Raw genomic sequence first — 57,671 nt, forward strand, 5'->3', positions numbered from 1 at the left:
TGAGCAAGGTAGAGTTGGGTACCGCGTTGGGGTCTATATATGCGGCATCCTGCCCAAAATAAGTCCCTTGTTTTACGGGGTTGTATTGGTAGAAGCCATAAGTACCGGCAATCCATTTAAAGGTTGAGGTTGACGATGCCGGAGATGAGAAACGGAACTCCTGCGTGCCTACCTGTACCTTATTCCAATCGCTGCCGTAATTGTTTACTACCGATATACCATCAATAGGAGAGAAGTCGCCATCGATAGCGGTTTTGTAGTACCTGTAGTTTGACTGATATGCGCTTTGCGAGGTAAAATTAAATTGAGTGCCGCTATAGTTAACCGATAGCGATGAGTTAAATGTATTATCCACCAATTGCGTGGTGGTATTTTGATTGAGCACAAACGGCGCAGCCAATGCATCTGCCGGACTAATGGCCAGCGGAAAGGTACCATAGTTACGATTGGCCGCGTGTTTCACATTCAGCGTTAGCGACAGTTTTGAGTTGGCCAGGTACTTTAAGTAATAATTACCCGTAAAACTATGCTGATCATCAAAGCGCGAATTATTAAAATCGTTATGGTAAAAACCATTTTGCCGGGTGAATAAGCCCGCTACGCCTAAAAACAACTTATCTTTTATCAGCGGGGTACGCAAGCCTAAATTATAACGCTGCTGATTGTAGTTGCCATAATCAATACCTGCAAAGCCATGTGTATCATTAGTGGGTTGTTTGGTAATAATATTGATGACCCCACCCATGGCATTGCGGCCATAAAGCGTTCCCTGCGGACCGCGAAGCACTTCAATCCGTTCAATATCCTGCAATTGGGCTATGTAGGTATCAAGGCTAAACTGGTTTACGCCATCAATATAGGTAGCCACCGCCGGATCATACGACGTAGTAGCGATACCTCTTATACCGGTAACATTGCGGTTATCGCCGGGATTGGCCGAGTTTAAGTTGGGCACAATGGCGGTAATATCCCTGATATTCCAAAGCTTGTACTCTTGTACTTTTTTTGCCGAAATAGTTGATATGCTAAGCGGGAGTTTCTGCGGATCTTCCTCCTGCTTTTGCGCGGTAACGGTTACCGCGTCGAGTTGCCTGTCGGCAGGGGAGAGTTGTAGTTGAAGATCGCCTTGCCCATCGGCAATGGTTACCGTTTGGTTCAGGGTGGCATAATCTAAGGCGCTTACCCTTATGGTATATTTACCTGCCGGGATGTTGCCTATGATAAATTCTCCGTTTTTATTAGCCGATGTACCGTAATTGGTATTTAAGAAAAAAATGGATGCAGCAGGTATTGCCGCACCCTTAGTATCGGTAATTTTGCCCTTTATGCTTACTAAAGTTTGGGCAAATAAAGAGACGTACAAAAATAAACACCCTATTGTGAGGGTTATCTTTTTGTTCATGTAAACGGATATGTTGTGTTACGTTAATTACTTAACCGACAAAATGTATTTAACCATTTTTTTAGCGTCGGCCGGAGTTACGTTAGGGTGTGGCGACATCGGGATTTGACCCCAGGCACCGCTACCACCATCAATTACTTTTTTAGCAAGCATAGCAATGTTGGCATCAGTTGCAGGATAGCGTGAGGCAACATCTTTATATGCCGGGCCAACTATCTTAACATCAAGCTTATGGCAGGTAAGGCAATCTGATTTTGACAACAGGGCTTGTCCGGCTGCTATATCAGCTGCACCACCGGCTTTTTTAGCTGGCGCTTTTTTAGCCGCCTTTTTTTGCTGCGCATAAGCAGTATTTACTGCCGGTGCTGTTAATATAAGCACCATCAAAAATGCAGGGATGGTTAATAATTTCTTCATAATTGTTTTTAACTGTTAATTGTTTTGGGATTTGTAAACGTCAATAAAACTCAATAATAAGTTTTACATTGTACTTACAATCAAAATACTATATATTTTGATTCATTCTAAATAACAAACGTTAAAATCAGCCAATGCAATCGATTGCATAATTAGTACAATATTTTGTAAATACCAAATAACTAAAGCATTTAGCACTTATTTGTTACAAAAAAGCCGGGTAGCTTGTGCGGCCCGGCTTTGCTTTATTTTGAAGCTTTTTATTATAGTACATGCTGCGCCAAAATGCGTTGCAGATCGTAAATATTTACTTGCTTATTGAATTTTTTAACGATGCTCGGGTTAAGCTCGCTCGATACCCATATCTTCAATTCGGCATCCAGTTCAAAATGGCCCGAAGTTTCAACACTGAACCTGGAGATACTGCGGTAAGCTACCGACAGGTATTCAACCTTGCTACCGGTAATACCCTGCTTATCTACCAATATCAAACGTTTATTGGTGAAGATGAACACATCACGGATCAGCTTAAAACCAATTTCTATAGATTCGCCATCTGCCAGTAAATTGGAGTAATCTTTTATCAGATCTTTCGGATCGGCTACACCTGCATTGCCCAGCAGGCCGGAAAATAGTCCCATAGTTTGTTGTTTATAAATTAGCGCTAAAGGTAAGTACTAAAAAGTTTATGATAATATATTTTAACTAACTTGGTGTTTTCAACCTATAATGAAGTTAGTAACCGACCTTATTGAAGCGGGCATTGTTGATAAGCAAGACGCATCCAAATTGGAGAATAGTTTTAACCAACCAGATTCTCCTTTGAATATTTTATACCTGTTTTTTGAAAGCAAGGTGTTTACCCGCCCAACTGAGGGTGGATTCCATTTTTCAATGGATCCATTCGGCGATTACAATATTGAAGGTATTGAACACGATACCACAAACTACCTGGCCTTGCTGGATATATTGCAGAACCACAATTTAATTGCTGATGTTGTTTATCAAAAGCTAAAGCAATTTCCTTTACCAAACCATAAGCATAGCTATTTAGGCGCTCTTTATCTATCGTTAGAACTAATGTCTTTTTACCGGCATTTCACTATTGAAAAACAGCTGGAATTTATGAGTTTATTGAGCGGAAGGAAGCAGTTTGGTCAGGATGGCATGTTACATCATCAAAAAAAAGCGAAGCTAAAAAAAGATATTGAAGCCGGAAACGTTGACACATTTTTTGATTTTTTCAAGTACAGTTTTTGTTGTCAGCTTATAAATTTAAACGATTATCAAGGCAAGCCAAAGAAACTGCTTAAAAAACTCATTAAAGTATTAAACACCTTATTTTATCAAAGCGCTTTTACTATTGAGGATATTTCGATAACTGAAGAAAACTTTGTTGGCGAGCCAAGTTACGATAACAAACAGACTACTCTAATTATTGACACCGGAGCAAGAAAACATCAGTACATGTATACCTACTCCGTAGATGAGGACCGCACCGCGCATGTGATCTTGCTTATTTTAGAGAACACATTAAAGCTTGTTAACCAGTTACTGGCCGATTATAGCTGCGGCTTCCGCTTTACAAGCGTGGTTAGCACTTTAAATAAAACCCTTTTTGCGGGTAATAAAGACCTTCGTGCTATTTGCCGTGTAGCGCAAGCGAACGAGCATGTTTTTGAGCATAGCTCCATGGAGAATAAATTTTTGTTCCATTATTCATTAAACTTGAATTATCGATACCCTCTTTCTTACACACACATTGAATACGCCATTCATCATTTTAAAGCATGCGGCTTGTTGGCTCATTTAAGTAAAGAGCAGCTTAATGTTATAACACCCCAAATATATAATAACACATACGAAAACACCGGAGATTTGATTGCTGCATTTCCGGATTTGGTTGCAGTTGCAAAGCAAAGTGTAACGTCGGGCAAATATCCTTATTCAACTTTTTTACAAACGCTGAATGAAATTTCACATGGCATTTTAAACTTTACCGATATAAAAGATGAGCAGCCCGATCATATTGACGACGATACAGAAGTGCCTTTTAAAATATCGTTTATCATTGATCAAAACACTCATGAAATAGAATTAAAAACGTATCGCGGATATTTTGACCAAACAATTGTCCACTACCTTATAAAAGATATTATCAAAAAGGACTATCCCAACTACCAATTATTAAACGTAATTGGAGGTGTTTATGGCCAGTATTATTTCTTATTTGCATCAAACGAGCAAATAGATTATTTGAATAACAAAAAATTACTACAAGCCATCTATCGGTTCTGAATATCCAATTAAGGCGAACCAACATTCTGCATCTAAATTGAAAAAATGGCCGCCTTTTGGGCCGTCATTTTTTTTGCTCCCGCCTGTTGCCCTTTCCCCTAATAACACGTTCTATCTACTAACCAATAACGCCATCCCATTCCTGTTAACTTATGGTTGAAAAAGCCCCGTGTTTTTTCCAATAAGTTTCCGAATTATAATGATGGGTTGAGTTAAAAACAAATATTGCACAGAATGTAACAAACATGATACATATTGTGTAATCTTGCGAAAAATTGAGCGAAACGTGGTGTCACACATCTTAAAAATCAAACAGTAATAATCCCCCTCTATTTCATGGTAGGTTCAATAAACTTGTTTAGCAAACCCCATCCCCGGGCTAAACACTTCGCCACAACAAAAGACCTTTTATTAAAACAGTATCCTGTTCTTATTTTATGGATAGCTATCGCCGTATTTATAACACATGGCAGGCTCAACGCGCACGCCATCAATAATTACCTCATATTTAAAAACACGTTCACCCACGCGGTAAACCACATCAATTTATACGGTGAATACAAAAACCTGTATTACGACAGCAACTATTACGGTCCGTTATTCAGTTTAATAATGGCGCCTTTTTCGCTACTGGGAAACGTTTTGCAATTATACGCCTGGCAGGTTTTCAACGTGTGCCTGCTGTTTTTTGCCATTCAGCAATTACCGCTTAGCACAACCCATAAAAACATTATCTGCCTTATTTGCACGCAGGAACTTTATACCTCACTCATCGAATTTCAAACCAATGGCGCAATGGCCGCGCTCATTATTTTAAGCTGGGCCTTTATACAAAAACGCAATGATTTTTGGGCGGCCTTTTGTATTGTGGTGGGCTTGTATGTAAAGCTGTACGGCATAGTTGGCATCGCTTTCTTTTTCTTCTCCGGTCAAAAACTGAAGTTTATGGCAAGCATGGCATTTTGGGCTGTAGTGCTTTTTGTGTTACCGATGGCTTTCTTTTCGCCCCAATTTATATTACACTCTTATGCCGACTGGTATAACGCGCTTGTTTCTAAAAACGGAATGAACCTGACCAGTCCGTACCAGGATGTATCATTAGCCGGGATGGTCAGGCGTATTGTTAACGACAAAACACTACCTTCTTTACCATTCATTGCCGGGGGCATGTTGTTGATGGCATTGCCTTATGTAAGAATAAGCAGGTATAAGGATCAATCGTTCAGGCTGCTTTCATTATCATCTATATTGTTGTTCACGGTATTGTTCAGCTCAGGATCAGAATTGGTTACCTATATTATCGCGTTTGCCGGGATAGGCATTTGGTTCATGTCGCTGGAGAAACCTGCCAAGTTGTTTGAACTGATCTTGCTAATATTTGCCATTTACTTCGGCAGCCTTTTCGCCACCGACCTTTTCCCGAAACTTTGGCGCGAACAACTCATAAAGCCTTATGCGTTAAAAGCATTGCCTTGTTTGGTGATTTGGCTCACGGTTATTTATCAAATGCTTTTTAAGAGAACGGTATCCATACCATCGCAAAAACCTGTAAGCATTTCATTGCCTCCGGCCGAATTGAAGGATTTGGTGACAGCATGAGCGTAGGGGATAAACTTACTCAGCAGCAATTGGCGCAACATGGATATTATCAAATAAATTGCGGTTGTAGGTGCTTGCAATAAAGGCCATTCCTTTTAAACCTGCTTTAATGGTAACTGCCGCCAATTTATGGCCGTCCACAAAGCCGGTAACCTGGTCGCCGTTCATTTCCATACGCAGATGGTGCCAGTTTGAGGGCTGAAAGTCTTCTATTTGTCCCGATGCCAGTGTGGTATATTGCCAGTTAAGCTGCCACCTGCCATCTCGCGTAAGGATCCAACGAAGACCGAGTTTATTCCGGTCGGCATAGCGCCCGCCAATTTCTACATCACCGCCTTCCAGTAACACATCGCCATCAATACTGTAGTTTTGCCAATTGGCATCGCCAAACAGGGTATGCGGTTTCAATAACCAGTTATTATACCACAAAATTCCCTGATCGGGCACGATCTGTGCCAGGCACATGCCGCCGTTAGGGTATTTGTAAGTTTCGAAAGTGCCTTTCTGATCTGAAAAATACCGCGGAGTTTGGCCGGGCTTATAGCTGCTGAAATCTTCTTTATAAGGAAAGGGAAAGGGCTTACTTTCCGGCGGTGTACCAAACGAGCCCTTTGTTTGCCCGGTAGTACTGGTTATGGTGTAAATAGCATCAGCATCCAATGTTATTTCTATCGTGCCCTTGTTTAGCCGCAATGGTTTTTGCCTGATGAACTGTTCTTTTTCAGTCGACTTCCATAAATAAACGGGGCCGGTTTTTAAGCCGTTACCAATAGCTAACTTTATCTTCCGCTTTTCCCCGGTTACAATAATAACCGACCAGTCGCCGGTCTTCGGGTTCCGCATGGCTACGTGGCTGCCGCGCCAGGTGTCTGTATTAAGTTGCCCGCAGGCCGCGTCCATATATACCCAGCCAGGTTCGACAAATTGGGTTGTATGTGCCAGCGCCCACACCGACGGCCACACGGTATAATGGCCGCTCCAGGGCGAATCGGCCTGTATTGCACCGGTATTGGGCCAAATAATCTGATCGTAAATGCCATCAACCGGGCACCAGATCTCGAATTTCGTGATCCTGTCGCGCGAGTATAGTTTATTCATCAGGCGTGCCAGGTAAAGCGCGCCTTTACCGCCCCATTCCTGTCCCGATTGGCTCCATTCTTCACTTGCCCAAAGCGGCTTGCCCGATTGTTTGGCTTTCTCCGTTGCGGGGTGGTTGTTTTTTTGGTCGATATCCCAGGGTTCACGGCCATCAACATAATGATAACCAACCGCGCTGATCAAACTATCAAACGCGCGGTGTTTTTCAAATTCGTCGAAAACCTGCCAAAATTCGCTGTCATCATCCGGCGCCTGAAGTTTTACTTTTGAAAAGCCATGGGCATTTAAGGTTGGGCGAAGATGGTTGGCTATCCAATTTAAATCTGTCCCGTTTTCGTTTTGCGCGGCAGATACCCAGTCGATATCAAGGCCATATTGTTTCCTGGCAACATCTAAGAACGAAACCATCCAATCGGCAGACTCCTGCGAAAACCGGTTACCAACCCAATGCGGATAAGCCCAGGGCAGGCAATCTAATATCACCTTCGGGTTGCGTTTACGCGCCTCTGCCATTAGCCAAAATTCGTATCCCCGGGGTTTGGGGTCAAGCAGCTCTTCGCGTGTAACGACGTGTGAAGGTTCGCTGCCGCAGGTGGAGTTTTCGCCGCTGCCTATTTCAACCTTGAGATGCTGAAACCCCGCGCCAAATTTCGGCCTGAACAAAAAATCAAGCACTTCGGATCGTTGTTTTTCGGGATAATCGACCAGGTTGCGGGTAGAAGCGCCGGCACTTACCGCACCTATGCCTTCAAACACCCGGCCTTTATCATTGGCATTTAAAACAATGGTTGTTTGCGCTTGAATACTCGACACCATTACCAATATTGCCGCAAAGCAAAATGTAGCTTTTTTCATCGGATACGATTTGGGTTTATAATTGGATGTAATATAAAACTTTGAATCGTTTTTGGGTTGAAAAATCAAGATAAACCTGTCTTCAATAACCTCAAGGAGCAGTACAGTTATTTTTCATGATTTGCGTTTTGGTGCTGCCCGGTCGGGTTCCCTTTCGTTTTTTTTTATATTTTGCGGCAGTTTTAATTTATAACCAGTATATCCAATTTTACTAATGAACAATATTGCGCTGGCAACCAAGCCACACTACCCCATATTAGACGGTCTTCGTGGTGTTGCGGCCATAATAGTTGTAACCTTTCACCTTGCCGAGCCACTGGCTACCGGCCATTTAGATATTCTGGTTAACCACGGTTACCTCGCTGTCGATTTCTTCTTTCTATTATCCGGTTTCGTAATAGGCTATGCTTATGACGACCGCTGGAATAAGATGACCGTTGGCAGCTTTTTCAAACGCCGTATCGAACGCCTTCAGCCAATGGTAGTTTTGGGGATGACCCTCGGCGCTATCGGGTTCTATTATACTGATTCTACCATATGGCCGCTCATTCATACAGTTCCGGTTTGGAAGATGCTGCTGGTGATGCTGATAGGCTACACTATTTTGCCTGTGCCATTATCGCTTGATATCCGCGGCTGGCAGGAGATGCACCCACTGAACAGCGTGGGATGGTCGTTGTTCTTTGAATACGTTGCCAACATTCTTTATGCAATCGGCATCAGGAAACTCTCTAAAACGGCATTAGGCATCTTAGTAGCCATCTCTGCTGTAGCACTCGCGCACCTGGCCATTACAAACGGCGACGTAAGCGGCGGCTGGACACTGAATGTAGAACAGGTTCGCGTTGGAATAACCCGTACCATATACCCTTTCTTTGCCGGCTTGCTACTCTCGCGTGTAATAAAACCGGCCCAAATTAAAAATGCCTTTTTATGGAGCAGCCTTTTGGTAGCCATTGTACTTTATATGCCCCGTATTGGCGGTGCCGAGCATCTTTGGATGAACGGCATTTATGAGTCTGTTTGTATCATCATCGTGTTCCCGCTTATTGTATACCTTGGCGCCAGCGGCGTTATAAAAACTCAAAGTGAGAACAGGATATGCAAATTTCTGGGTGATATATCTTACCCGCTTTACCTGGTACATTACCCGCTGGTATACTTTTACGTAGCCTGGATCAACAACAATAAAGGCATAACAATAGTGCAGGCCTGGCCTTATGCCTTACTAATTTTAATAGGGGCGATCATTTTGGCTTATGCCACATTGAAATGGTACGATGAACCGGTTCGGAAATGGCTGCGGAAAAAGCTTGCTTAGTATAAGAACATAAAAAACTGCAAGAAACAAAAAGTCTAACCTTTCTGATAAACGACATCAACATGATCGTTTTTTGCATATTTAGCAAGGGAGTTATATAACATTGTTGCGGCTTTTTTTCGGTACGCGCTACTTGGCCAGGTAATGGTACCAAACCGCGTCATACCTTCGCCGGTGATCTTAATCACTTTTAAATCAGGATGATTAAATACTGACGATCCCATTAGCACCGTAGCCCAACGACCACTGCTTACCAATTGTAATAAGGTATTAATATCATTAACTTCCATTCTTATATCGAGTGACACACGGCGCTTCTCTAATACGCCATCAAGATAATTGCGGATACTGTATCCGCCGGATGGCAACAACAATGGCAATCCTTGCAACGACTTTATACTCAACTGTTTTTTACTTGCCAACGGGTGGCTTTGGTGTACAATGAGTGACAGGCTGGCCGAAAACAACTGTTCTACAATATGATTTTCGTTTTTATCCTCTTGGTAAAAGGATAACATCATATCAATTTTCCCCTCATCCAATGAGCGCAGCAGACCCTTCGTTGTACCAAAACCGATCTGCAATTGTATTTCTGGAAACTGTTCGGTAAAATCAATAACGGCTTTTGTCAACAGGTCGGTTAGCCCATAAGTAACACCTACCTTTAGAGTACCTGTATTTAGATTCATCAGATCTTTCAACTTTTCCTTGCCGTCTTCTGCATCTTTAACCGTTTTACGGGCATACGGTAAAAAAGCTTTACCTGCTTCTGTAAGCCTCACCCTTTTGGCGATACGGTCAAACAGCGGCAGTTTTAGCTCACCTTCCAGTTGTTTGATCTGTTGAGATAGAGTGCTTTGAGTAATAAAAAGCATACCTGCCGCATCCGTGAAGTTTTGCAGCTCGGCAGCTTTAATAAAATATTTCAGTTGACGAAGCTCCATAAATTAAAGATAAACAATAATCGGTTTTAACTATCAACTATATCGAAAAAAAGAGTTTAGACGATAATAATACACCTCCGAACTTTGCTATATCAAATAAAAAACACAATATCATGGAAATTAAACAAACATCAGAAAACACACTTTCTCATTCTACCGTTAAAGCCATCATCAATGCCCCCACTGAAAAAATTGACATCGCCGACTGGCTGTTTAATCTGCCGGATGCCGAATATCAGGCTTGCTCTACCGCACACATTGCTGCTGGGTTCACCCGCACTATGGATGGCACACCGATGTCCATTAATGTAGAAACCATTGGCACAGCACTTATTATTCAACATTATGTAGCTACTGAGTACCGTCCGGATTATTGCCGTATGTTATCTGTATCTGATGCAATAACCGAAAATGGCCGTAGTAAAGTTCAAGTTTTATGGGAATTGAAAGCAACCAAATTGGATGACAATAGCTGTGAGTACACTAACGAGATTCATGCTACAGCAACTCCGGAGTTTTTAGAGTATATTAAATCCCATGGCATTACACTCGCTCAGGCAGCGAACGATCGCCAGGTAGCCTCCGATGCGCATAATCATGAAGAAACACCGCTGTTTGCTAAAAGCATAGAAAAAAAAGCATTAACCGGTAATTATGGTATTTGATCGGCGTACTGATGTGAAAAGGTTGATTTTTCATGTTTTTTAAACACACCACAAAGACCACCAAAGGGATCAAAAACATTAATTTCATGCTATTACGCACCCAATATTCTGCTTCATCCCTTTTGATATAACTTGAATGAATTGGAATAAACAACAAAGGCTGCAGATCAATGATCTGCAGCCTTTGTTGTTTATTCGTCGGGATGGCAGGATTCGAACCTGCGGCCTCCACATCCCAAATGTGGCGCGATACCGGGCTACGCTACATCCCGAGTGCTAATGATTGTATTTTGCAGCGGGCGCAAATATATAAGTTGGTATGGTGTATGCCGCATTTTTTTTGCAATTATTATACAACACGCACATTTGCTGATAAATAAATTATCACCCCGATATTAATTTTGTGGCAATGCCTTTAAATCAACAGCAGGAGGGATGCTTTTTGCCGTAGGTTTATACAATTGCAACAGCGGTTCAAAATCGTTAAAGAAGCCGCAGTTTTTGAGGTAGAGCTTGCCGTCTTTTAGTCCGCCGGCGTAGTCTTTACGGTAATGGCTGTTCGCCGTGGCGTCGGCCGTTAATTTGGCTTCGGTTATCACATGCCAGTTATCGGCGCTATCGCCCGCCCATTGGTTATGGTAAAAGGCCATACGGGTTTTATCACCTTTTTCCGGGTCGAAGTTTTCGAGGAACGAATACAGGTGCTTTAAGCGCGTAAACGTTTTGGAGCGTTTAAAGCTCGCTATCAGGTACCATTTACCAGTGCAGATGTCTTTAAACCAAGCCGAAAAGGTTGTAGTATTGGTGGCTTTATCCGGTTCGGCACAAACTAAAAAGCCGTAGGCTTTACCGGCCTGCCACGGGTATTTCATATAGCTTTGCCCGCCCGAGCCTTCGTCGCCAAATTCGCCGGCATGCACGGTTGTACCTTTCTTCAGCATTTTAACCTGCATGCTGTCGGGTATGCTTTTAGGGTCGTCGGTAACAAAGGGGCTCCATATCGAAAACAGCACCCGGCGTTCCGTAGGCGAATTCACCTGCATCCCAAAGTAGCCTTCCCCAAAACCATCGGCCTCAAAATAAGAACCAATAATATCATTACCGGCAGGTACCGTTATTTCGCTATAGAACCACTTTACATCGTTTTGTATAGCAGGCGGAATGATATAATTTAAATGAACCGACGGTCCGCGCCTGCCGAAATAATAGGAGCTGCCGGGCTTCACATAAATGAGTTCCGTTCCCGGTAGTATGCCTTTTATAATTACATCGCTTACATCGGCATAAACACCACCCGTTTTACTGATGCCTTGCAAGTCGACCTGTACATAACCCGGTTTATCAATCTTCACACTGCCGATAACAACGGTATCAAACGCGCTGTTACCTATCTCCTTTACAAACCTGCGCTTACCAATATTAACGCTGATGCTGCTTTTCCCGGCAGGTACCCGCAACCGCAACGCGAGCTGTATTTGCTGGGCGACAGATACCCGGAAATATACCCTGGCTGCCGCTTGCTTATCTGCCCAATTAACCAACCCCGCATCGGTAATCTCCGCGGGCGTGTTAACCCAGGCATTGCCACCAACCGGCACTATCGCTTCAATAGTTTGCGCAATAGTACTTAATTGCCACAGCAGGATAAACAATATGCAGAGCAGGAGCGGGGCAGGCTTTTTCATGTTGAATAGTTGTATTAAACTTTAGGGCAAGTTAAAGTATTTCGTTATTTAATTATAACACACCCAACCATCGTTTTTTTTATTAGGACCAAGCTTTCCGGATATTTTCTTAAAAGTACAACCACCTGACTTTAAGAACAATATATACCTTTTTTGGAAAGACCGTGTTCTTGCAACACCGCGCTGTTTGGAATTATTCTAAATAAAGTTAACTTTGCCAAAAAAAATGCCACACGGTTTCGGACCCGTGTGGCCAACCGGAAAATCCGGCTCACCTTTAATGTCGATTAAAAGTAATGCAAGTTAAACAAATTTTGCTATTAGGTACGCTCTGTGCCTACGCGTTCGCAGCAAACGCCACCCCGGGTTCAAAAACACCGGGCGAAAGATCAAAAGCCTATGAAAAAAATTTACACAGAAAAGCAGACGACGAAAAACCAACAGGTACCGTACGCGGCAGGATCACCACATCCGACGGTACAATAGCCGAAGCGGTTTCCGTAGTACTAAAGGGTACAAAGTATGGTGCTATTACTGATGAGTATGGCGAATACCATATTAAACGAGTTCCGGAAGGCGACTATACCATTATGGTAACTGCCGTTGGTTTACGCCCTACCGAAAAACAGATCCATGTAATAGCTAAAGAAACCGTAATTGCCGATTTCTCCCTTTCTGAAAACCAATCGGAACTGGTAGAGGTGCAGATAAAATCGAATAAAAACAAGTACAAAACAGATAAGGTATCTCCTTCATTAAGGCTGCAATCGCCGCTTATTGAAGTGCCTCAAAACATCCAGGTTGTTAGTGCCAAACTGATTGCCGATCAGCAGGTATTTGACATGGTTGACGGTATTACCCGCAACGTGAGCGGAACAATAAGAACCGGCCACTGGGATGCGCAATATGCCAACATATCAACCCGTGGTACAACCATACCGGCTTTCAGAAACGGCATGAACCTTAAAATGCCATGGGGTCCGCTGGCTGATGATGCCGCTACTATTGAGCGTGTTGAGTTTGTAAAAGGTCCTTCAGGCTTTATGATGGCCAATGGCGAACCGGGTGGTATCTACAACATTGTTACTAAAAAGCCTACCGGCCAAAACCGCAGCTCGATAAGCTTTAGCGGCGGTGGTTATAACCTGGGCCGTGCAGCGCTTGATTTGGATGGTAAACTATCAAAAGATGGTAAATTGCTTTACCGCCTTAACCTGGCCGCGCAAACCAAAGGCAGCTACAACAAATACAACTATACTGATAAATACGTTATTGCCCCGGTGATCAGCTACCAGGTTGACAGCAATACCGTGGTTACTGCCGAGTACACTACCCAGCATGTTGAAGCGCAGGCTTTAGGTACCTATGGCTTTTCGCCGAAAGGATACGCCGATACTGATCCGAGCTTCTTCCTGGGCGATCCATCGCTTGACCCGGCTAAACTTTACGACCATAACGTAACCCTTTACTTTAACCACAAATTAAGCAGCGACTGGAAACTAAACGCGCAGGCTGCTTATGTAAAATATGGTTTATTGGGTGGCACACCATGGCCAACCATGATAGCGCCAAATGGCGATATGAGAAGAAACCTGAACATCAGCGAGGAACTTGCCATTAACAAGAACGCGCAGATAAGCATTATGGGCGACATCGCCACCGGTCCGGTTGTACACCGCATACTTGCCGGTATTGATATGGGTAACTTAAAAACCTGGGGCGATTTTTCGAGCGTGCAACTGGCCGATCTTCAATTAGCCGGCAACGCTACCTTTAACATCTACAACCCTATATACGGTATCCCGGCGGCCAACATCCCGGTTTTCGATCGTTCAAGAAGCATTCAGAATCGTTCGGGTTCAAACGTTTACGCTACCAACTTAACTTATACGGGTGCCTATTTGCAGGATGAATTGCGCTTTTTAGATGGCGCCCTGCGCCTTACTTTGGCCGGCCGTTTTACACATGCCGTTACTGTTGGTAAAACCAATGCCGCGCAAATATCTGATGACGTATTCAGCCCGAGATTTGGTTTGAGCTACTCAATAACTAAAGATTTCAGCGCTTACTCGTTGTTCGATCAAAGCTTTTTGCCACAAGCCGGAGCCGATTTCAACGGAAATGTATTTAAACCTGTTCGTGGTAACAACATTGAGTTTGGTTTAAAGAAAGACTGGTTTGGCGGCAAATGGAACACTACCGCGGCAGTTTATCAAATTACCAAGAAAAACGTACTTACACCCGATTTGGATCACATAGACCCTATCCAGAACTGGAGAGTTCAGTTAGGCGAAATCCGATCAAAAGGTATTGAGTTTGATGTTAATGGTGAAATTGTTAAGGGCCTAAACGTAGTATTAAACTATGCTTTCACCAGCCCTAAGGTTACTAAAGATAATACGCAGGACCCAACTAAAAACCTGGTAGGTTCTTACGTAGCCAATACGGCTAAGCACATCACTAACGGATGGTTATCATACCGCTACAGAAAACCGCACGCTACACTTGATGGCTTCGGTATTTCGGGTGGTTACCAGTTACAGTTAGACCGCTTTACCGGTTCAAACTCAAGAACCCCGAACCTGCCCGATTATATCCGTTATGATGCCGGTATTTCTTATGAAAAAGGTAAGATCACCGTATCTGCACTGGTTAACAACCTGCTCGACCGCAGACTGCTTACCCAGGGATCATACACCAAGCTGGCTACAGAAACGCCAACTTCTGTTTCTTACTATACCTATATATACGATATGCCAAGAAACGGCAGGTTAACCGTTACCTACAGGTTTAAATAAGCGCATGAAATTAAATAACAGCACAATGGCAACTAAAACACAAACACCGGCAAAGAAGAAGCAAAAAGATTCGCTTTTTAAACGGATCAATAACTGGCTCCACCTGTGGCTTGGCCTTATATCTGGTGCCATTGTGCTGATTGTTTGCCTTACCGGTTGTATATGGGTTTTTAATGAGGAGATCACCAACCTGCTCGAACCCGAAACCAAGGTAGAATGGCAGGACAAAGCCGTGCTTAAACCTTCGCAGCTTACTACTATTGCCGCCTCGCTATACCCCGAGAAGGTGCCTGCCTACGCTTTTTACCAGCAGGGCAGAACAATAAACCTTAGCCTGGCATCGGCAAAGGCAAAACCGGGCAATCGCCGCAGTGGTTTAACCCTGCTGAAGATAAACCCTTATACCGGCGCGGTGATCAGCAAAGAAGTACATAAAGAGGGCGAAACCGATTTTTTCAGGTTCATACTGAACGGGCACCGCTTTCTTTGGTTGCCGTATGAAATAGGACGGCCGATAGTAAACTATGGTACGCTTGTATTTGTAATACTGCTTATTACCGGGCTTATTTGGTGGTACCCTAAAAAGTGGAACAAAAGCACCCGCGACAAGAGCTTCAAAATAAAATGGGGCGCATCATTTAAACGGGTTAACCTTGATTTGCACAATGTGCTCGGTTTTTACGCCATGTTGGTGCTGGCGGCTATTGCGCTTACTGGTATGGTGTACGGTATTAAATGGTATAGCGAAGGCCTTTACTGGGTAACATCGGGCGGTGATAAGCTGGCCGAATTTAAAAGGCTCGAATCTGATTCGCTTATAAGGGGTAAGGTTTATACCCCCGAACAAGCGATGGATGGCGCTTGGGCCAGAGTGATTGCGAAGCATCCCAAATCAACCGGCTTTTATTACAGCTTTCCGGATACCGCGCATGTAAAAACGGCTATCAATATTACTGTTTACCCAAACAAGGGGCAGTTTTACAATAGCCAAGGTTACACCTTCGATCAGCATACGCTAAAAGAATTAACACGGCAAGATGCTTATTCTGTACCCTACGAGAGCGCCTCGTTCGGGCAAAAGCTGCGTAAAATGAACTACGATATTCACGTAGGCAGCATACTGGGTTTCCCGGGGAAAGTGCTGGCATTTTTGTCGGCACTAATTGGGGCGAGCTTGCCTGTAACAGGCTTTCTAATTTGGTATGGCCGCAAATTCAAAAAAGCTAAACCCAGCAAAAGCAAAACGATAGTAAAACCTAAGCTGCAAGTAGTTTCAACCTGATAAAATCAGTAATGAATATAAAAAGCGAAAGCCTCCGTGTCATTTGATACGGAGGCTTTCGTTTTTTAAGTCGGGATGGCAGGATTTGAACCTACGACCTCCAGCACCCCATGCTGGCGCGATACCGGACTACGCTACATCCCGAATGATGGTGGCGTGGAAACACATTTCAATTGCTTAAAACAAATAAAATGGCTACAAATATATGTAACCTGAATTTTTTTCATCTTCACTAAATAATATTTATTTTTTTAAGGCTCAATGCGATTGGCCCTCGATAATTGAATGACAAGATAAAATCAACTTTTGTCCCCCGTTTGAAGCCTTCCCAATTATCATAATCATCGTGATATCTGTAAAAATAAAGTTCATCACCAATTTCATCCCTCTTAACGAAACCATGATTCATTTCAGTATTTACTATCCGACCGGTAAATTTAACAGGAAATCCATTTTCTTTAACTATTCCCCTTGGTTCATTTCTAATCTTAATATCAACATTTACGCGCTCAAGGCTATCAAATGTTTTTTTGGATTCCTCGTATTCGTGACATAAATATAAACATCTTGCATACCAGAATTGAGCCTGATACCGACTGTCACCCATTGTAAAAGACCGTCTTAAATAGTGTTTAATTTCATTATAATCAACCGCTTCCTTTTTTGACAACAATACAGCATACCGAAAATTCAAATCTTTTTCACTCGGGTTTATAGCCAAAGCTTCCTTTAAAACTTTTATTCCGTCATCATATCGTTCATTAAACTCAAAAATATTTGCAAGTCTTAGAGCAATGAATGGACTGTTTTTATTTGATTCGAACGCCTTATTAAGTAACTTTATGGCTTCGGGCTTTTTGTTTAAAAGTTCGTTGAAGTTTGCCTCCGCTTCTAGTATAAATTGTTGTTCAGGGTATACTTGTTTAGCTTGGGACAGTGCTTTCTCCACTACTTTTACATACCTCTCTATTGCTGGAGTATCATTACTTTCAAGTATGGGTGAAAGTTTTAAAAGATGAATCTTAATAAGAGTATGATATGAGTGTAGATTATCTTTATTGCGCCTAATTAAATTTTCAGTTATATCTTGAGCTTCATTAAGATACTTTTCTACTTCGAGCTTTTGTCTACTTCGCTCAGCCATTTTTAACGCAAATTCAGCAAAAGAATGAGATATAATAGGGTCATTAGGGCTTAACTCATGTGCTTCGTTCAGATATTTTTCAGCATTTTTTAAGTTTCCTCCTTTCGCAGTCATTTCAAAAATAGCTTCTTGTTGAAACAGCTTAGCATCGTTTTTGCTCGTCTCTTTAGCGATTTCATAAAGTTTTCTGATCATGCTCGGGTCATTAAAAATCACCATAAGCTTTTTGGCATTGGTCATTGCAAAGAATGCGGTTCTATCCCCATCATAGTCTACATTAAGATGTTGGATAATTCTAAGATATTCGTCGAATCGATCTTGAGGATCAACCAATACCTCTTCAAATATAATTTCAGCAATATGTTTATGTCTGGTGAGATAAACATAATCGTTTATTCTATAATCTCTTCTGTCAAACACAATAAACTCTAGTGGTTTAAATAGTTTCTCTTTAAATTCATTAAAAGGAATGCCATGAACCCTTGATATGAATCCCGCTCTTGATTCTGCTCCTAGTCTATGCAAAATAGAAACTGTTAAATACAAAGATTTCGCGGCATCACTGTTTATTGATTCAAATTCATCTTTAATAATTTGTGCAAAGGGCTTGCCGGATGTTGCTTCATAAAGCGCTACCAACAACTCCCTTCCTGCCTGTTCTGCAAACGCTTCAATTCGTTCTGAAAGCGATTTGTTTTTAAGGCTATTTAGCGAGTTATGTTTTTCAAGTAGCTCGATCAAACCTACAATTTCCTTGTCATTTAAATAACGTAGCTGATAATCCTGGGTTACTAATCCTTCCAATTCTTCGCACTCGGTATTCCATACGTTTATTCTTTCTGTTACAAATATCGATAAGGGTAATCTATCCTTCTTTGCTTTAAATAAAAGGTGCTGTATCCCTTCGGAATTAGTATAAGCATTATCTATAAAGAGGTAAATTCTTTCTTTGCAATAGTTATATAACTCCGCAATAGGCTCATATCTAATATATACATTTGGCTTATAAACAATACAGATTTTTTCAAAAGTTGTGCCCGCATCCCATGCAAGTCTTCTAAGCAGTACAGTTTTCCCAGAACCCGCAAATCCCTTAATTAAGAATAAGTTTTGTGAAATGGAATTATTATGTATATCGGACAAAACGGCTTCGGATAATATTCCGTCAATTATTGACCTTCTAACATCTAGATTATTAATAATTGGTGTCCAATTCTCAAAGTAACCTTTGTAAAAAGCTTTCGGATCAGTACTTGGTGCGGACAGAGCGGGATGCATATAATCAACATCCTCCTCTAAAAATGACGAAAAGCTTTGACTTGGTTTAACATCGTTAATATTTACTACAAACTTATTATAGATTGGATGAACGTTGACTGGTCTAGTAAAAGTAAGTATCCTAAAGGTTGAGTCTAACTGCTTGTCAACTTCAGTTAAAAACTCTTCAAAATCGCATTTAATAGATGTAACTTTTCGTTTATCCCATAATCTCGTCTCTTCATCTTTTATGTACGGACCGACCATATAAGAGCGAGGTTTACCATCCTTCAGCTTTTCAAGCTCTAGTAACATTAATCGTATATCATAATCTGCAAAACCAAATCCAATAAAAAGGAAAGTATGCTCTCGAGCCAACTCTAAAATCCGGCCAAATAGTCTCTCCCTGTTTTCTTTATGCGTAATAAATTGTTCCGGAGTGAGGATTAGAGGTAGGCTTTCGTCATCGATATGATTAATTGAACCATGAATTTTATAATAAGGCAAGCTCTTCGTTGAAGTGATTTTGTCCCTAACTCTTTCTCCATCTTTCACAAAAACAGCAAGTTCTTGATTTGCGTTAGGCAAACTATCATATGCATCTTCTATTATCAAATCATAATTTGTCGTTATTATGGCCTTCCAGTTAAAAGTTGGGATTAATTTGTGGTGCTTATTAGGTTTGAATTTTCTAAATATATCGGATATATATTTTTGAACCGTAAATAAATCAGCTTCATTTATGGCTAATTCCGACACGTATTGAAGAGGCTGATTTAAAAATTCATCACCTAGGAATTTCTCTGCTAATAAGTCCGATAGTCGTTGACCAATTGGTATTTTATCATTACTCGGATGTACTGCTCCCACTGAAGCTCCAGATCCTAAAAACAATACAACATTGCCTTCGTTAATCTGATCTAATAAGTATTTAGGTATTATCATATATATTGCTATTCCTTAAATATAATATTTTAATTCGTTGTACTATCAAGGTATAAGCCGCGATGAACTACCCGTGAACAAAACATCCGTAAAGATACCACAGATCCCTATTGCTACCGTTTCGAATACGGCCTTATAATACGAGATAAGCAAACATTTTATCTTTCACGCTCATATTAATTTACGAGTGGAAATAGACTGTACCAATTGGTTTATATGATAAATATAACCAGTCTCTCCGGATTTTATCTCAATTTACAGTTATTCCTTTCAACGGATGAGCATCCTTTTAATTTCCCTTCTTCAAAACCCCCAACACTTTAACACCATAATGATACACATAACAGCCTGCGCAAAAGGCTACAAAAGATTCTAACGCAGCAAACACGCATACAATAATGGCCAGTACCGGCGCGGCGGTGTGCAAGCCCAGTGTATCAACTAAATATACTGCTGCCATAAAAACGAAGCCTACCCATGCCGCAAAACGTTTGGGTGCACGGTCTACCGGTTTTACTTTAAGGTTGGCGGCGTTTGCTATGATGCCTGCAAGGGAAGCCAACACGCTGTATTTCTCCAGCCCGGTGGCACGCAGTAAAAAATCTATGGTCAGCAAAACAGGGATGATCTGCATGCCGGTGCCGAGATAGGCGAGGGCGCATAATAATACCAGTAATGCTACAACGCGAATCTTGTTCTCGTTCACCTTCACATGGTCAACCGGGCAACTGATATTATTATTCATATTATCTGCATTTAAATTTACAGGGCATTGTACAAATATAATTTTAATCATAAATTTATAAATTGCTTTATTATGTCATGATTAATTAACTTTAATGGAATGTTGTTCATGGTTAAACCTTATCCTGTACAATTTGATCAAACATTTTCGTTTACCTATTTGAGTACGGCTTACATTTGGCAACTTGTATGAATTCACCTGATAATTATGACCTTCTGATCGGTAAAATAAACCTCTTTATTAAGCGGTATTATTTTAACAACCTCTTGAGGGGATTAATTTTCTTAGGTGCCGGGTTATTTTCGCTTTACATTATCGTAACCCTTAGCGAATACTTTGGTAATTTCAATACGCTTTTCCGTTCCATTCTTTTCTACGTTTTCATCATTATTAACGTCGCGCTTATTGGGTGGTTGATCATTCCATCGTTACTGGCCTGGTTAAATGTGGGTAAAACATTAAGTCATGATGATGCCGCTCAAATCATCGGCAAGCATTTCAACGCCGTTAATGATAAATTGCTGAACACGCTGCAACTCAAAAAACAAGCCCTGAACGATCCGCGGCAGCAGCGTTTGCTGGAGGCCGGTATCGATCAGAAAATAGCCGAACTATCGCCCATCAGCTTTCCATCGGCCATTAATATTGGCGAAAACAGGCGCTTTTTGAAGTGGTTGATCCCGCCCGCCGCAGTCATCTGCATCATCGCGTTCGCGGCTCCATCTATACTTACCGAAAGCACCAAAAGGCTCATCAGGCATAACGAATACTTTGCGCCCGTGGCTCCGTTTCAGTTTGTGGTGCTCAATCAATCACTTTCGGCTATCCAGGGTGATGATTTTAAATTCGACCTTAAGCTTGCGGGCAATAAACTGCCTGCCGATGTATATATTGAAACCAACGGCAATACTTTTAAACTGAACAAAGATAACATTAGCCGCTTTAATTACCTGTTCAGCAACGTACAGCAAAATATAGCGTTCAGGCTATCGGCCAATGGCTATACATCCGCCAATTACGAGATCAAGGTGAATCAGCGTCCGTCGTTGTTACATTTCGATGTAGGCCTCGCATATCCTGCCTATCTGCACAAAGCCAATGAAACACTGGCTAACGCGGGCGATCTCACCATTCCGGCGGGCACTATAGTTACTTGGAAATTGCATACGCAACATGCTTCGGCAGTGGCCTTTTCGCTTAACGATAAGCAGCAAATGTTAAGCGCCAATAATGCCGATGTATTTGAGCATCGCGAAAAGATCAGCAAGAACTCGGTTTATAATATCCGTCCGCAGAACGATTTTGTAAAACACGGCGATTCATCGGCCTACCGCATCAATGTTATTGCAGACGAACTACCGGCCATTACTGTTGAAGAAAAGCAGGATTCGGTAAGCAGCAAGGCGCTGTATTTTAACGGAACAGTACAGGATGATCATGGCTTTTCATCGCTTACCTTTCATTATAAAACCAACACCGAGGGCGGGCAGCCAAAAGCGGTTACCAAGACTGTAAAGGCCGATCTGAACGGTTCGCAAGCAGGATTCTTTTATTTTTGGAACCTGAAAGAGCTCGGTATAAAACCCGGCGAACATATCATCTATTATTTTGAGGTGGCCGATAACGACGCGGTAAACGGGCCTAAAAGTACCCGTTCGCCCGAGCGTAGCCTGGATGTGCCCGATGCCAAACAAATGGAAGAGCAGCTGAACGCGGGCACACAATCGGTTAAAGATAAAATGCAGTTGGCTATTAAGCTGGCGGCGCAGGTTGAAAAGGAATCGCAGAAGCTGAATCAGCAATTGCTGGATAAGAACACACTGTCATTCGATGAAAAGAAACAGGTGGAAGACCTGCTGCAAAAACGCCGCGAATTGAACCAATTGGTGAAAGATATTCAGGACGAAAACAAGAAGAACCTTTACAACAGGAACGAAAATCAGCAGCAAACCGACGAAATAAAACAAAAGCAACAACAAATTGAGCAGCTTTTCAATAACGTGCTCGACCCAAAAACACAGGAATTGCTAAAAAAATTACAGCAATTGTTAGAGAACGGTCAAAAAGACGAAACAAGGGATGAATTGTCTAAAATGCAAATGGACAATAAATCGTTAAAGAAGGAACTTGATCGTGTGCTCGACCTGTACAAGAAACTGGCCTTCGATCAAAAACGCGAGCAAAATATTAACCAGTTGAACAAGCTGGCCGATGAGCAGCAAAAGCTGAATGAAGAAACGAATAAGCCCAATGCCAACAAGCAGGAATTGCAGCAAAAACAGGATAAAGTGCAGAAAGATTTTGATGACGTTAAGAAATCATTGGACGAGCTGAACAAGGAAAACCAGGAGGCCGAAGAAAAAATGAACTTCGAAAATCCTGAAAAAGATACACAAGAAATAGACAAAGCACTGAATGACAGCAAGGAAAGCTTAAATAAAAATAACAAAAGCAAAGCATCAAAAGCGCAGCAGCAAGCCGCGCAAAAAATGCAGCAGCTGGCTAAAAAGATGCAGGAGCAGGAACAGGATGGTGAAGAGAGCGAACAGAACATCAACATACAGCAATTACGCGAATTATTGAAGAACCTGGTAAACAGCTCTTTCGGGCAGGAAAAGGTGATGCAAACGCTAAAAAGCATCAGTTACGTTGATCCCGGCTATATTTCGCTGGCGCAAAAACAAAAAGATATTAAAGATAACCTTAAAACGGCAGAGGATAGTTTATACGCTTTAAGTAAACGTGTACCGCAAATACAATCAACAGTTAATAAGGAAATTACAGATATAAACGAGCATATTACGCAGGCGATAAGCAACATGGGCGACCGCCGTACGGGCGAAGCAACCCGCCACCAGCAGCTTGCCATGACTGCCATGAATAATTTGGCACTAATGTTGAACGAAGCGTTAGAACAAATGCAAAACGCGGCTAAAAATGGTAAGGCCGGTAAAGGGAAGAAAAAACAACCTTCGCTTTCGCAGCTTAGCAAAATGCAAAAGCAGCTGAACGAAAACATGCAGAAAGCACGTGATCAGATGCAGCAGCAGGGCAATAAGCCGCAAATGCAAAAAGAGGGGCAGGGCAATATGAGCGAGCAGCTGGCAAAACTGGCCCGCGAGCAGCAAACTATACGCCAGGCACTTGAGCAATTGAACCGTGAACAAAATAAGGATGGTAAGGGTGGTTTGGGGAATTTGGATAAAATTTCGATGGAAATGGAACAAACTGAGAACGATATCGTAAACAGGAGGATAACCCAGGAAGCACTAAAAAGACAGCAGCAGATACAATCTCGTTTACTTGAAGCAGAAAAGGCTGAGCAACAGCGTGATCAGGACAATAAACGCGAAAGCAACAGCGCTAAGGATATGCCGCCGGGATATATAAAAGCTTTACAGAACTACCAGCAACTGAAAACTAAACAAACCGAACAGATACGAACAGTATCGCCGGCACTAAACTTATATTACAAAGAAAAAGTAAAAACCTACTTTGAACAACTTAATGGAAAGTAACATGGAACAGGATAAAGTTCAAACAGGCGAGTTATTTACCTTGCAGCTGCCATCTAAACATGACAGTATAACTCATCTTGAAACTTTAATTGAAGAAATTGCCGACAAATACCATGTTGGCGACGATACTTTTGCAAATATGATGACTTGCCTTAATGAGGCCTTCATCAACGCGATACTACACGGTAATAAGTTAGATCCGGAGAAAATTGTGATCATCAATGCCGAGGTTGACGGTAAGCGAATTATATGGACCGTTACCGACGAAGGTGAGGGTTTTGATTACTCGCACCTGCCCGACCCGACATCCGAGGAGAACCTTGAAAAACTGACAGGTCGTGGTGTTTACATTATAAAGCACCTTGCCGATCAGTGCATTTTTAATACCCGTGGAAACGAATTAGAGCTACATTTTAAGATATAATGCCCGCTATTACATTTTTTGAAGAGGATATTGTTTTTAAACTGAAGAATAAAACAGCCGTTAGAGGCTGGATAAAAGAAACCGTTGAAACCGAGAATTATAAGCTGAAGGAGTTAAACTATATATTTTGCTCTGATACCTACCTGCTGCAAATAAACCAACAGTATCTTGATCATGATACCTATACCGATATTGTAACTTTCGATAACTCGGAGGTTGAGGGTGATATTGTGGGCGACATATTTATTTCTATTGAGCGGATCCGCGAAAACGCCGCCAAATTTGGCGTTAGCGAAACCGACGAGCTGCACCGTGTTATTATACACGGCGCCCTGCACCTGCTGGGCTACACCGATAAAAAACCGGCCGACAAAAAAAATATGACACAAAAAGAGGATTATTATTTGAACAAGCGATCATTTAATAACTAATTTAGCGGTCATATATCTATTTATCAATATTTTAAAACATGAAAGTATTAACGATATTACTGGCCCTGCTGTTCACAGCACCTGCGGCATCAGTGTACGAATTTAAATTAACCAATATTGATGGTAAACCATTTTCATTGGCTAAATACAAAGGCAAAAAGCTTTTAATAGTTAACACGGCATCAGAGTGTGGCTTTACGCCGCAATATGCCGAGCTGCAAAAACTTGCCGATCAATATAAAGGCAAGGTAACCGTTGTAGGTTTCCCGGCCAATAACTTTGGCGGCCAGGAGCCGGGCGCTAATGCCGAGATCAAAACCTTTTGCCAAAAAAACTATGGCGTTAACTTCCCGCTGAGCGAGAAAGTAAGTGTTAAGGGCGATGACATAAGCCCGCTGTTCCAGTATCTTACTACTGCCGAAAACCCTGACTTTACAGGCGAGGTAAAATGGAACTTCGAGAAATTCCTGATAGATGAAAATGGTAAACTGATACACCGTTACCGTTCGGCTGTAAAACCTTTATCACCTGAAATTACTAAAGAGTTAGAATAAGTATCATACATAACTTATAAAACAAGAAAGGCGCTCAATGGGCGCCTTTCTTGTTTTATTAACTTTTTGATAACTAAGGCCGTTCATTAATTTCTTATTGCGTGGTTAGTTTTACAGTATCAACCAAAAACTATAAAATGAAATCACATCTATCACTCATTGTCCTTTTAGCGTTATTATTTAGCGCATGCAAAAAGCAAGACATCAGCAGCCACGAACAAACCGCTACATCAGGTAAATTAAAAGCGAATACGGTGGTTCACGGGCCGCCATTGGTATTGGTAAAAAATGCCACCTCAATGAAAATTTATTTGCGCACCGGCTTAGACAGCAACAGGTGGATACAATTAAATTTAAGGCACGAACAAAAAGGGCCTATACTGAGCGGCAATCCTACACATCCAGATTCTTCTGCAAGTAATTATGATATATGGCATTTCAGATCGAGCGCCGAGGCTTTTAGAAGTGCTCCGGGTTCATTTATCTTTACTTTGAGTACAAACCAGTTATGCTCATCTGGCGAGTGGGAGTTTGGCATGCAAAAAACAGGAGAGCCAGACCACGTAGGTGGATCAGTACATGGCTCCGAATTGAAATATAAACCACTTACGATAACAGTAGATAATGCCTTTTTAGGAGAGGAAAAATCAATTCAAAAAGAGTGCAGCGAAATCACCATTACACAGTATACTTATCTATACGAATGGAATAAGTATGCTCCCAACAACATAATGGCCTTGTTAAAAAAGTACTACACCATTAAACGTGACAGCGTAATTATTAAATACGATATCACCTTTGTAAAAGAAACGCAACTAACCGATCTTAAATTCGGTATGTTGCCTGCTACAAGGGTGTTTACCGGCATTCAAAACACCTCGTATGGAACACGAGTGGTAAACGGATTGCTTTCAGATACGGTTAATATATCAACTAACACATTTAGCCCGGGTGGAATATTGGATAACAATAACGCAAACACCAGTAAGATAAGCATTTGGGGTAATGACTTTAATGCCTCCGTTGAAACCGAAAGAAGTGTAATATTCCCGAACTCAAGGTTTCTCGTATCAAATTCAGATTTTTTCAATAAGCTTTATCCTGATCTTACCGGCTCGGCCTTAATACCCGACAATGCAAAATATAGCATGACAGCACGGTATTATCTTGGTCTTAAAAATTAGTAGTAAAACAAAAGGGCTCAAATTTGAGCCCTTTTGTTTATTCTTTTTCTTTGGCCTTTTCCTCTTCGGCCTCTTTCTTCTTTTTCTCGGCTTCTTCCTGGGCTTTCTTTTTATCCTTTTCTACCTTTTCTTTAGCTTTCTTAATGGAATCCTGCTTGGCTTTGGCGGCCTTCTCTTTCTTTTTAAAGAAACCTCGCAGCAGGAAATTGCTTTGGGCCGCTTTCAGGTCTTCGTGCAGGGTACCGGTGGCCGCGTCAACCGTTTTCATGGTCGATTTGGCTTGTGTTACGGTGCTTTGCAGGTCTTTAGCTATCTTCTCATCATTCAGTAAACGGCCTATGCTGCCCTTGCCGCTATTGATCTTATAAACAATATCAGACAGGTTGGTGGACAGCTTTTCGGCATTATCAGCCACGCGGGTAAGCTTATTGATGATCTTATCTACGTCCAGCGGGTTTACAGCCACCAGTTCATCGCCATCTTTAACAATTTCATTGCTTTTAATACCGCCGGGGGCAATGGTTACCAGTTTATCGCCCATTAAGCCATCGCTGCCTATAGCTACCTTGGCATCCTTTTTTATAAAGCGTTTTACGTTGTTATTGATGGTAAGATCAACCCGCACCAGGCTATCGGTTACAATGGTGATGTTTTGTACAACGCCCACGTTAATGCCCGCGAAACGTACGTTATTGCCCACCTGCAAACCGCTCACGTTTTTAAATTTGCCGTAAATATTAAAGGTAGAGTTGAACAGGCTTTTTTGGCTGCCTATAAAAAAGATGGCCAGTATCAATACCACTATACCCACAGCGGTAAACAGTCCTATCTTTATTTTTTGGGAAGAGGTAGTTTTCATGATTTTTCGTTAAAAAAAGATCTTACAAATTCATTGTCCGATTTTACCAGCTCATCAAATGAACCTTCGGCCACATATTCACCTTCGTTCATTACTACAACACGGTCGGCGGTTATTTTGGCGCATTCCATATCGTGTGTAATGATGATAGATGACGTTTTATATTTTTTCTGCATGTTGAGGATCAGTTCACTGATCTCGCGCGAGGTAATAGGGTCGAGGCCGGTGGTAGGTTCATCGTAAAGCATAATTTCGGGCTTTACAATGAGCGTACGGGCCAGGCCTACACGTTTACGCATACCGCCGGATAGATCAGATGGCAGCTTATCTATCGCGTCGAGCAAACCCACGCCATCAAGCACTTCTTCTACCCGTTGGTTAATTTCCTGCTGATCTTTTAGTTTCAGCACACGGGTAAGCGGAAATTCGAGGTTTTCGCGCACCGTCATCGAATCGTACAGCGCCCCGCTCTGAAAAAGGAAGCCAATGCGAATACGGAGCTGTTTAAGCTCTTTATCATCCATGTCGGCTACTGATTCCCCAAAAACGGTTAACTCGCCCTCATCGGGCTTTAAAAGGCCTACTATGCACTGTATGGTTACCGATTTACCCTGGCCTGATTTACCCAGCACCACAACATTCTCACCCCGTTTAAGATCGAGGTTGATATTATTGAGCACATGCTTATCGCCAAAGGATTTTTTTAGTCCCTTAATGTGTACTACCACCTCATCTTTATTGGTATCGGTAGCCTGGTCTATCGTTTTGTCCTGCTGCTGTTCCATCTTACTAATAGTATAATAAATTGGTAATTTGAACAGCTATGGCATCAATCACAAAGATCCACAGGGAGGCAGTCACCACCGCCGAATTGGCGGCTATACCCACGCTTTCAGTGCCTTTATTTGAGTTATAGCCTTTGTAGCAACCTACAAAACCTATGGCCAGGCCAAAGAAGATGGTTTTTATAAACGCGGGTACAAAATCAACAAATTCGAGCGCGGCAATACATTTATGAAAGTAGAGGGAAAAGCTAATACTATCTGAAATATTAAGTGCTAAAAAGCCGCCGAAAAGTCCAATGGCATCGCCCAAAACAGCTAATAGGGGCACCATAAAACAAGTGGCTAAAATACGGGTAACTACCAGGTATTGTAAAGGGTTGGCACCCGATACCTCCATGGCATCAATTTGCTCGGTTACCTTCATGCTGCCCAGTTCAGCACCAATACTGGAGGCTATTTTACCGGCACAAATAATGGCCGTAATAACCGGGCCTATCTCACGGATAAGCGATACCGAAAGCGTTCGCGGCAGCATACTTTCAGCGCCAAAATCAACAAGGGTAGGGCGTAGCTGTAATATCAGCACAATACCCATTATAAAGGAGGTAATGCCTACCAGCATCAGCGAGCGATAGCCAATTTCGTAGCATTGCCGCACAAACTCCGACCACTCAAAGCCTCCTGCAAAAATATTACGAAAAAAGCGGCTAAAGAAAACGCATTGATCGCCAATTTCCTCCAGCCACTTTTTCCATCCGGGTATAACTTGCTCTGCCATAAAAATTCTGTAACTAAATGTCAACTACAACAAACCTGTATTATTTGTTTGCAGGTAGCTTTTTTATGCTATTTAACACACAGCTGTTATGCGCAGAAAGGCTATTACATAGGTACTTCGAGTATCAGCAAGCGGGATTGCGCAACGGTTTCAATGGTTATATAATCTGTATCATAAACACCCAGCGCATCCCTTTTGTTTAATGTTGTACCATCAATATTTACGCTGCCCTCCAGCAGGAAAAGGTAAATACCATTGCCCCGGCTTTTTATTTCGTACTGAACTTGTTTTCCCGGCTCAAATTCGCCTATACTGAATGTAGCATCCTGGTTAATCCACAGGCTATCAGCGTTTTTAGCAGGCGATATCAGGGTTACCAGTTCGTTAGGCTTAATGGCATCGGTAAAGCTCTTTTGATCATACCTCGGCGCAATATTTTCCTCTTTCGGAAAAACCCATATTTGCAGGCTACTGGTATCTTCAGTATGCGACGGGTTATATTCAGAATGATAAATACCTGTACCGGCCGACATTACCTGCACCTCACCGGCTTTAATAATGCCTTTGTTGCCCATGCTATCCTTATGCTCCAATGCGCCCTCCAAAACAATGGTAATGATCTCCATATTATCGTGCGGATGCATACCAAAGCCCTTCCCTTTGCCAATAACATCGTCATTCAGTACCCTTAACGCACCAAAATGCGTTTTTTCGGGATTATAATATGGGCCAAAGCTGAAAGAAAACTTAGCTTTTAACCAGCCGATATCATTGTAACCACGCTCATTTGCAGGATGTAACACCTTTTTCATTTGATTCTCCTATTATATATGTTTAAACATACAATAGTTATTCCACAAATATTTTATACGTATTTTTGCATGTTTTTTATAACTAATGGCATATAAAGCAATTATAGCGGGCGCAAGCGGACTTATTGGCAGTTATTTGCTCAATTTGCTGCTGCAACATGCTGATTACGATGAGGTAGTAATTTTAGTTAGAAAAGAATTACCCGTACAGCATAAAAAGTTGTTACAAGTGGTGGTGGATTATGATGATCTATCGGCATATAAGCAGCTTATTACCGGGCATGTGGTATTCTGTTGCCTGGGCACCACAAAGGCTAAAACGCCGGATGAGATTGAGTACCGCAAGATAGATCATGATTATCCCTTATTACTGGCACAATTAGCCGCAAATAATGGCGTTAAGCATTATCATTTGGTAAGCGCAATCGGTGCCGATTCAAAATCGGGTAATTTTTACCTGAAAACAAAAGGGGAGGCCGAAGAAGGCATTTTTAAAACCAATATTGCTTCGCGGCATATTTACCAGCCATCGCTGTTAACCGGCGACAGGAAGGAACCCCGGCTGGCCGAAAAAATATTTACGGTATTGATGAAGGTGTTTGATCCTTTATTAATTGGCGGCCTTAAAAAATACCGGAGCATTCCGGCACTTACCGTTGCGCAGGCAATGGTTAACCAATCACTAAACAAAGAAGAGGGTGTGTTTATACATCCATCGGATAAAATAAAACAATTAGCGTGAGTACTTACATTTCAGCGGAAAATCTTGGACATTCCTTTCATGACCATTGGCTATTTAAAAATTTAACCATAGGCATTAACCGTGGCCGTAGGGTTGCATTGGTAGGGGTGAACGGTGCCGGAAAATCTACCTTATTAAAATTACTGGCAAACCAGTTTTCTCCCACCGAAGGAAAAGTGGTGCGTGCCCGCGATTTGCGACTGGGTTACCTGGAACAGGATCCCGGTTTTAAAAACTCGGTTACCATCAGCGATTACATTTTCCACGAGGACAATATTCAGCAACAACTCATCAGGAGGTACGAAGAACTTTTAGAGAATGACCCCGACAACAGCAAGGCCATTGAAAAAGTAATGGAAGAGTTGAGCGAGGTTGATGCCTGGGAATATGAGTACAAGATCAAAACTATTTTAGGTCGATTGGATATTCATCACCTTAATCAAAACATCACCTCATTATCCGGCGGACAAAAGAAACGTTTGGCACTTGCCCGTTTACTGATCGAAGATCCGGATATGTACATATTGGATGAGCCTACCAACCACCTGGATATTGATACGATTGAGTGGCTGGAGAAATTATTGACAGAAGGCAACAAAACCATATTGATGGTTACGCACGACAGGTACTTTCTGGATAACGTGTGTAACGAGATCATTGAGATAGACAAAGGAAAGACTTTTACCTACAATGGTAACTACGGTTACTTTTTAGAGAAGAAGGCGGAGCGTGAAGCTACCGACGAAATACAGTTCCACAAAAACTCCAACCTGTTAAAAAAGGAACTGGATTGGATGCGCAGGCAACCGCAGGCGAGGGGTACCAAATCAAAAGCGCGTATTGATGCGTATTATGATCTGGAAGATAAAACTAAAAATGCTGGCCCGAAAGCTAAGGTAGAATTGAGCGTTAAAACAGCTCGCCAGGGTAACAAGATCATGGAGATAGAACACATCGCCAAATCGTTTAAAGATGTTAACCTGATCAGCGATTTCAGCTATGTATTTAAAAAGGGAGATAGGATAGGCCTTGCCGGGAAAAACGGTAGTGGCAAATCCACCTTGTTAAATATGATCACCGGTGCTTTGCAACCCGACAAGGGAAAGATAGACAAGGGGGAAACCACAGTGATCGGTTACTTCCATCAGGCAGGTATAAAGTTTAAGGATGATGAGCGCGTTATCGACGTAGTAAAGAACGTAGCAGAGTTTATCACCATGGCCGATGGCAAAATGATATCGGCTTCGCAATTACTTACACAATTCCTGTTTCCACCTAAAAAGCAACATGGCTTTGTATCTAATTTGAGTGGGGGCGAAAAGAAACGCTTGCAGTTGATGAGCATCTTGATAAAGAACCCGAACTTCCTGATACTGGATGAGCCTACCAATGATTTGGATATTGACACGCTGAACGTTCTCGAAGATTTTCTTACTTCATACACCGGTGTCATCATGATTGTATCGCACGATAGGTACTTGCTGGATACCCTGGCAGAGCAGCTTTTCATTATGGAAGGTGATGGCAATGTGAGGATTTTCAACGGCAACTATTCATCGTACAGGTTAGATGCTGAAGAAGCCAAGCAAGCGGCAAAACAGAAACCTGTAGCTGTAGAAACACCGAAACCCATAGCAGAAAAGAAACCAAAACTAAGCTTCAAGGAACAAAAAGAACTTGAAACCATAGAGAAAGAGATAAGCGACCTTGAAGTAAAAATTAAGCAAGCAAACGATAAATTAAACGTGGCGGGTATTGATTCAGCTACGTTAAACAGCATTCTGGCCGATATAAGCACCTATAATAACGCTTTAGAGGGCAAAAGCATGCGCTGGTTAGAACTAAGTGAACTGAACGAAAATTAACGTTCCACGTGGAACATTGTATAAATGTTCCACGTGGAACACGGAGGAAAAGATGTTTAAGAAGTATAATGTAATAGTGGTAGGTGCGGGGCATGCGGGCTGTGAAGCTGCTGCTGCTGCTGCCAATTTAGGTTCATCTGTATTGTTAATTACCATGAACATGAATACCATTGCACAGATGAGTTGCAACCCTGCAATGGGTGGTGTAGCCAAGGGGCAAATAGTGCGTGAGATAGATGCTATGGGTGGTTATTCGGGTATTATCACCGATAAAACATCCATACAATTCAGAATGCTCAATCAATCTAAAGGCCCTGCTATGTGGAGCCCAAGAGCACAAAGCGACCGTATGCGCTTTGCCGAAGAGTGGCGTTTAGCTTTGGAAAGAACCCCCAATGTCGACTTTTGGCAGGACACCGTTACCTCGTTACTGGTAAAAGGAAACACTATAAAAGGCGTACGCACCTCAATCGGAATAGAGATAGAAGCCGATTCGGTAGTACTCACCAACGGTACTTTTTTGAATGGTTTAATACATATTGGTGAGAAAAGATTTGGTGGCGGCAGAACAGGAGAGAAGTCGGCAACGGGTTTAACCGAGCAATTAGTGGAGCTTGGCTTTGAAGCAGGACGTATGAAAACCGGTACACCACCACGTGTAGATGGCCGGAGCTTGAACTATTCGTTGATGGAAGAGCAATGGGGCGATGATGTTCGCGGACGCTTTTCTTATACCGAAGTGGAGCAAATACAGGAGCAACGCTGCTGCTGGATCACTTACACCAATAGCAATGTACACGAAACATTAAAGGAAGGTTTTGAGAAATCGCCGATGTTTACGGGTAGAATCAAAGGTCTTGGTCCGCGTTATTGCCCATCAATAGAGGACAAAATTAACCGCTTTGCCGAACGCGAACGTCACCAGATATTTGTAGAACCGGAAGGTTTAAACACCGTTGAGATCTACGTAAATGGTTTCTCAACCTCGCTACCGGAAGATGTGCAGTACCGCGCGCTTACCCAAATACCGGGTTTTGAGAACGCGAAAATGTTCCGACCGGGATATGCGATAGAGTACGATTTCTTCCCGCCTACACAATTAGGGCTTACCTTAGAAACCAAACAGATCAGCAATCTTTACTTCGCAGGGCAGATCAACGGTACCACAGGTTATGAAGAAGCGGCATCGCAAGGCTTTATAGCAGGTATCAATGCACACCAAAAAATACATGATAAACATGAGCTAATCATGAAAAGATCGGAATCATATATAGGTGTATTGATTGATGACCTGGTAACAAAAGGTACTGAAGAACCATACCGTATGTTCACTTCACGTGCCGAGCACCGCCTGTTATTAAGACAGGATAACGCCGACATACGCCTTACACCAATAGCCCACGAGTTAGGTTTAGTGAATGATGAGCGTTTGGAAAAGGTAAATCAGAAGATAAAAAATTCAGATGCCATAGTAGCATACAGCAGGATCAAATCAATTGACCCGGCAAGCGCTAACGGATTACTGGAAGAATTAGGCACCAGTGCCATTGCGCAAAATGTAAAACTGTTCAATTTATTGAGCCGTCCGCAGGTATCGTTTAATGATCTTAGAAAAGCTGATGAACCATTAAACGACTTATTAAATGGTTACGATAAAGAAACTATTGAGCAGGCTGAAATAAAAATCAAATATGAGAGTTATTTTGAAAAGGAATTAGATATAGTTGAACGCATGAAGAAAATGGAAGATCGTGAGATCAACCCGGAATTCAATTATCATCAGCTGGTATCAGTTTCAAAAGAAGCACGCGAAAAATTGATGAAGATAAAACCACGCACATTAGGTCAGGCTTCACGAATTTCGGGTGTTTCGCCATCAGATATATCGGTTTTAATGGTTCATATTACCAGATAACACTTAAATAATTGATTATCAATATATTATAAAATATCTTATTAAATCAATTATTTCCGATTTTTAATATCAGCGTTCATAAAAAATAGAAAATGGCTTAAAAGCCCTAAAAATGGCATCAAATAAGAAATACGGTATTTTTAGCAAATTTTTTTGGTTTGCAATCATAGTTTTAGGTCTTTACAGCTGCGCAAGCATGCAACGACCGCAGGGTGGGCCCAGGGATCTTACCCCGCCCAAATTATTGAAGGCATTACCTGCAAACATGACCCGTAATTTTAAAGCCAAAGAAATAGAGCTGGAGTTTGACGAATTTTTTAAATTGAGCAATCAGTACCAGGAAATAACTCTGAGCCCCGCTACCGAAAAAGCGCCGGAGTATAAAATAAGAGGGCAGAAGCTGGTTATAGAATTTAAAGACACGCTTCAAAAAAATACAACCTATGTGCTCAACTTTGGTAAGGCCATTCAGGATGTAAATGAATCGAACGTGGTTAAAAATTTCACCTACGTTTTTTCTACCGGTAACCATATCGACTCCTTGAGTATCTCTGGAACCGTGAGCAATTCGCAAACGCAGGAAAAGGAAAAAGACATTACCGTAATGCTGATTCCCGTTGCTAAGGACTCCGTGATCTTCGGCAAAAAGAAACCTTCCATTTTTACTACTACTGATTCATCCGGAAATTTTAGTTTGAACAACCTGCGCGAAGACACTTACAATATCTACGCCTTGAAAGAAGCCAGCCCGAATAAGATCTTCGATAATGATTTAGAGCTGATCGCTTTCCTTAAAAATCCGATCAAGGTAACTAAGGATACATCTAACGTAAACCTGGTGCTTTTCCAGCAATCGCCCGAAAAATTCAGGTTTATAGAAAGGCGTTTTGATAATGATGGAAAGATCATGTTGTACTTCAATAAGCCGCTTGTTAATCCGTCTGTCAAAATAGTTTCGCCACCGGCATTGAATGATCAGAAGGTAGTAGATATCAATACAACCCGCGATTCGGCACTTGTATTTATGCGCACTATGGATTTTGATTCGGTAAAGATAGCTGTGTTTGAAAATAATAAGCCGTTAGATACTGTTACGTTGCGTAAGAGCCGTAAAGAAAGCTTTCAGAAAGGTGTTACACTTAAATACAACATTACAGCCGATGGTAAATTAAAACCCGGTACAAACCTTCGTTTTACGCCGAGCATCTATACGGAAAATGTTAATCCTACATTGATCACCCTGAAAGAGGATTCGGCTATGTTGACTAATTTCACCATCAGTAAAGACACTTCAAACGTACGCGATTTCACTTTAAAATACCGCTGGAAACAGAATGCCAAGTACGAGCTTACTTTTAATGAGGGAGCCATAACAGATATATTTGGCAACAAGAATAAAAAACAGGGCAAACAATTTACCATTGATAAACCCGAAAACTACGGCGTACTTACCTTGAAAGTGAAAGTCCCTGAAGCAGGAAAAAACTATGTGGTACAAATATTCCGCGATGAAAAGAGCGTGCTGCGAAGCGATGTAATTACCAAAAACTCATCTATAGTATACAGCAATTACCCAACGGCGAAGTACCGCATAAAGGTGATATACGATACCAATAAGAACGGCAAATGGGATAGCGGAAGCGTAAAGCAAAAGCTACAGCCCGAGCATATATGGATCTCGGATAAAGAGATAACCTTGCGCCCTAACTGGGAAGCTGAAGAAAGTATGGATATACCGAAAGAGCAGGTTACTCCTTAAACCAGCCGGAGTACATGATATAATTATTGGGCAGTCTTTTTAATAATTCGCGCTGCTCATCAGTTATCGGTTTAATTTTTTTTGCCGGTGTACCCGCATATAAGTACCCTGATTCGCATATAGTACGTTCAAGCACTACGGAACCCGCTGCTATGATCACATACTCCTGTACATCGGCATCGTCCATTACAATGGCTCCCATACCTATCAGTACATGATCGTGAATGGTACAACCATGCACTATCGCATTATGCCCTACAGAAACGTTATTGCCTATGTTAGTAGGCGCTTTTAAATAGGTGGCATGTATTACCGCGCCATCCTGTATATTGGTATTATCGCCTATCTTAATATAGTGTACATCGCCCCTGATTACAGCATTAAACCATACCGAACAATTATCGCCCATTACTACATCGCCTACAATGGTAGCGTTATCAGCAATAAAACAATCGTTACCCCAGGTTGGGTTTTTATCTTTAACAGGTAATATTAAGGGCATATTCTTTATTATTTAATAAGCTAATTATTGATTTACTGAAGCTATTGCAGCTAACAAATTTTTATTATGTTTGATCAATATATAAGCGGAAATAGCTCAGCTGGTAGAGCATCAGTTTCCCAAACTGAAGGCCGCGGGTTCGAATCCCGTTTTCCGCTCTTAATTTTATAAAACTCAACTAATTTTATTATTGAAAATATCGATATAACGTTCCATATCATCAACACTTATATTCTTATTGTGTACAGTGATAATTCTTGTTTTATTGGTATCCTCTCCAAATATTTCTACTATCAACTCATCATTTAAGTAGACTTCTATACCTATACCATTTCGTTGGTTTACGTCACTTACAGCAATAATATTTTCCATATTAAAATACAGTATCCTCTAATACAGCCGCGTGTTCAGGATAATCGGTAGTATAATGCAGCCCCCTGCTTTCTTTACGCATCATGGCCGATTTTACTACCAGATAGGAAACCTGTATCAGGTTACGTAGTTCGCAAAGCTTTACCGATAGTTTGGTACGCTTGTAAAACTCCTCTGTTTCTTCATATAATAAACCCAAACGGCGCATAGCCCTGTCCAACCTGAAATCAGACCGTACAATACCTACATAGTCATTCATCAGTTTCTGCATTTCGCGGATGTTGTGGGTAACCAAAATATCTTCGTTTGATAGTTTAACCCCTTTCTCATCCCAATCCGGAATACCTACCGGTAATGTTATTCCTTCGAATCCTTTAATGGCATCATCATAAATACGGTGGGCAAATACTAAAGCCTCTAATAATGAATTAGAAGCCAATCGGTTAGCTCCATGTAAACCTGTAGACGAACATTCGCCGCAAGCATATAAGTTAAGGATAGATGAACGGCCAACATGATCAACCAAAACACCGCCACACATGTAATGACAGGCCGGAGCAACGGGGATCATATCCTTGGTCATATCTAAACCTATATCCAAACACTTGGCATATATATTAGGGAAATGATTAATAATATCTGCTTTGCTTCTATGGCGAACATCCAAGTAAACGAAATCCTCACCCGATTTTTTTATTTCAGAATCGATAGCGCGGGCCACAATATCACGAGGAGCCAGGGAACCACGTTCGTCATACTCGTACATAAACTCTTCGCCGTTGGTACGCTTTAATACACCACCAAAACCACGTACCGCTTCAGATATTAAAAAAGAAGGGTACTCACCGGGATTATATAAGGCAGTAGGATGAAACTGAATGAACTCCATATTTCTTACCTTTCCCTTAGCGCGATAAACCATCGCCACACCATCGCCTGTAGCTATAGTTGGATTAGTAGTTACCGAATAAATATGCCCGGCACCGCCTGATGCCATTACCGTTACCTTTGATAATATTTTTTCAACCACATTGGTAACGGTATTAAACGCGTAGATGCCATAGCATTTAATATCGGTAGATGATTTATCAACAAACTCGCCCAAATGGTGTTGTGTGATCAAATCTACAGCAAAATAATGCGTAAGTATTTCAATATTAGGGTTTTGATGTATTTGTTCGAGCAGGGCACGCTCTATTTCAAACCCGGTGATATCTTTATAATGTAATACACGGAATTCGGAATGGCCACCTTCTTTTGCCAGATCGTAGATACCTTCATTCGTCATATCGAAATTGGTACCGTACTCAATAATTTCATTGATGCGCTCTGGCCCTTCATTAACAACAATCTCCACAACCTGCGGATCACATAGCCCGTCACCGGCGATCAGGGTGTCTTTTATATGTTTTTCAAAAGAATCCTCTTTTTTATCCACAACTACGGCGACGCCTCCTTGGGCATACTTAGTGTTAGATTCGTCCTCGTTCGACTTTGTAACTATCAGAACTTTACCATGTTTTGCAGCCTTAAGTGCAAAACTCAATCCTGCTATACCCGATCCGATAACAAGGAAATCCACATTTTTAGACATAGAATTTATATAAACTGTGTAAAAGTAGCACAAGTGTTAACAAGCCGTATAAAAGATGTTAATTTTGTGTAAGTAAAAAAGGAAAAAAACTCAATCCCGTGGATAACTCCTACTTTTGTACACAAATGGAACAATCTTTAAGCAACTTATAAGCGCTTTGCACTACGAAACTAACATTTTTAACACACGAATTTTATTAACAAAAACTGTTTTAAATAAAAAGTTGTTTATCACAGCAATCTAATATTCAGCATATTCAAATATGGAAAACTGTGTAAAAATGTTAATAATTATGGAAAACTGACATTTACACCATCTAAAATCACGAGTTTTAAACAAAATCAACACCCTAATAAACAATAGCTTTTTCTTATATTAAAAAGTAGTTGTTATTATTTACAATGTGGAAATGGATACTTTTGAAGAAATAAACATGAAGGGATTTGTGGAGGAAGAAATTGACCCCACCCTTGATCTGTTTGATGAAATTGAAAAATTAAAAAAGGAAAAAAATGCTGTTATTTTGGCTCACTATTATCAGGACGCTGATATTCAGGATATTGCAGATTATATCGGCGATAGTCTCGGATTATCACAACAGGCTGCAAAAACCGATGCCGACGTTATTGTATTTGCCGGCGTACACTTCATGGCCGAAACAGCAAAAATTTTATCGCCAAACAAAAAGGTATTACTGCCCGACGTAAAAGCCGGTTGCTCGCTGGCCGACAGCTGCCCGCCGCATTTGTTTAAAAAGTTTAAGGAGCAGTATCCTGATCATTTGGTGATCACCTACGTGAACTGTACTGCCGAACTTAAAGCTTTGAGCGATATTGTTTGTACCTCAAGTAACGCGGTGCAAATTGTGGAAAGCCTGCCTAAAGAGCAGAAGATAATTTTTGGCCCGGATAAAAATTTGGGTGCCTATGTGGCTAAAAAAACAGGCCGCGAGCTGGTATTGTGGAATGGTGCTTGCATGGTGCACGAGATATTTTCGAGAGAAAAGATCACCAAACTGAAGGAACGTTACCCTGAAGCTAAATTACTGGCGCACCCTGAATGTGAGGAGGTTATATTGCAGATGGCCGATTATATAGGATCTACCACCGGTATATTAAAATATGCTACCAGCCGCCCTGAAAAGGAATTTATAGTAGCTACCGAAGCAGGTATTTTACACCAAATGCAAAAGGATAACCCGGATAAGGTATTTATACCGGCCCCGCCGAACAACGCCTGCGCCTGTAACGATTGCCCGCACATGAAAAGGAACACGTTAGAGAAATTGTACCTGTGCCTCAAAAATGAATCACCGGAGATATTTGTACCGGCAGATATTATTGAAAGAGCAGTAAAACCAATTGAAAGAATGCTGGATATATCAGCACAGTTGGGATTATAGTTATTTTTTGGATTTCACCGATTATTTAGTTTTTTGGATTACACTGATTTCTTTTGAGTGATTGCACCGATTGGAAAATTGTCAATTGCGAGGTACGAAGCAATCGCGAACAATACAGAGCGGATTTGCACAGCGACGTGATTGCCTCGTACCTCGCAATGACAAGAAATAATAAAAAAAAGCACCGATCCTTTTTAAAGAATCGGTGCAATCACTTAAAAGAAATCAGTGTAATCCAAAAATTATATAGCTTTAGCCAACCACAATGAAGCATTTAAATGCAATGCCGGGTGAGAGGTAAACCCTGACGGTGAATCGCCCGACCAGCCATTGAAAAGGTTATCATTAGGGTCGCCGGTGCCATCGTCAGATGGTGAGCTGTCGCCTACAAATACTACCCTGCCGCTGCCATAAGTAGCAAGAAGCGCCATTACACCTGTACTACCGTTTAAAGTACTGCTGTTACGCCAAAACAAACCTTGTACGGTTGAATTTTGTGCAGTGAACAATGTAGCTGTAGTACCATTGTAAAAAGCCAGTTTTGATGCTGTACCGGCTGCGCCGTTCAATACCTTTTGTGCATTGGCATTGGTACCGGTATATACCTTGGTTGAAGGGCCTTCACTGATGTCGACATAATCAACATTAAAGCCAAATGGTTTATTATTGTTGATGCCGTTGTTGCTCATCAAATCATTCCAAACACGTGGCGAATCGTAGCCATCGCCGTCCCTGTCAGATGGATTGTAGCCATTAGCATCGGTACCAGCTGTAGTAGCCGCGGTGTGATCGGCCACCATAAATAAGCCACCGCCTGCTGACACGTAGTTCATAATGGCAGTTTTTTCGGCCGCGGTAAATAAACGGTTTGGCTCAATTACCACATACACATCATAATTGCTCAAATCTTGGGGGTTTGATGAATTACCATAAGTAATAGCTGTACCCACAGGTAAGCTCTCTACCAGTTCGCCTTTTTTAACCAGGTCAACTGCCCAGGCCGACATAGCGCCTTTCCAATAAGTTTCTGATGTTGAAGCGGTAATACCGGTATATGATGGGGTAGGTATACGTTGTGCTTTTATTTCAACCGTGGTACCGCCTGTATAAGTAGGTACGTTTTCGGTACCGTCGGCATCAATCAGCCAGTCGGCGCTGCCGGCATTTTCATATTTGGTAGCATCAAACAAGAATTTTTTACCGGTAATGATAGTACCGCCGCCTGTGCCGCCATTATCATTGATAACAATATCATCAAAGTTTAGGCGATTGCTGCCACCGCTTAATTTGCGTATTTCTAAACGTACATTACCCGTAACCGAAAGTGTGAACGATTGCGATTGTAAGGTAGTGGTTGAGGTAATATTGCTGCCGGCTTGTGCCCAGCTGCCACCTCCGTTTTGCGAGTACCAAAGTCCCCAGGTGCTGGCGCCATCGGTGCTGTAAATGGCATGTTTTATAGTAACTGTACTCGCGCCCGATGTTACATCGAAAAGCATGGTTACTTTACCGGTATTACGCACACGGGCCGACCATGTACCTGCTTTTTTATCGGCTGCTGTGTTACCGATAAGGGCGTCGAACAAGTTCCATGATGTACCGGTGATGGTAACATTATCACCGCTGGCCGAGCCTGCCGGTGCCACATCATAAGCTGATTTAGGGCTGGTTGAGCCTACTTCAAAACCCTGGTTAAGACTAACCGCCTGTGTTCTTAATTTGGTTTGAATAGCAGCGGGCTCATCAGCTGTTGCGGCAATATTATTTTTTTGGCACGATGTAAATAATAAAGCGCCCGCAATAAGTGTAAAAAATGGTTTTCGGAGGTTTTTTAATTGTTGCATAGAGTAAATTGGTTTGTTATAAATAATAGTTAAAGTTGTATATTAAAAATTTAACTTCTGTTTATTATATATTAACTTATTATTACGTAATGCATTGAGTTATAGTTATTACGCAGTACTCATAATGAACCTTAATTATTGGTGTAAGCTTTTGTATTTTTGCAGATATTTTATTGATAAGCATGTTTGATAATAAAGAAACAACCAACATACAGCAACTGGGTGAATTTGGCCTGATAGACCATTTAACCAAAAACATAAAAATTAAGCAGCCAACAACTATAAAAGGTGTGGGCGACGATGCCGCGGTGCTTGATTATGCCGGTAAAAAAATACTGGTATCAACTGATATGTTGTTAGAAGGTATCCATTTTGATTTGGCTTACACTCCTTTAAAGCACCTTGGCTATAAAGCGGTACAGGTAAATTTGAGTGATATTTATGCCATGAACGGTACGGCTACACAGGTAACCATATCGTTAGGTTTATCAAGTAAATTTCCGCTGGAAGCTGTAGAAGAATTATACGAAGGTATTTACCTCGCTTGCGAAAAATTTGATGTGGATATTGTAGGCGGCGATACTACGGCATCAAAACAAGGCCTGGTAATTAGTGTAACCGCTTTGGGCTATGCCGATGAAAACGATGTTGTGTACCGCAATACTGCCGAAGAAGGCGACTTGCTTTGTGTATCGGGCGATTTGGGTGGCGCTTACACCGGTTTACAATTGCTTGAACGTGAAAAGCTTGTGTATTTAGAGAACCCTAATATTCAGCCCGACCTGGAAGGGAAGGATTATATTATTGAACGCCAGTTAAAACCGGAAGCGCGCCGTGATATTATTGAGCTATTAAAAAGTATTGATGTAAAACCAACCGCCATGATAGATGTATCTGACGGACTGGCATCTGAAATACTGCACATCTGTAAGCAAAGCAACAAAGGCTGTAACCTTTACGAAGAAAAAATTCCGCTGGACCCAATGACTTATGAAACCGCCCGCGAATTTAACCTCGACCCAACAGTATGCGCGCTAAGCGGTGGTGAAGATTATGAATTGCTGTTTACCGTAAAGCAATCAGATTACGAAAAGATAAAATTCAAGATGGATTTTACCATTATAGGCCACATCACCGAGGCTTCAGCAGGCTGTAACCTGATCACCAAATCAGGCACAGTGCATGCGTTAAAAGCACAAGGATGGAACGCGTTTACGCCGCCTGCTCAGTAGTTAAAAGTATATCTTATACTATAATAAACCCTGTCATTCTGAGGTACAAAGAATCTAATAAACTATTGACAGTAATACTGTATAACAGATTCTTCGTACCTCAGAATGAAAGTAGGGTAAAAAATATTTTTAACTAAACTTCACCATCTAAAGGCAATGTAGTATCAATATATTTCTGATCTATTTGCTTATTAGCCTTTGCGCCTAATTTTTTAATTTTTTCGGCGGTGATGGTAAGGTTGCCGCGGCCGTCGGTAAGTTTATTGAGGGCTTTATCGTAGGCATCATGGCTTTGTTTTATGTTTTTGCCGATGCTTTCCATATCGGTTACAAAGCCTACAAACTTATCATACATTTCGCCGCTTAGGCGGGCTATTTCGAGCACGTTGCGGTTTTGACGTTCCTGTTTCCACATGCTGGCAATGGTACGCAGGGTAGCCAGCAGGGTAGAAGGGCTCACAATCACCACGCGCTTGTCCCAGGCGTCGCTAAACAGTTCGGCATCTATCTGTACCGCTAAACTAAAAGATGATTCAATAGGGATGAAAAGAAGCACAAAATCGGGCGAGTTTACCTGGTACAGGTCGTGATAGTTTTTTGACGACAGGTTGTTTACATGGCCGCGGATAGATTCGACATGCGCTTTTGAATATAACCTCCGTTCTTCCTCCGTTTCGCAATTCACCAAACGCTCATAAGCAATTAAAGATACCTTAGAGTCGATGATCAAATGCTTATCATCCGGCAGATCAATAACCACATCGGGCTGATAACGGGTATTATCCAAGCCATTCATGCTGGCCTGTATGCGGTATTCCTGGTCTTTAACTAAACCCGAGCGTTCCAGTACACGTTCTAATATAACTTCGCCCCAGTTGCCCTGGCGTTTATTATCACCTTTAAGCGCTTTTGTAAGGTTTTGCGCTTCGGTACTGATCAGCTTATTCAAATCCATCAACTTGGTGATTTCGCCCCGCAGTACATTGCGCTCATCAGATTCTGCTTTGTAAACCTTCTCCACCTTATCTTCAAAAGCTTTGATATTTTCCTTAAGTGGATTTAAAAGAATATCCAGGTTAGTCCGGTTGGTTTCAACAAACTTTTGCGATTTTTCGTCGAGGATCTTATTGGCCACATTTTGAAATTCGAGCTGAAATTTCTGCTGTATTTCCTGGATGCTTTTTTCCTGATCGGTTAACCTTTCGCGCTGCGCTTTAAAAGTTTCTTCGGCTTTGGCTATGCGGTTTTTTTCGGTGAGGAGTTCCTGGTTAAGGGAGTTGATCATGTCCTCCAGCCGGATACGCTCATTATATAAATTACGGTCGGCCTTATCCCTTTCGGCTGTAAGCCCAACTGAACGCTCTTCGGCCCTTGCCAAAGTTATCTTAAGCGTATCATTCTCATTTTTTAGGCGGAGCAGCTCATCGGCACTAATAGCATCAATAGCCGCGGGCTTTTTAATAAATAAAAATACAGCGATGAGCAGTACAATTATGGCAGCAATGAGTAAAACGGCAGATGTCATTTTGATAAAAATATTAGCAAAACGAAGTTAGCATTTTTTAGTATTGCTAAAAATAAAAATTGCGCCTAAGCGCAATCGGTATGTTTTTTAAGAAGAATAGGAGCCCTGACAAAAGCTATTTAGCTTTCTCTATCCGTATACCTACATCGTTAACTTCGTGCAGCGGGTTATCGCGCATATTTTGTTCTATCTCAAAATGATAGCTGCCCTTGTTAGGGAATTTATGGCCTTTTTCTAACGTAAAACGATAGGTATACAGGTTGCCCGAACCAGCGCCCAGCCATTCACCGTCGGGGTTAGCCAGCTTAAATTCGTAACGGATGGGTATCGGTTTCTGCCCGTGTTCCGACCAGTAGACGATAACGAATATGTTAGAATACTTGTAATCGGCCGTTACCCTCAAATTAAGGAAAACGTTGTACGTATTGGCCGGATCATCAATTTTTACATCGTATTTGATACGGCTTACGTACGACCAGTTATGGTTAGGTATCTCCTTATTATCATCAATTACCGTATTCGGATCGGCGCAGCTTACCCATAAAAAACAGATCAGTAATAAAGAAAAACTTAAAACTCTTGTCATGGCTGTTTACCCGGCTGATCGTTCTTGTTTTGGTTATTATTAGGGTTAGGCCTGTTAGGGCGATGACGCCTGTTATTACGGTTTCCGCCTTCATTTTTTGGCGCTTGCGCGCCATCTGCTCCACCCGCCTGCTGTTGTTGCGGCGGCCTTGGCGCACGCGGCTGTTGCTGACCAGGGTTATTCTGCTGTGGTTTAGCCTGATCAGGTTTTTGTCCGCCATTGTTTTGTGGTGGACGGGGCTGCCCGCCTTGCTGTTGCGGCCTTGGCTGATTAGGCTGTTGCCCACCACCGCCTTGCTGCGGACGTTGTTGACCCGGTTGCTGCTGCCCACCCGCGTTTTGAGCGTTAGGCTTTTTATTTTTGTTGCGGTTTTTGTTCTTGTTTTTATTACGGTTGCTTTCGTCAAGTCGGGTTAAACTATCCTGCCCAACAACATTTTCGTAATCTAATACCTTTACCGGTTTGGTTTCAATTTCAACTTTTTCGCCCAGATCAGGAGGTGTTACCCCATCGCGGTTCATTTGCTGAATTTCTTTAACACGCGATATATCCAGCGGAATCCATGATTCTTCTCTTGGGTAGCTGAACCACATCAGCTTTTTAAATATATCAGTTTTTTGTAAACGGGCATCGCCTTTCTCGGTACGCAATACGTTCACATTATCGGGGATGTATTTCAGCGCATCCATGTAAGTATCCAACTCGTAGTTGAGGCAGCATTTTAGTTTGCCGCACTGGCCTGCAAGCTTGAGTGTATTTAAGGATAGATTTTGGTAGCGTGCCGCCGAAGTGGATACCGTTTTAAAATCGGTTAACCAGGTAGAGCAGCAAAGTTCGCGTCCGCATGAACCTATACCGCCTAAACGGCTTGCTTCCTGGCGCATCCCTATCTGCCGCATCTCTATACGGATCCTGAAGCTTTCGGCCATTTTTTTGATCAGTTCCCTGAAATCAACGCGGCCTTCGGCTGTATAATAAAAGGTAGCCTTGGTTTTATCGCCCTGATAATCAACGTCGCTTATCTTCATAGATAAGTTAAGGTCGAGTGCCAGCTTGCGCGATTTGTGCATAGTTTCCCATTCCAAATCTTTAGCGGCTTTCCATTTATCTACATCGGTAGGGGTGGCACGGCGGTAGATCTTTTTGACTACATCGGCCTCTTTAACATGGCGCTTAACCATTTGCATGCGCACCAGTTCGCCGGTTAGCGATACGTGGCCGGTATCAAACCCGCCGGTAGTGGTTTCAACAGCCACCAGCTCACCTGCTTCAAGGTAAATGTTATCAACGTTTTGATAAAACTCTTTCCTCGAACCTTTAAATTTAACTTCGACAACCGAAAACGGTTTATAATTTGCCGGCATATCCATGTGCGACAGCCAGTCGTAAACATCTAATTTACTGCAACCATTAGTAAGGCACGAGCCGTTACTTTTGCAGCCTGCGGGCGAACATCCTCCACCCGTTGAGCAACTTCCGCATCCCATAATTTAATTTGGTATATAATGAGTCCCCTGGGGGATCGTTTTAAAAAATAGTATTTTAGTAATTTGCAAAGATACATCTAAAAATAAAATTTTAGGATTTGCATTTCGCTCCACATGGTAATGCGCTTTCTCCAGCTCGGCGCTTATGGCCTGCGTGGCCGACAACGGCATTACCTTTATCATTTTTTGCGCTGTTTCCAACTCCTGCGCCGGTAAATGTACCAGGCTATTGGCACCGGCCAGCAGCAGGCAGCACTCGCGTATAAAGCTTACGCCGTAACGCAAAAAGTTCTTTTGATTTTCGCGGCCCATTTTCGAGAGGCCATCAACAAAGCCTACAATTTCAATACCCTTATTGGTAATACACATCCGCAGCCATTGCACAAACAACTGGTGATAGCTTTTGGTATCCTGTTGCAGCATGGAGAGGGCTTCAGTCATGTTACCGTTGCTCAGGTATGCAATTTCGGCAGCGGCATTTTCGGTTTGATGATGTTCGGCCAGCATGTATTGTTTAATATCATCGTACCCTAAAACCGGTACTTTTATCAATTGCGTACGCGACAGGATGGTATTCAGTATCTGATCTTGATTTTGAGCAACCAGCAGAAACAGCGTGTTAGGCTGCGGTTCTTCTATTATTTTAAGCAGGGAATTACCCTCTTTATCTAAATATTCGGGCAGCCAAAGTATAAGTATTTTGTATTGCGACTCGAATGGTTTCAGGCTCAACTTTTTGATGATCTGATGGCATTCGGCAATATTAATATTGGCCTGTTTATTTTCGGCATCGAGATAATTGCGCCATATATCGAGGCTGATGTACGGATGGTTTATAAACGCATCGCGCCATTGCTCAATAAAACTAAGGGCGGTATCATCCTTATGCTTTGCGAAAAAAGGGTATGAAAAATGCAGATCGGGGTGCATCAGTTTTTGATACTTACGGCACGACGAACATACCCCGCACGAATCATCGGGCTGCTTATCTTCGCACGATAAATATTGGGCATAGGCTACCGCAAGGGCTAAACTTCCCGAACCTTCGGGCCCCAGAAAAAGCTGCGCATGGCTTACCCGGTTCTCTTTTACCGAGTTAAGCAAGCGCTGCTTTACAGCATGCTGTCCTACTATTTGTTTAAACTGCATTGGTGCAAGATAAAGAATTTTGATGTAGATGTGTGCTATTAGATGTGAGATTTGAGAAAGCCCACTGATTATGAGTTACTATGTAAGCTATATTTTACACATAGTATACATTAGCTTACCTTTGCCCGCAATATTTTAATTTCATCAATCACCTTAAAATTTGATAAAATGCGTGTAATGGCTTTTGATTATGGGACCAAACGTATAGGCATTGCCGTTACCGATCCTTTGCAGATCATCGCTACCGGGCTGGATACTATACACCCCATGCATATTATTGATTACCTGAAAAAATACCTCCTTACCGAACAGGTAGAGCGTTTTATAGTAGGCGAACCCAAGCAAATGGACAATACACCATCGCAATCGGCCATTCATGTAAAGGGCTTTGTGAACCTGCTCAAAAAAACCTTCCCCGAAATTCCTATCGAAATGCTCGACGAGCGTTTTACCTCCAAAATGGCCTCGGCCACCATTGCCCAAAGCGGCATGAACAAAAAACACCGCCAAAACAAGGAACTGGTAGATACTATTTCGGCGGTGATACTGTTGCAGTCGTGGATGGAACGACTGTGATTTGACCATGATTTATGGGATTAGGATGATTGCCTTGATTATTGTTTTGATTAGTTTAGGATTTATTGACCATGATTTTTGGAGTTGGGTTGATTGCTTTGATTATTATTTTGATTGAATTAGGATTTATTTGACTATGATTTTTGGGGATAGATATAGATTTTTGGATTTTTAGGTCGGCTTTATTTGAGAATTTGAGTTTAGTATGAAATACGGAGAGATTACCGAGAAAATTATTGGCTGTTCGATGAAAGTACATGCTACTTTGGGTAATGGTTTTTTGGAGGTGATTTATCAACGGGCATTAGCTATTGAAATGAATAAGTTAGGCTTGAGTTTTATGAAAGAAATGGAGATTCCAATTTACTATGATGGTGAATTGATTGGAAAAAGAAGGGTTGATTTCTTTGTGGAAGACTTGATAATGGTTGAACTGAAGGCTCAAATTCAGCTTGACGATGCTCACCTTGCACAAGCAATGAATTATTTGGAAGCCTCGAAAATGGAAATAGGGCTACTCATAAATTTCGGGGCAAAGAGTTTACAATTTAAAAGAGTACATAATAATAAAATTAAAACATAACCTTGATTAAAGGATTTTAGGATTCACTTGATTTTAGGATTTCAGGATTCTTTATTTGGTGAATCCTCTAATCCTACAATAAAATCAAAGGAATAATTTCATCTCTGACAGCAAATCCCCAAAATCCTATAATCAAGTAAATCAAGGTTATACTTACCCAGCGGACAATAAAATCCCCAAAATCCTATAATCAAGTAAATCAAGGTTATATATTTGTCGGATGGAAATCCTGGATGATAAACTTCAGAGCTACCTTGATGTACATTGCGATCCGGAGCCGGAAGGTTTGCAAAAAATTAACCGCGATACTTATGTGAAGGTGTTAAAACCGCACATGTTATCGGGGCATTACCAGGGTAGGGTGCTCAGTATGCTCAGCAAAATGATGCAGCCGAAGCTTATTTTAGAGATTGGCACATTCACTGGATATTCGGCCATTTGCCTGGCAGAAGGGCTTGCCGAAGGTGGTATACTGCATACCATTGAGGTGAACCGCGAAATGGAGGAAATGATAAGTTCACACCTTAAATCCACAAATGTGGAAAATAAAATCAAGGTGCATTATGGCCCCGCAGAGCAAATAATAGCCGATTCTGACTATAAAAACATCGACATTGTATTTATTGATGCCGATAAACAAAATAATTTTACGTACTTTCAGTTAATAATAGACAAAGTAAGATCCGGAGGATTAATAATAATTGATAATGTTTTGTGGAAAGGAAAGGTATTTGGTGACGCAAAAGACACCGATACCGAGAGGGTCCGCAAACTAAATGAACAAATAAGCGTTGATGAAAGGGTTGAAAAATTAATTCTGCCCGTTCGCGATGGCTTACTGCTCATCAGAAAAAAGTAAATTATGAAGAAACTCTTATTTATTGCCCTATTCTCAATATCAGCCCTGGCTGTTTCTGCTCAAAATAATACTTCACAATCATACATCGATCAGTTCAAAGATAATGCCATAAACATTATGCATGAAACAGGTGTGCCCGCAAGTATCATTTTAGCCGTAGCCATGCACGAATCAGGTAATGGTAACAGCGCTATCGCTAAAAAACTGAACAACCAGTTTGGTATAAAAGGCTACAATACTGTAGTGTATTATAAAAACAAAAAGAAAGTTCGCACATCCTACAAAAAGTACGAATCGGTTTGGGCATCGTTTGCCGATTTTGCCCGTGTAATGACCGAGCGTAAACAATTTAGCCACCTGGCCGATAAATTTACGCAGTACGATTATAAAGGCTGGGCCAAAGGCATACAACGCAGCGGTTATTGCAGCAGCAAAAGATGGGCATCACAGGTAATGGCCATTATTAACCGTTACGATTTGGATGAACTGGATAAAACTCCCGAGCCACAAGCGGCAGCTCCTGCCACTAAAGAAATAGCACAAAATACCGATAAATAAAAAACTTTAATTTTGGCATCTTTACCGTTGCTATAATTAAAGCCTTTCTATGCGTAAAATACTTTATTTATTAATTGTTTGTGTTGCGTTTACCGCGTGCTCGTCGCGTAAAAAGGGTATTAGCGGCAAGCAGGCATCACGCAATAATAAAAGTATCCAAAAGGCAAACCGCGATGCTATTGACAGCTACGCGCCATACACCGCCCAGCAATATATCGATAGGTTTAAGACCATCGCCATTAAAGAAATGAACCTGTATGGCATCCCGGCCAGTATCACACTGGCGCAGGGCCTGTTTGAATCGGGCAATGGTAATGGAGAACTTGCTAAAGTGGCCAACAACCATTTCGGGATAAAGTGTACCTCCGACTGGACAGGCAAAAGCTATTATAAAGACGATGATAATGTGAATGACTGCTTCAGGGTGTATAATAACCCCGAGGATTCTTTCCGCGACCATTCCGAGTTTTTAAAGCGCAAGCGTTACGCCAAGTTGTTCGAACTGGATAAAAACGATTACGAAGGCTGGGCTTATGGCTTAAAAGCCGCCGGTTATGCCACCAATCCTAAATATCCGCAATTGCTGCTTACGGTTATTAAACGATACAGCTTAGATCAGTACGACAGGCCGGAGAACGAACTGCAAAAAATAAAACGCGAAGACCGCGTGCTCACCGAGATAAACGATAACATTGGCCAGGCCGCAAAAGACTCTATAATTGAAGTTACCCCGGTTATCAAAATATACACCGTACAGCAGGGCGATACACTATTCAACATATCAAAACGTTTCTCACTTACTGTTGATGAACTTAAAGCGCTGAACAACATGGCCGACAATAATATAAAAATTGGCCAGAAGCTTGTTATAGCTCCATAAAAGCTGTTAATTACTGTTAAATTATATGAGGAAGCTTTTGCAATCGGTTAGCTTTGGCCGCATAATGAAATTATGGCTGCTGCTACTGCTTTGTACCTCATCTACCGTGTTTGCCCAGCAAAAAACGATTGAAGGGATTGTGTTTGATAAAGGCACAACAGATCGCATTGCCAAAATCAACGTTTTAAATACTAATACCGGCAAAGCCGTTTATAATAACCTTAAAGGCGAATTTTCAATAGCGGCCAGTATAGGCGATGTTTTGATATTTACCCGTTTGGAGTATTACCCTGATACGGTTAAAGTACAAAACTTTGGCTCAATGGCGGTTTACCTAAAACGGAATGCCATACAGCTTAAGGAAGTAAACATACGCGATACCCTGTTAAGTCCGCAAAAATGGCTGGCTGCCACCAAGAGCGACTATACTAAAATATACGGCTCGCTGGCTTATAAAGATCTGCTGAGCACATCGCCGGGCAGTGGGGCGGGTTTAAGTATTGATGCCTTGTACAATGCCCTTAGCCGCAGCGGCCGCAACGCCGCGCATTTGCAGGAAATCATAGATGCCGATTTTAAGCAGAAGGAGATAGATTATCGCTTCAACAAAACGTATGTAAGCAATATCACCGGCCTTACCGGCATGCAGCTTAACGATTTTATGTTTAAATATCGCCCCGGCTATTACCAGGTAAAAACAGCCAGCGAGTACGAGTTTATCAGATCTATCCGTAACAATCTTAAACGGTATTTGCGCAACCCAAGGGCGTTCGCTATCGCGCCGTTATTGCAATCAAAATGAGCTTCAGGGTAATTGTGGTGCCGTTTTTAAATGTGGAGGCAATGGCTTTGTTCCCGTTCATATTGGTAAAAAATAAAGAAATGGCCGCCGATAAAACGCTGATCAATCACGAATTGATCCACCTGAAACAGGAGGCCGAGTTGCTGGTGATCCCATTCTACATATTGTATCTTTTAAATTACATTGCCAATTTATTTATCTACCGTAATCATAATAAAGCCTATCTTAATATAGTTTTTGAGCGCGAAGCATATAGAAACGAGAAAAATTACGTTTACCTCAAGCAGAGGGGTTTGTGGTTTTGGCGTTTCTGTTTCTGAACAATATGGCTAAATTTGCTCCGTATCACATTGATACGGTTGAGTTTTAATTGGGTAATATGATAAAAACCGTTACTAAGCTTTTATTTACAATACTACTTGCAGGCGCCGTACCGGCTTTAGCGCAGGTAAAAGACACCCTTAAAACGGATAGTGTTAAAATAGATACCGGTTTATTAAACAGGTACCGTATCGAATCGCGCAGGAACGCGCTCCCTACCCGTATTCGCCCGGTTGAACTGGTGCCCGAGTACATTCCGCTCAATATGCCCGAGTACAACATAAGCCACTGGAAGAGGTGGTTTACCGTGGCATTAAACTTTAACCAATCGGCCTTTAGTACCAACTGGAGCGCGGGTGGTGTAAGTGCAGTGGCAGTGGGTACCAATGTTATCATGAAAACGGAATACAATAAAGCGCCATTTTCATATACCTCGGAGGTTAACTTTTTATACGGCCGCTCAAAAAACAAAGGCCAGGGCGCGCGTAAAACCAACGACAGGCTTTTTATAGATAATAAACTGGCCACGCAGATGTCGAAAAGCTGGTTCTTCTTCGGGTCGTTAAGTATAGAAACCCAGGTTGATAAAGGTTTTCAGTATCCCGATCCAAATCCCCCGGTAGTAATATCAAAATTTTTAGGCCCCGGTTATATCACCGAATCGGTGGGTTTTGAGTATAAGCCAAACCGTTATCTTGATGTACGTTTAGGCACGGGTACAGCCCGCCAAACCCTGGTATTGGATACCGCGCTATACCGTACGCAACCGGGCAACTATGGTGTTACGGTAGGTAAAAGGGTACGTAACGAGCTGGCATTTCAGGGTATAGCCACATTTGATAAGGATATTATGCAAAACCTGCACCTTAACTGGCGCTACGCCTTGTTCATTCCGTACGGTCGTCCGCTCGATTTTACCAACCACCGTTTGGATGTTACGCTGATAGCCCGTGTAAACAAGCTGATAAACGTTACCATAAACGGTACAGCGCTGTATAATAAAGATACCTCTAAAAAAATACAGGGTACCGAGGGCCTTGCATTGGGCGTAATGTACCGTTATCCGTAATTATCGCGTTTAACTCACCGGCATAACCAATAAACTCACAACTAAATTGTTAACTTTGCATCCTCTAAAATTGAGGTAATATAATGTTTGAAAATCTTTCGGATAAACTCGACAGGGCGTTCAAGGTCCTAAAGGGTCAGGGCTCTATTACAGAAATTAACGTGGCTGAAACCATGAAGGAAATACGCAAAGCCCTTCTGGATGCCGACGTAAACTATAAAACCGCTAAAGCGTTCACTGACGACGTTAAGCAAAAAGCGTTAGGCCAAAACGTACTTACTTCTATTTCGCCGGGGCAGTTGCTCACCAAGGTAATGAATGATGAGCTTACCGAACTGATGGGCGGTACTACCTCTGATATCAGCTTTCCGGCTACGCCAACTATCATCCTGATTGCAGGTTTGAACGGTGCGGGTAAAACAACTTTTACCGGTAAACTGGCCAACTACTTAAAAACTCAAAAAAACAAAAAGCCTTTACTAATTGCAGGCGACGTTTACCGACCCGCGGCGATAGACCAATTGCAGGTATTGGGCCAGCAGATAGGCGTACCGGTTTATGCCAACCTCGAATCAAAAGACCCTATAGCTATTGCCAAAGAAGGTATAGCCTTAGCTAAACAGAATGGTAACAATGTAGTAATTGTAGATACCGCCGGCCGTTTAGCTATTGATGAGGCCATGATGGTGGAGATAGAGCAGGTAAAAGCCGCTACCAACCCGCACGAGATACTGTTTGTGGTTGACTCCATGACGGGGCAGGATGCCGTGAACACCGCTAAGGTGTTCAACGACAGGCTTGATTTTACCGGTGTGGTGTTAACCAAATTAGATGGTGATACCCGTGGTGGTGCCGCGCTGTCAATTAAATCGGTAGTAAACAAGCCGATTAAATTTATTGGTACCGGCGAAAAGATGGAAGCATTGGATGTTTTCCACCCTGATCGTATGGCATCGCGTATTTTGGGCATGGGTGATGTGGTTTCGTTAGTTGAGCGTGCGCAACAACAGTTCGACGAGAAACAGGCCGCAGAACTTCAGAAAAAGATCCGCAAAAATAAATTCGACTTTAACGACTTTTACAGCCAGATACAGCAGATCAAAAAAATGGGTAACATGAAAGATCTGATGGGCATGATACCGGGCGTAGGTAAAATGATGAAGGATGTAGAAGTTGATGATAATGCCTTTAAAGCGATTGAGGCTATTATTCAATCAATGACACCATCTGAAAAAGAAAATCCGGATAGCATTAACCAAAGCCGCCGTACACGTATAGCCAATGGCTCGGGTACCGATATTGCCGAGGTGAACCGCCTGATAAAGCAATTTGAAGATATGCGTAAAGTGATGAAACAAATGAGCAACCCCGCAGCCATGGCCAACATGATGCGCAGGATGCCGAAAGGATAATCACTGTCGCAATAAAATAGGAAGCCTCTGATTTATCAGGGGCTTTTTTTGTGCGAAATATTTTTGTCATCCCTAACCGAAAAGCATAAATGATTAAAAACAGCTTCTGCAATTAATCAGACTCAGCAGCAGAAGCAAATCGTATAATCAACTCACCCGGTCTACGCTTCGCTGGACCTGCCCTCTCTACGCGAAGCGTAAAGAAGGCAGGAAAAAAAATGAAAACCCCTCTTTACGCTTGCGTAGAGAGGGGTGACGAGCGAAGCGATGTCGGGGTGAGTCAAATATTGACCAGCTTTTAAGTTAATATGACCGATAGTGGGTAAAAGCGTAAACACACTATTAAAATTCATCAATTCTGTTTATTATTACTAAAATATCCTCTCCTCATGAAAAAGTATTGGCTCGGTTTCGTCATCACCATATTTGCCGTTAATTTAAAAGCCCAGGTACCCGGCGCGGCTATAGATGTGCAGCATTATAGTTTTAACCTGGTATTAAATGATGATAACAACAGCATAAAAGGGAAAACGGTAATTGATGTAACCGCTTTAAAAAACACCCCGGAGGTATCGTTCGATCTCATTGCTAAAAAGCAAACAGGCAAGGGAATGGTAATAAGCGCCGTAACCGAAAACGGGAAGGATGTTAAGTTTGAGCAAGGACCGGATGCGGTAAAGATCTTGTCGCCCATTGTTTCGCAAAGCAAACACAGCTATACGATCACTTATGAAGGTATCCCGGCCGATGGACTGATCATTTCTACCAATAAGTATGGCAAGCGCACGTTCTTTGGCGATAACTGGCTTAAGCGTGCCCGCAACTGGCTGCCATGTGTAGATGATGTGGCCGATAAGGCGACTGTTGAATTTACTGTTACCGCGCCTGCCCATTACAGCGTTGTAGCTAATGGCGTAAAAACGCAGGAAACAACCACCGGGCAAACCAAGCTAACACAATGGAACGAAACCGCACCCATATCAACCAAAATAATGGTGATTGGCGTGGCCGATTTTGCCGTAACGCAATCGGGCACGGTGAATGATGCTATCCCGGTTTATTCTTACGTATTTCAGCAGGATAAAGAGGCCGGGTTTAAAAGCTATGCCTGCGCTAATGAGATACTGCCGGTATTTATAAAAAAGGTTGGTCCGTACGCTTATAAAAAGCTGGCCAATGTACAATCGAAAACCATTTTCGGCGGAATGGAAAACGCGGGCGCTATCTTCTATTATGAAAATTCGGTATTGGATAAAGCCATTGAAGCATTGGTAGCACACGAAATTGGTCACCAATGGTTTGGCGATGCCGTTACCGAAAAAAGCAGCAAGGATGTTTGGTTAAGCGAAGGCTTCGCCACCTTTATGTGTAATTATTACCATGAGTATAAGTACGGCGTTGACAGTCTGAATAAACGCTTGATGGTCGACAGAAAAACCATCTTCAATTTCGAGAAAAACAGGCAAACACCGGTGGTGGATACCACGCAGGAGAAAGACCCACTAACGATACTTAACCCCAATGCTTACCAAAAAGGAGGCTGGGTATTACACATGCTTCGCCGGAAGATAGGGGAAGAGGCATTTTGGAAAGGTTTGAGAGCCTACTACGCCAAATACATGAACAAGAATGCCGATACCGATGATTTCCGTACCGAAATGGAGCAGGCAAGCGGCGCCGATCTTAAACCGTTTTTTAAACAATGGCTGAACACACCCGGTCACCCGCGTGTAGGGGTGATGTGGTCGTATGATGTAAAAAGGAAAAAGATCAGTTTAAATATAGATCAGAGCAATGCCCATACGTATGATTTGACCGTGGAACTTAAAATTGATAACACGTTGCACAAGTTTAAACTGAATACCGATTTTAAGGACTACGTGATACCTTATCCCGCAAAACCTAAAAGCATAATTGCCGACCCTAATGTAAACTTACTGGCCGAATTTGGTGTGCAGGAAATGGTATCGCCCGCAAAAAAATAACGGGCTTGTTGGCAAAAATCTATATCTTTCGCTGTAAATAAACTTTATTACAGTGTTAGTTAAAACTTTTGGCAGCGCGGTTTACGGTATTGAGGCTATTACGATAACTGTTGAGGTAAACATTGCAGCCGGTACTAAATATTTTATTGTAGGCCTGCCCGATAATGCGATTAAGGAAAGCTATTTCCGGATAGAATCGGCACTCAAAAACTGCGGTTATAAAATGCCCCGCCAGCAGGTGGTGGTAAACATGGCCCCGGCAGATATCCGCAAGGAAGGCTCGGCGTACGATCTTACCATCGCTACAGGCGTATTAGCCGCGTCGGGGCAAATAGAATCAGAAAATCTGGATAAATACCTCATTATGGGCGAACTTTCGCTCGACGGAGGATTGCAACCCATAAAAGGCGCTTTGCCCATATCCATACAGGCACGTAAAGAAGGCTTTAAGGGCTTCATATTACCCAAACAAAACGCGCGTGAGGCAGCCATAGTGAACGACTTGGAGGTTTACGGTGTAGAAAGCATTAAAGAGGTAATAGGTTTCTTTAATGGCGATATCAAACTTACCCCCGAAGTAGTTGATACCCGCGACGAATTTTACAACAGCCTGAGCAAATACGACAGCGACTTTAGCGAGGTTAAAGGCCAGGAAAATATAAAGCGCGCTTTAGAAATTGCCGCGGCCGGTGGTCACAATGTGATCCTGATCGGTCCGCCGGGAGCAGGGAAAACTATGCTGGCTAAAAGGCTGCCATCCATACTTCCGCCGTTAAGCCTGCACGAATCTTTAGAAACAACCAAGATCCATTCTGTTGCCGGTAAACTATCAGCAGCCGATGCTTTGGTGAC

Annotated in this window: 48 protein-coding genes and 3 tRNA genes (2 of these 51 running past the window's edge); 29 read left to right on the plus strand and 22 right to left on the minus strand. The window is 42.0% G+C overall.

What is annotated here, in order from left to right; all coding sequences use genetic code 11:
• From AC07NA_RS12380 to AC07NA_RS12390, 3 genes are all read right to left on the minus strand, one after another.
• Nucleotides 1-1,402: the 5' portion of a TonB-dependent receptor gene (locus tag AC07NA_RS12380; RefSeq protein WP_494897865.1), read on the minus strand. 965 nt of this gene lie to the left of the window's left edge; 1,402 of the gene's 2,367 nt are visible here — the first part of the coding sequence; the start codon lies at nucleotides 1,400-1,402; the stop codon falls past the left edge of the window.
• A gap of 27 nt (nucleotides 1,403-1,429) precedes the next feature.
• Nucleotides 1,430-1,819, minus strand: coding sequence for a c-type cytochrome (locus AC07NA_RS12385; protein ID WP_494897866.1), 390 nt, complete (start codon nucleotides 1,817-1,819; stop codon nucleotides 1,430-1,432).
• A gap of 263 nt (nucleotides 1,820-2,082) precedes the next feature.
• The gene (locus tag AC07NA_RS12390; protein ID WP_494897867.1) at nucleotides 2,083-2,460 is read right to left on the minus strand and encodes a PH domain-containing protein; all 378 of its coding nucleotides are present in this window, start codon (nucleotides 2,458-2,460) and stop codon (nucleotides 2,083-2,085) included.
• A 148-nt stretch (nucleotides 2,461-2,608) separates the two neighbouring features.
• Between AC07NA_RS12390 and AC07NA_RS12395 the strand changes: the two genes are divergently transcribed.
• Complete coding sequence (locus tag AC07NA_RS12395) at nucleotides 2,609-4,117, plus strand: hypothetical protein (RefSeq protein WP_494897868.1); 1,509 nt, start codon at nucleotides 2,609-2,611, stop codon at nucleotides 4,115-4,117.
• A 336-nt stretch (nucleotides 4,118-4,453) separates the two neighbouring features.
• Entirely contained in the window at nucleotides 4,454-5,716 is a 1,263-nt protein-coding gene (locus AC07NA_RS12400; RefSeq protein ID WP_494897869.1) for a glycosyltransferase family 87 protein, read from the plus strand.
• Between the two features lie 15 nt (nucleotides 5,717-5,731).
• Here AC07NA_RS12400 and AC07NA_RS12405 read toward each other — a convergent pair whose 3' ends face one another.
• The gene (locus AC07NA_RS12405) at nucleotides 5,732-7,669 is read right to left on the minus strand and encodes a hypothetical protein (RefSeq protein ID WP_494897870.1); all 1,938 of its coding nucleotides are present in this window, start codon (nucleotides 7,667-7,669) and stop codon (nucleotides 5,732-5,734) included.
• A 214-nt stretch (nucleotides 7,670-7,883) separates the two neighbouring features.
• Between AC07NA_RS12405 and AC07NA_RS12410 the strand changes: the two genes are divergently transcribed.
• Nucleotides 7,884-8,990: an acyltransferase family protein gene (locus tag AC07NA_RS12410; protein ID WP_494897871.1), complete on the plus strand. Its 1,107-nt coding sequence runs from the start codon at nucleotides 7,884-7,886 to the stop codon at nucleotides 8,988-8,990.
• 35 nt (nucleotides 8,991-9,025) lie between these two features.
• On the opposite strand, the gene AC07NA_RS12415 is transcribed toward AC07NA_RS12410, so the two are convergent.
• Complete coding sequence (locus AC07NA_RS12415) at nucleotides 9,026-9,934, minus strand: LysR substrate-binding domain-containing protein (RefSeq protein ID WP_494897872.1); 909 nt, start codon at nucleotides 9,932-9,934, stop codon at nucleotides 9,026-9,028.
• A gap of 113 nt (nucleotides 9,935-10,047) precedes the next feature.
• On the opposite strand from AC07NA_RS12415, the gene AC07NA_RS12420 reads away from it, so the two are divergent.
• The gene (locus tag AC07NA_RS12420; protein WP_494897873.1) at nucleotides 10,048-10,599 is read left to right on the plus strand and encodes a hypothetical protein; all 552 of its coding nucleotides are present in this window, start codon (nucleotides 10,048-10,050) and stop codon (nucleotides 10,597-10,599) included.
• Nucleotides 10,600-10,797: 198 nt separating this feature from the next.
• Here the strand turns inward: AC07NA_RS12420 and AC07NA_RS12425 are convergent.
• Together AC07NA_RS12425 and AC07NA_RS12430 are read right to left on the minus strand one after the other, a co-directional pair.
• Nucleotides 10,798-10,871 (minus strand) — tRNA-Pro (locus AC07NA_RS12425).
• A 123-nt stretch (nucleotides 10,872-10,994) separates the two neighbouring features.
• Nucleotides 10,995-12,284 (minus strand): DUF3472 domain-containing protein, encoded by a 1,290-nt coding sequence (locus tag AC07NA_RS12430; RefSeq protein ID WP_494897874.1) that lies wholly within the window; start codon nucleotides 12,282-12,284, stop codon nucleotides 10,995-10,997.
• Between the two features lie 296 nt (nucleotides 12,285-12,580).
• On the opposite strand from AC07NA_RS12430, the gene AC07NA_RS12435 reads away from it, so the two are divergent.
• Together AC07NA_RS12435 and AC07NA_RS12440 are read left to right on the plus strand one after the other, a co-directional pair.
• Complete coding sequence (locus tag AC07NA_RS12435; protein ID WP_494897875.1) at nucleotides 12,581-15,082, plus strand: TonB-dependent siderophore receptor; 2,502 nt, start codon at nucleotides 12,581-12,583, stop codon at nucleotides 15,080-15,082.
• A gap of 25 nt (nucleotides 15,083-15,107) precedes the next feature.
• On the plus strand, nucleotides 15,108-16,364 hold the full coding sequence (locus AC07NA_RS12440) for a PepSY-associated TM helix domain-containing protein (protein ID WP_494897876.1): 1,257 nt from the start codon (nucleotides 15,108-15,110) through the stop codon (nucleotides 16,362-16,364).
• Nucleotides 16,365-16,434: 70 nt separating this feature from the next.
• Here the strand turns inward: AC07NA_RS12440 and AC07NA_RS12445 are convergent.
• The 3 genes from AC07NA_RS12445 to AC07NA_RS12455 all read right to left on the minus strand — a co-directional run bounded on the left by AC07NA_RS12445 (nucleotide 16,435) and on the right by AC07NA_RS12455 (nucleotide 20,455).
• Nucleotides 16,435-16,508 (minus strand) — tRNA-Pro (locus AC07NA_RS12445).
• Between the two features lie 88 nt (nucleotides 16,509-16,596).
• Nucleotides 16,597-19,710 carry an SIR2 family protein gene (locus AC07NA_RS12450; RefSeq protein WP_494897877.1) on the minus strand — a complete coding sequence of 1,038 codons (3,114 nt, stop codon included), beginning with the start codon at nucleotides 19,708-19,710 and terminating at the stop codon, nucleotides 16,597-16,599.
• 289 nt (nucleotides 19,711-19,999) lie between these two features.
• Nucleotides 20,000-20,455: a DUF4395 domain-containing protein gene (locus AC07NA_RS12455; protein WP_494897878.1), complete on the minus strand. Its 456-nt coding sequence runs from the start codon at nucleotides 20,453-20,455 to the stop codon at nucleotides 20,000-20,002.
• Nucleotides 20,456-20,721: 266 nt separating this feature from the next.
• On the opposite strand from AC07NA_RS12455, the gene AC07NA_RS12460 reads away from it, so the two are divergent.
• From AC07NA_RS12460 to AC07NA_RS12480, 5 genes are all read left to right on the plus strand, one after another.
• Nucleotides 20,722-23,973 (plus strand): DUF4175 family protein, encoded by a 3,252-nt coding sequence (locus AC07NA_RS12460; RefSeq protein WP_494897879.1) that lies wholly within the window; start codon nucleotides 20,722-20,724, stop codon nucleotides 23,971-23,973.
• Complete coding sequence (locus AC07NA_RS12465) at nucleotides 23,963-24,397, plus strand: ATP-binding protein (protein WP_494897881.1); 435 nt, start codon at nucleotides 23,963-23,965, stop codon at nucleotides 24,395-24,397. The genes AC07NA_RS12460 and AC07NA_RS12465 overlap by 11 nt, the downstream gene beginning before the upstream one ends.
• A complete protein-coding gene (gene ybeY / locus AC07NA_RS12470; RefSeq protein ID WP_494897882.1) occupies nucleotides 24,397-24,828 on the plus strand; it encodes an rRNA maturation RNase YbeY in 432 nt (143 codons plus the stop codon). The genes AC07NA_RS12465 and ybeY overlap by 1 nt, the downstream gene beginning before the upstream one ends.
• A 38-nt stretch (nucleotides 24,829-24,866) precedes the next feature.
• Nucleotides 24,867-25,382 (plus strand): glutathione peroxidase, encoded by a 516-nt coding sequence (locus tag AC07NA_RS12475; RefSeq protein ID WP_345213678.1) that lies wholly within the window; start codon nucleotides 24,867-24,869, stop codon nucleotides 25,380-25,382.
• Nucleotides 25,383-25,519: 137 nt separating this feature from the next.
• Nucleotides 25,520-26,566 (plus strand): hypothetical protein, encoded by a 1,047-nt coding sequence (locus tag AC07NA_RS12480; protein ID WP_494897883.1) that lies wholly within the window; start codon nucleotides 25,520-25,522, stop codon nucleotides 26,564-26,566.
• Nucleotides 26,567-26,603: 37 nt separating this feature from the next.
• Here the strand turns inward: AC07NA_RS12480 and AC07NA_RS12485 are convergent, their stop codons facing one another.
• From AC07NA_RS12485 to AC07NA_RS12500, 4 genes are all read right to left on the minus strand, one after another.
• Complete coding sequence (locus AC07NA_RS12485) at nucleotides 26,604-27,425, minus strand: MlaD family protein (protein WP_494897884.1); 822 nt, start codon at nucleotides 27,423-27,425, stop codon at nucleotides 26,604-26,606.
• Entirely contained in the window at nucleotides 27,422-28,210 is a 789-nt protein-coding gene (locus AC07NA_RS12490) for an ABC transporter ATP-binding protein (RefSeq protein ID WP_494897885.1), read from the minus strand. Before AC07NA_RS12490 ends, AC07NA_RS12485 begins: the two co-directional genes overlap by 4 nt.
• 4 nt (nucleotides 28,211-28,214) lie before the next feature.
• Nucleotides 28,215-28,988: an MlaE family ABC transporter permease gene (locus AC07NA_RS12495; protein ID WP_494897886.1), complete on the minus strand. Its 774-nt coding sequence runs from the start codon at nucleotides 28,986-28,988 to the stop codon at nucleotides 28,215-28,217.
• Between the two features lie 104 nt (nucleotides 28,989-29,092).
• Nucleotides 29,093-29,800 (minus strand): pirin family protein, encoded by a 708-nt coding sequence (locus tag AC07NA_RS12500; protein WP_494897887.1) that lies wholly within the window; start codon nucleotides 29,798-29,800, stop codon nucleotides 29,093-29,095.
• Nucleotides 29,801-29,885: 85 nt separating this feature from the next.
• Between AC07NA_RS12500 and AC07NA_RS12505 the strand changes: the two genes are divergently transcribed.
• From AC07NA_RS12505 to AC07NA_RS12520, 4 genes are all read left to right on the plus strand, one after another.
• Nucleotides 29,886-30,542, plus strand: coding sequence for an NAD(P)H-binding protein (locus AC07NA_RS12505; RefSeq protein ID WP_494897888.1), 657 nt, complete (start codon nucleotides 29,886-29,888; stop codon nucleotides 30,540-30,542).
• A complete protein-coding gene (locus tag AC07NA_RS12510; protein ID WP_494897889.1) occupies nucleotides 30,539-32,407 on the plus strand; it encodes an ABC-F family ATP-binding cassette domain-containing protein in 1,869 nt (622 codons plus the stop codon). The genes AC07NA_RS12505 and AC07NA_RS12510 overlap by 4 nt, the downstream gene beginning before the upstream one ends.
• Before the next feature lie 52 nt (nucleotides 32,408-32,459).
• On the plus strand, nucleotides 32,460-34,322 hold the full coding sequence (gene mnmG, locus AC07NA_RS12515) for a tRNA uridine-5-carboxymethylaminomethyl(34) synthesis enzyme MnmG (RefSeq protein ID WP_494897890.1): 1,863 nt from the start codon (nucleotides 32,460-32,462) through the stop codon (nucleotides 34,320-34,322).
• Nucleotides 34,323-34,518: 196 nt separating this feature from the next.
• Nucleotides 34,519-36,081, plus strand: a complete 1,563-nt coding sequence (locus AC07NA_RS12520; RefSeq protein WP_494897891.1) for an Ig-like domain-containing protein — start codon at nucleotides 34,519-34,521, stop codon at nucleotides 36,079-36,081.
• On the opposite strand, the gene AC07NA_RS12525 is transcribed toward AC07NA_RS12520, so the two are convergent.
• Nucleotides 36,071-36,583, minus strand: a complete 513-nt coding sequence (locus AC07NA_RS12525; RefSeq protein ID WP_494897892.1) for a gamma carbonic anhydrase family protein — start codon at nucleotides 36,581-36,583, stop codon at nucleotides 36,071-36,073. The genes AC07NA_RS12520 and AC07NA_RS12525 overlap by 11 nt on opposite strands.
• Nucleotides 36,584-36,668: 85 nt before the next feature.
• On the opposite strand from AC07NA_RS12525, the gene AC07NA_RS12530 reads away from it, so the two are divergent.
• Nucleotides 36,669-36,741, plus strand: a tRNA-Gly gene (locus AC07NA_RS12530).
• A gap of 16 nt (nucleotides 36,742-36,757) precedes the next feature.
• Here AC07NA_RS12530 and AC07NA_RS12535 read toward each other — a convergent pair.
• Together AC07NA_RS12535 and nadB are read right to left on the minus strand one after the other, a co-directional pair.
• A complete protein-coding gene (locus tag AC07NA_RS12535) occupies nucleotides 36,758-36,955 on the minus strand; it encodes a hypothetical protein (RefSeq protein ID WP_494897893.1) in 198 nt (65 codons plus the stop codon).
• Between the two features lies 1 nt (nucleotide 36,956).
• On the minus strand, nucleotides 36,957-38,549 hold the full coding sequence (nadB, locus tag AC07NA_RS12540) for an L-aspartate oxidase (RefSeq protein WP_494897894.1): 1,593 nt from the start codon (nucleotides 38,547-38,549) through the stop codon (nucleotides 36,957-36,959).
• A 409-nt stretch (nucleotides 38,550-38,958) separates the two neighbouring features.
• Between nadB and nadA the strand changes: the two genes are divergently transcribed.
• Nucleotides 38,959-39,951, plus strand: a complete 993-nt coding sequence (gene nadA, locus AC07NA_RS12545) for a quinolinate synthase NadA (RefSeq protein WP_494897896.1) — start codon at nucleotides 38,959-38,961, stop codon at nucleotides 39,949-39,951.
• A 242-nt stretch (nucleotides 39,952-40,193) separates the two neighbouring features.
• Here the strand turns inward: nadA and AC07NA_RS12550 are convergent, their stop codons facing one another.
• A complete protein-coding gene (locus tag AC07NA_RS12550; protein WP_494897897.1) occupies nucleotides 40,194-41,795 on the minus strand; it encodes a hypothetical protein in 1,602 nt (533 codons plus the stop codon).
• 182 nt (nucleotides 41,796-41,977) lie between these two features.
• Between AC07NA_RS12550 and thiL the strand changes: the two genes are divergently transcribed.
• A complete protein-coding gene (gene thiL, locus AC07NA_RS12555; protein ID WP_494897898.1) occupies nucleotides 41,978-43,027 on the plus strand; it encodes a thiamine-phosphate kinase in 1,050 nt (349 codons plus the stop codon).
• 133 nt (nucleotides 43,028-43,160) lie between these two features.
• Here the strand turns inward: thiL and AC07NA_RS12560 are convergent, their stop codons facing one another.
• The 4 genes from AC07NA_RS12560 to AC07NA_RS12575 form a co-directional block, all read right to left on the minus strand.
• The gene (locus AC07NA_RS12560) at nucleotides 43,161-44,552 is read right to left on the minus strand and encodes a DNA recombination protein RmuC (RefSeq protein ID WP_494897899.1); all 1,392 of its coding nucleotides are present in this window, start codon (nucleotides 44,550-44,552) and stop codon (nucleotides 43,161-43,163) included.
• Nucleotides 44,553-44,667: 115 nt separating this feature from the next.
• Nucleotides 44,668-45,138, minus strand: a complete 471-nt coding sequence (locus AC07NA_RS12565) for a gliding motility lipoprotein GldH (RefSeq protein ID WP_494897900.1) — start codon at nucleotides 45,136-45,138, stop codon at nucleotides 44,668-44,670.
• Nucleotides 45,135-46,625, minus strand: a complete 1,491-nt coding sequence (locus tag AC07NA_RS12570) for a PSP1 domain-containing protein (protein WP_494897901.1) — start codon at nucleotides 46,623-46,625, stop codon at nucleotides 45,135-45,137. The genes AC07NA_RS12565 and AC07NA_RS12570 overlap by 4 nt, the downstream gene beginning before the upstream one ends.
• A gap of 3 nt (nucleotides 46,626-46,628) precedes the next feature.
• Nucleotides 46,629-47,774 (minus strand): DNA polymerase III subunit, encoded by a 1,146-nt coding sequence (locus tag AC07NA_RS12575; RefSeq protein ID WP_494897902.1) that lies wholly within the window; start codon nucleotides 47,772-47,774, stop codon nucleotides 46,629-46,631.
• A 168-nt stretch (nucleotides 47,775-47,942) separates the two neighbouring features.
• Between AC07NA_RS12575 and ruvX the strand changes: the two genes are divergently transcribed.
• The 11 genes from ruvX to AC07NA_RS12630 form a co-directional block, all read left to right on the plus strand.
• Nucleotides 47,943-48,350: a Holliday junction resolvase RuvX gene (ruvX, locus tag AC07NA_RS12580; RefSeq protein ID WP_494897903.1), complete on the plus strand. Its 408-nt coding sequence runs from the start codon at nucleotides 47,943-47,945 to the stop codon at nucleotides 48,348-48,350.
• 205 nt (nucleotides 48,351-48,555) lie between these two features.
• A complete protein-coding gene (locus AC07NA_RS12585; RefSeq protein ID WP_494897904.1) occupies nucleotides 48,556-48,933 on the plus strand; it encodes a GxxExxY protein in 378 nt (125 codons plus the stop codon).
• Nucleotides 48,934-49,153: 220 nt separating this feature from the next.
• The gene (locus tag AC07NA_RS12590; RefSeq protein ID WP_345213657.1) at nucleotides 49,154-49,792 is read left to right on the plus strand and encodes an O-methyltransferase; all 639 of its coding nucleotides are present in this window, start codon (nucleotides 49,154-49,156) and stop codon (nucleotides 49,790-49,792) included.
• A gap of 3 nt (nucleotides 49,793-49,795) precedes the next feature.
• Nucleotides 49,796-50,350 (plus strand): glucosaminidase domain-containing protein, encoded by a 555-nt coding sequence (locus AC07NA_RS12595; RefSeq protein WP_345213656.1) that lies wholly within the window; start codon nucleotides 49,796-49,798, stop codon nucleotides 50,348-50,350.
• Between the two features lie 49 nt (nucleotides 50,351-50,399).
• Nucleotides 50,400-51,230: a glucosaminidase domain-containing protein gene (locus AC07NA_RS12600; protein ID WP_494897906.1), complete on the plus strand. Its 831-nt coding sequence runs from the start codon at nucleotides 50,400-50,402 to the stop codon at nucleotides 51,228-51,230.
• 25 nt (nucleotides 51,231-51,255) lie between these two features.
• Complete coding sequence (locus AC07NA_RS12605; protein WP_345213654.1) at nucleotides 51,256-52,032, plus strand: peptidase associated/transthyretin-like domain-containing protein; 777 nt, start codon at nucleotides 51,256-51,258, stop codon at nucleotides 52,030-52,032.
• Entirely contained in the window at nucleotides 52,029-52,352 is a 324-nt protein-coding gene (locus tag AC07NA_RS12610) for a hypothetical protein (protein ID WP_345213653.1), read from the plus strand. Before AC07NA_RS12605 ends, AC07NA_RS12610 begins: the two co-directional genes overlap by 4 nt.
• A gap of 59 nt (nucleotides 52,353-52,411) precedes the next feature.
• The gene (locus AC07NA_RS12615) at nucleotides 52,412-53,422 is read left to right on the plus strand and encodes a DUF3078 domain-containing protein (protein WP_345213652.1); all 1,011 of its coding nucleotides are present in this window, start codon (nucleotides 52,412-52,414) and stop codon (nucleotides 53,420-53,422) included.
• A gap of 83 nt (nucleotides 53,423-53,505) precedes the next feature.
• On the plus strand, nucleotides 53,506-54,834 hold the full coding sequence (ffh, locus tag AC07NA_RS12620; RefSeq protein ID WP_345213651.1) for a signal recognition particle protein: 1,329 nt from the start codon (nucleotides 53,506-53,508) through the stop codon (nucleotides 54,832-54,834).
• A 389-nt stretch (nucleotides 54,835-55,223) separates the two neighbouring features.
• Nucleotides 55,224-56,819 (plus strand): M1 family metallopeptidase, encoded by a 1,596-nt coding sequence (locus AC07NA_RS12625; protein WP_494897907.1) that lies wholly within the window; start codon nucleotides 55,224-55,226, stop codon nucleotides 56,817-56,819.
• Nucleotides 56,820-56,871: 52 nt separating this feature from the next.
• Nucleotides 56,872-57,671: the 5' portion of a YifB family Mg chelatase-like AAA ATPase gene (locus AC07NA_RS12630; RefSeq protein ID WP_494897908.1), read on the plus strand. 739 nt of this gene lie beyond the right edge of the window; 800 of the gene's 1,539 nt are visible here — the first part of the coding sequence; its start codon is at nucleotides 56,872-56,874; its stop codon lies beyond the right edge, outside the window.

It is taken from the genome of Mucilaginibacter sp. GW821-FHT07G05 (assembly GCF_059418565.1).

What these genes read in the sequence shown, in the direction of transcription:
- AC07NA_RS12385 (WP_494897866.1), bottom strand. Translation starts at nt 1,819, where the DNA reads ATGAAGAAATTATTAACCATCCCTGCATTTTTGATGGTGCTTATATTA.
- AC07NA_RS12390 (WP_494897867.1), bottom strand. Translation starts at nt 2,460, where the DNA reads ATGGGACTATTTTCCGGCCTGCTGGGCAATGCAGGTGTAGCCGATCCG.
- AC07NA_RS12400 (WP_494897869.1), top strand. Translation starts at nt 4,454, where the DNA reads ATGGTAGGTTCAATAAACTTGTTTAGCAAACCCCATCCCCGGGCTAAA.
- AC07NA_RS12405 (WP_494897870.1), bottom strand. Translation starts at nt 7,669, where the DNA reads ATGAAAAAAGCTACATTTTGCTTTGCGGCAATATTGGTAATGGTGTCG.
- AC07NA_RS12410 (WP_494897871.1), top strand. Translation starts at nt 7,884, where the DNA reads ATGAACAATATTGCGCTGGCAACCAAGCCACACTACCCCATATTAGAC.
- AC07NA_RS12415 (WP_494897872.1), bottom strand. Translation starts at nt 9,934, where the DNA reads ATGGAGCTTCGTCAACTGAAATATTTTATTAAAGCTGCCGAGCTGCAA.
- AC07NA_RS12420 (WP_494897873.1), top strand. Translation starts at nt 10,048, where the DNA reads ATGGAAATTAAACAAACATCAGAAAACACACTTTCTCATTCTACCGTT.
- AC07NA_RS12430 (WP_494897874.1), bottom strand. Translation starts at nt 12,284, where the DNA reads ATGAAAAAGCCTGCCCCGCTCCTGCTCTGCATATTGTTTATCCTGCTG.
- AC07NA_RS12435 (WP_494897875.1), top strand. Translation starts at nt 12,581, where the DNA reads ATGCAAGTTAAACAAATTTTGCTATTAGGTACGCTCTGTGCCTACGCG.
- AC07NA_RS12440 (WP_494897876.1), top strand. Translation starts at nt 15,108, where the DNA reads ATGGCAACTAAAACACAAACACCGGCAAAGAAGAAGCAAAAAGATTCG.
- AC07NA_RS12450 (WP_494897877.1), bottom strand. Translation starts at nt 19,710, where the DNA reads ATGATAATACCTAAATACTTATTAGATCAGATTAACGAAGGCAATGTT.
- AC07NA_RS12455 (WP_494897878.1), bottom strand. Translation starts at nt 20,455, where the DNA reads ATGAATAATAATATCAGTTGCCCGGTTGACCATGTGAAGGTGAACGAG.
- AC07NA_RS12465 (WP_494897881.1), top strand. Translation starts at nt 23,963, where the DNA reads ATGGAAAGTAACATGGAACAGGATAAAGTTCAAACAGGCGAGTTATTT.
- ybeY (WP_494897882.1), top strand. Translation starts at nt 24,397, where the DNA reads ATGCCCGCTATTACATTTTTTGAAGAGGATATTGTTTTTAAACTGAAG.
- AC07NA_RS12475 (WP_345213678.1), top strand. Translation starts at nt 24,867, where the DNA reads ATGAAAGTATTAACGATATTACTGGCCCTGCTGTTCACAGCACCTGCG.
- AC07NA_RS12480 (WP_494897883.1), top strand. Translation starts at nt 25,520, where the DNA reads ATGAAATCACATCTATCACTCATTGTCCTTTTAGCGTTATTATTTAGC.
- AC07NA_RS12485 (WP_494897884.1), bottom strand. Translation starts at nt 27,425, where the DNA reads ATGAAAACTACCTCTTCCCAAAAAATAAAGATAGGACTGTTTACCGCT.
- AC07NA_RS12490 (WP_494897885.1), bottom strand. Translation starts at nt 28,210, where the DNA reads ATGGAACAGCAGCAGGACAAAACGATAGACCAGGCTACCGATACCAAT.
- AC07NA_RS12495 (WP_494897886.1), bottom strand. Translation starts at nt 28,988, where the DNA reads ATGGCAGAGCAAGTTATACCCGGATGGAAAAAGTGGCTGGAGGAAATT.
- AC07NA_RS12500 (WP_494897887.1), bottom strand. Translation starts at nt 29,800, where the DNA reads ATGAAAAAGGTGTTACATCCTGCAAATGAGCGTGGTTACAATGATATC.
- AC07NA_RS12505 (WP_494897888.1), top strand. Translation starts at nt 29,886, where the DNA reads ATGGCATATAAAGCAATTATAGCGGGCGCAAGCGGACTTATTGGCAGT.
- mnmG (WP_494897890.1), top strand. Translation starts at nt 32,460, where the DNA reads ATGTTTAAGAAGTATAATGTAATAGTGGTAGGTGCGGGGCATGCGGGC.
- AC07NA_RS12520 (WP_494897891.1), top strand. Translation starts at nt 34,519, where the DNA reads ATGCAACGACCGCAGGGTGGGCCCAGGGATCTTACCCCGCCCAAATTA.
- AC07NA_RS12525 (WP_494897892.1), bottom strand. Translation starts at nt 36,583, where the DNA reads ATGCCCTTAATATTACCTGTTAAAGATAAAAACCCAACCTGGGGTAAC.
- AC07NA_RS12535 (WP_494897893.1), bottom strand. Translation starts at nt 36,955, where the DNA reads ATGGAAAATATTATTGCTGTAAGTGACGTAAACCAACGAAATGGTATA.
- nadB (WP_494897894.1), bottom strand. Translation starts at nt 38,549, where the DNA reads ATGTCTAAAAATGTGGATTTCCTTGTTATCGGATCGGGTATAGCAGGA.
- nadA (WP_494897896.1), top strand. Translation starts at nt 38,959, where the DNA reads ATGGATACTTTTGAAGAAATAAACATGAAGGGATTTGTGGAGGAAGAA.
- AC07NA_RS12550 (WP_494897897.1), bottom strand. Translation starts at nt 41,795, where the DNA reads ATGCAACAATTAAAAAACCTCCGAAAACCATTTTTTACACTTATTGCG.
- thiL (WP_494897898.1), top strand. Translation starts at nt 41,978, where the DNA reads ATGTTTGATAATAAAGAAACAACCAACATACAGCAACTGGGTGAATTT.
- AC07NA_RS12560 (WP_494897899.1), bottom strand. Translation starts at nt 44,552, where the DNA reads ATGACATCTGCCGTTTTACTCATTGCTGCCATAATTGTACTGCTCATC.
- AC07NA_RS12565 (WP_494897900.1), bottom strand. Translation starts at nt 45,138, where the DNA reads ATGACAAGAGTTTTAAGTTTTTCTTTATTACTGATCTGTTTTTTATGG.
- AC07NA_RS12570 (WP_494897901.1), bottom strand. Translation starts at nt 46,625, where the DNA reads ATGGGATGCGGAAGTTGCTCAACGGGTGGAGGATGTTCGCCCGCAGGC.
- AC07NA_RS12575 (WP_494897902.1), bottom strand. Translation starts at nt 47,774, where the DNA reads ATGCAGTTTAAACAAATAGTAGGACAGCATGCTGTAAAGCAGCGCTTG.
- ruvX (WP_494897903.1), top strand. Translation starts at nt 47,943, where the DNA reads ATGCGTGTAATGGCTTTTGATTATGGGACCAAACGTATAGGCATTGCC.
- AC07NA_RS12585 (WP_494897904.1), top strand. Translation starts at nt 48,556, where the DNA reads ATGAAATACGGAGAGATTACCGAGAAAATTATTGGCTGTTCGATGAAA.
- AC07NA_RS12590 (WP_345213657.1), top strand. Translation starts at nt 49,154, where the DNA reads ATGGAAATCCTGGATGATAAACTTCAGAGCTACCTTGATGTACATTGC.
- AC07NA_RS12595 (WP_345213656.1), top strand. Translation starts at nt 49,796, where the DNA reads ATGAAGAAACTCTTATTTATTGCCCTATTCTCAATATCAGCCCTGGCT.
- AC07NA_RS12600 (WP_494897906.1), top strand. Translation starts at nt 50,400, where the DNA reads ATGCGTAAAATACTTTATTTATTAATTGTTTGTGTTGCGTTTACCGCG.
- AC07NA_RS12605 (WP_345213654.1), top strand. Translation starts at nt 51,256, where the DNA reads ATGAGGAAGCTTTTGCAATCGGTTAGCTTTGGCCGCATAATGAAATTA.
- AC07NA_RS12610 (WP_345213653.1), top strand. Translation starts at nt 52,029, where the DNA reads ATGAGCTTCAGGGTAATTGTGGTGCCGTTTTTAAATGTGGAGGCAATG.
- AC07NA_RS12615 (WP_345213652.1), top strand. Translation starts at nt 52,412, where the DNA reads ATGATAAAAACCGTTACTAAGCTTTTATTTACAATACTACTTGCAGGC.
- ffh (WP_345213651.1), top strand. Translation starts at nt 53,506, where the DNA reads ATGTTTGAAAATCTTTCGGATAAACTCGACAGGGCGTTCAAGGTCCTA.
- AC07NA_RS12625 (WP_494897907.1), top strand. Translation starts at nt 55,224, where the DNA reads ATGAAAAAGTATTGGCTCGGTTTCGTCATCACCATATTTGCCGTTAAT.